The sequence below is a fragment of the Streptomyces sp. NPDC051452 genome (assembly GCF_044454765.1).
In the GTDB taxonomy this organism is placed as follows: Bacteria; Actinomycetota; Actinomycetes; order Streptomycetales; family Streptomycetaceae; genus Streptomyces.
In genome coordinates this window covers 1-56,365 of sequence record NZ_JBITEB010000017.1, presented here as the reverse complement: position 1 = coordinate 56,365, position 56,365 = coordinate 1, and the positions used below count along the sequence as shown (strand labels likewise).

Genomic DNA, 56,365 nt, shown 5'->3' with positions numbered 1-56,365 from the left:
AGGGCACGGTGATCGGCGCGTCCGGCTTGTGGACGCAAACCTCGATCTCCTGGACGCCCTCGTGCTTCAGGCAGGTCTGGGCGATCCGCTCGGCGAGCGTCTCGATGAGGTTCACCGGCTCGCCCTCGACCACGGCCACGACCTCCTCGGCCACGATGCCGTAGTGCACGGTCTTCGTCAGGTCGTCGTCGGCCGCGGCCGGCCGCGTGTCCAGGCCGAGGACGAGGTCGACGATGAAGGTCTGGCCCTCCTCGCGCTCCCTGGGGAACACGCCGTGGTGCCCGCGGGCCTTGAGGCCGCGCAGCGCGACACGATCCACGCGAATCACTCCTGCAATCGTCGGGAACGACCGGTCGGTACCGCGTGCGGGCGATACGCCGGCCTCAGACGAATCTACCCGCGGCCACCGACACGGCCGGGCCGCGGGGGCCCGGGCCCGGGCCGGGACCTGGAGGGTTCACCCCGTGTTCCCCCGGGGGACCCGGCGGCTTCATGGGGTGGTAGCCGCTCATACCCGGGGGTAGGTGATTCCAACCACTTCTTGGTCCCCCTGGGGGCGTGCGCGGTGTCCGCCGGGTGTCCAACCGCTCAGGCGAGGGGATCGTCGTCCGGATTCACGCCGTTCACGCCGTTCACCCCGCTGTCGCCGTCCTCCTCGTCGGTGTCGTCGCCGTCGGCCAGGACCGGGGAGGCGTGGTGCGACCAGAGCTTCCAGCCGGTGGCGGTGCGCCGGAACACGTTGGTGGCCACGACGAGCTGGCCGACCAGCGGCCCGAGTTCCCCACCGTCCTGCGGGGCGGGGCCGCCGCTGAGGATGTTCTCGGTGCACGTCACGAGCGCGGTGTCGCCGGTGACCGAGACATGCACGTCGGTGAGGAAGAACTGGATGTAGTCGGTGTTGGCCATGATCAGGGCGTACGACCTGAGAACCTCCCCGCGGCCGGTGAGGACCGGCCAGCCGGGGTGCACACAGGAGACGACGCCGGCGTCGGCCGGGTCGTGGTACTCCTCGTCGACGCCCAGCTCGGCAGGGGCGAGCCAGGCCGTGGAGACCTCTTCGAAGTCGCCGCGCTCCAGTGCCTCGTAGAAGGCGGTGTTGGCGGCCTCGACCTGCTCCACGTCGGTATGGGCGGCGCTCACCGGTCTCCTTCCGCCCCACGCTCGCCATGGGTGCCGGGCGCGGAACCCGCCGCGCGCGCCCCCTCTATGGCGCGGGCGACTCGCACCGCGTCCGCGGTGGCACGCACCTCGTGCACGCGCACCGCCCACGCGCCGGCGTGCGCTGCCAGCGCGGAGACGGCGGCCGTGGCCGCGTCGCGCTCCCGGGCGGGCGGGGGCGAGCCCTCCGCGCCGGCCAGGACCCGGCCGAGGAACCGTTTGCGGGAGGCCGCGACCAGCAGCGGGTGGCCCAGGGCGCCCAGTCGGTCCAGGTGGGCGAGGAGGACGAGGTCGTGCTCGGCCTCCTTGGAGAAGCCGAGGCCGGGGTCGAGGATGATCCGGTCGGCGGCGATACCGCCGGCCAGCACGGCCTCCACGCGCGCGTGCAGTTCGTCCACGACTTCGCCGACGACGTCCTCGTAGGTCCCCTTGACGTTGTCGCCGCGCAGGAAGCCGCGCCAGTGCATGACGACGAACGGGGCGCCGGCGTCGGCGACCACCGGGATCATCGCGGGGTCGGCGAGACCGCCGCTGACGTCGTTGACGAGGGCGGCGCCGGCCGCCAGGGACCGCTCGGCGACACAAGCGCGCATGGTGTCCACGGAGACGACGACGCCCTCGGAGGCGAGGCCGCGCACCACGGGGATGACGCGCCGCAGCTCCTCGTCCTCGTCCACGCGGGCCGCGCCGGGCCTGGTGGACTCGCCGCCCACGTCGACGAGGTCCGCGCCCCGGGCGACCAGGTCGAGGCCGTGCTTGACGGCGGCGGTCGTGTCGAACCAGCGGCCGCCGTCGGAGAACGAGTCGGGAGTCACGTTGACCACACCCATGACCGCGCAGCGGTCCCACTGGGGTAGTCCGGTGACCTGGCCCCGCCCGTACAAGCTAGTCATGCCTCCAGCGTAGGCGCCGTGGGGTGGCGGCCGACGCGCGCGCTGCCCCAGTGCGCCGTGCGACCCGGGCGCGGGGGCCGTGCGACCGTACGGGCGGCCCGGGCGAAAGCCCCGTGCTGGAGGGGGCCGAGCTTTCCGTCCGGGCCCGGTCCGGGGTGGTGGGCGTGGGCTCAGGCCGCTCGGACGTCGTGCTCGGCCATGGCGTGCGCGCACGGGCGGCGGGCCGCGGAACGGCGCCGGCGCAGGAAGCGCGGCAGCGGCAGCGCCAGAGTGACGAAGCCTTCCGCCTGCATGGCGGCGAAGCCGATGCGGGGCAGGTCGGCGGAGGCCCGGTAGACCACGAAGCGGGGCTCCCAGCGCGGCTGGAACTTGGCGTTGAACTTGTACAGCGACTCGATCTGGAACCAGCGCGAGAGGAACACCAGCAGTCCGCGCCAGGCGCGCAGCACCGGACCGGCGCCGATCTTCTCCCCGCGCGCGAGGGCGGAGCGGAACATCGCGAAGTTCAGCGAGACCCGGGCGATGCCCAACCGGGGGGCGGCCTGGAGGGCGGCGACGATCAGCAGCTCGTTCATGCCCGGGTCGGCGGCGCGGTCGCGGCGCATGAGGTCCAGCGAGACGCCGTCCTCGCCCCAGGGCACGAAGTGCAGGATCGCCTTCAGGTCGCCGAACTCGCCGGGCTCGTCGTCCTGCTTGTGCGCGGTCGCTATGAGGCAGTCGCCGTCGGTGGGGTCGCCGATCCGGCCGAGCGCCATGGAGAAGCCGCGCTCGGTGTCGGTGCCGCGCCAGTCCTCCGCCGCGAGGCGGATGCGCTCCAGTTCCGCCTCGCCGAGGTCACGGACGCGCCGCACCCGCGTTTCGTAGCCGGCCCGCTCGATGCGCTTGACCATTTGGCGCACATTGCGCATCGCGCGTCCGGCGAGCGAGAAATCCGCCACGTCGACCACCGCCTCGTCGCCCAGTTCCAGGGCGTCCAGGCCGGTCTCACGGGTCCACACCTCGCCGCCCGTCTCCGAGCAGCCCATGACGGCGGGCGTCCAGGAGTGGGCCTTGGCCTCGTCCATGAAGCGTTCGATGGCACCGGGCCAGGCCTCGACGTCGCCGATGGGGTCGCCACTAGCGAGCATCACACCGGAGACGACGCGGTAGGTGACCGCCGCCTTGCCGCTGGGCGAGAAGACGACCGCCTTGTCGCGGCGCAGCGCGAAGTGGCCGAGGGAGTCGCGGCGGCCGTGCCTGGCCAGCAGGGCGCGCAGCTGCTCCTCGTCCTGCTCGGTGAGCCGGGCGGCCGGGTGCTCGGGGCGGAAGGCCAGATAGGCCGTGGTGGCCGCGGTGATCCAGCCGAGGGCGCCGAGGGAGAAGGCGACGGTCCAGGAGGTGCTGCCCTGGTAGTCCACCGGACCCTCGAAACCGAACAGGCCGTAGAGTACGTGGGTCAACCGGTCGGCCAGGCTCGGGTCACCGATCGTACGGTCCGGGTGGACGTTGACGATGACGAGCCCGAGAGCAAGGGAACCGGCACTCATGAGGACGAAGTTGGCGAGCGCGCGCCAGCGGCTGCGGGGGTCGGGCAGCGCGGCGAACTGGCCCCGGTGGCGCAGCAGCGGTACGAGCAGCGCCACCGCGATGAGCACGCCGATGAGCGAGTGCCGGTAGGCGAACTGCGCCGCCGCGCCCGCCGGCAGCAGCGCGACCGCGGCGCGCCAGGCCCGGCGCTTGCGCCGCCTGAGGCCGTGGGCGAGCAGCAGCAACAGCACACCGGCGCTGAGCGAGAGTGCCGCCGCGAAGGGCCCGAAGGAGCCCGGCAGCACCTCGGCGAGGGCGTGCATACGGCTGTGACGGAAGCGCGGGAACACGCCCGCGGCGATGTCCAGGACGCCCACGAGCGCGGCCGCCCGGCCGACCAGAGACGGGACCGCCTCGGGACGCGGGCCGCGCAGTAGGCGCCGCGCCCGGCTTGATCGGCTCGGAACCCGGCCCGACATTTCCCCATCTATCCTGACAGACATCGCATCCCGTAGTTCTGCGAGAGACCTTGGACCCGGGCCCGTTCGGGCATCCGGCGACATTGCGCCCTCTAGGACGGTGTCTCGGGGAGAGAGGTTCACTCCTCACCGGAAAGTCGGGTCAAAGGCCAAGGAAAGCCTCGGGCAAGTCCTCGCTAAGAAGCGGGGGCCGGCACGGGCGAGAAAGCGCAGGAAACAGCCCATGGGTCTCACGAGCAACAAAGTGCTGGTGCTGGCGGCGATGTTCGCCGCCGTGCTGTTCGTCGGCACGGTGTGGCTGTGGCCGCGCCTGGCCAGGCAGAACTGGCGGACCGTCAGCGGGCGCGTCGCCCTGATGCTGGCCACCCAGCTGGCGATCTTCGCGTCCGTCGGGCTCGCCGCCAACCAGGCCTTCGGGTTCTACAGCAGCTGGGCGGACCTCTTCGGCAAGGAGACGGACCAGGGGATCGTCGTCGACCACTCGGCCCACGGCAGCAGCGGCGGCCCGCTCCAGGTGGTCTCCTCCTCCGAGGTGAAGGGCGTGAGCGGGAAGCGGCCGGAGACCGGCGGACAGATTCAGAAGGTCGACATAGTCGGCCGTACGAGTCATATCGCCACTCCGGCGTACGTGTACCTGCCGCCGGAGTACTTCCAGCCGCAGTACCGCACGCGTACGTTCCCGGTGGCCGTCGTGCTGACCGGTTACCCGGGCACGGCCGAGGCGCTGGTGAAGAAGCTCAACTACCCGAACACGGCGCAGCAGCTGGCCAAGGACGGGCGGATGCAGCCGATGATCATGGTGATGATGCGGCCGACCGTGGCGCCGCCGCGCGACACGGAGTGCGTGGACATCCCGGGCGGGCCGCAGACGGAGTCGTTCTTCGCCAAGGACCTCCCCGAGGCCGTGGGCGGGCACTACCGCGTCGGCAGGCGGCCGGGCAGCTGGGGCATCGTCGGCGACTCCACGGGCGGCTACTGCGCGCTGAAGCTCGCCATGCACCACCCCCGCGTGTACGCCGCCGCGGCGGGCCTCTCGCCGTACTACAAGGCGCCGATCGACCCCACGACCGGTGACCTCTTCCGCGGCGACCGGAACCTGCGCAATCGTGCCGACCTGCGGTGGATGCTCACGCACCTGCCGGCGCCCGACACCTCGCTGCTCGTGACCAGCAGCAAGGTCGGCGAGCACAACTACAAGGACACGCTGAAGTTCATAGAGCAGGTGCAGGCCACGAACGTCACCCGGATCTCGTCGATCATCCTCGACAGTGGCGGCCACAACTTCAACACCTGGCGGCGTGAGATCCCCGCGACGCTGCAGTGGATGAGCGGGCGGCTCACCGACCACTGAGCCGCCGGGGCGCCTGACGCCCCGTGAGCCGCGCGAAGTGGCCGTGTTTTTCCGGGGCGGGGGCCCATGGTCCGCCTACGCGCGGTAAGTTTCTGGCCATGCCACGTGGACGCCACCGCCATTCCCCGCCTCTGCACCGGCTGTTGCCTCCCTCGGCGATCGCCGGTGTCTCCGTCGTCTGCGCACTGGGCCCCTGGGCGTTCTCCGAGGCCGTGGTCGTGCGGGCGCTGGCCGCCGCCGCCGCGGCCACGGCCGTCGCCGGTGCCTTCGTGATGCGCCGCTGGGACACCCACGCGGGCAAGCAGGTCGCCGACCTCACACGCGCGCGTGCCAGCGACGAGTGGCGGTTCGAGGAGCGGGTCGCCGAACTCGAGGCCGATCTGGAGGAGTCCCGCGAGCTGCGGACCAAACTGGAGCAGCGGCTGCGCGCCAAGCGGGCGGAACTCGCGGGCCTGCGCAACGAGCACGCGGCCCTGCTGCGCCGGTACGCCACCGCGGAGACCGAGCGCGCGACCGCCCTGGAGGGGCGCAGGCTGCTGGAGATCGAGGCGGCGGTGCCGTCGTCCTCGCCCGAGCTGCCGCCCGCGCGCGGAGCCGAGCGCGAGCCGCTCGACGCGGTTTCCGGGGGCACCGGGGACACCGGGGATTCCCAGAACCCCGACGCGCCCGAGGGGGAGGCTACGGCGTACGCGGTGTTCTCCGCCGAGGGTGCGCGACTGTACCGGCGGGCGCTGACGGCCCTGGCCCGGTTCGACGCGGACGCCCCCGGGCGGGAGGCGCCGACGGCCGAGGCGGCCGGGGTGGCCGATGCGGCCGAGGTCGAGCGGGCCGCGGTCGGCGAGGAGGCCGAGGGAGCGGAGGAGGCCGAGGGGGGCGAAGCGGCACCCGTCGCCAAAGGAGAACCCACCGCGGACGGCGTGACGGACACCGCTGGTGAGTCCGCCGTGGCGGATGCCAAGGATGCCGAGGACGCCCAGGCCGCCCAGGCAGTCCAGGCCCCCCAGGCCGCCCGGGGCGGTGAGCGGAGTGCGGAGCGGGAGCACGCGCGCGTGGGCGCCCCCGGGACCGCCCACGCCGAGCCCGCCGGGCACTTCACGGTGCCGACCGCGGTGGCCGTGGTGCCGGCCGCGCCCGCGCGACGGCCGATGGTCGAGGGCGGTTTCGACTTCTTCGGCACCCAGAAGGGCGAGTCGAAGGCCGCGCTGGACGCCGTGCAGAACGAGGACCTCGCCGATGTCGTCGGCCAGGAGGCCCTCGCCGTGCACAAGGCCGAGGCGGAGAGCGAGTTCAAGCCCGCCGACGCCCGCTCGCGCGGGGTCGGTCAGGTCATCGACCTGACCGCGCACGACGAGACCGAGCAGATCGACATCCAGGGGCTGCGCACCGCGGCCTCCTGAGCCGTCTCAGCCGGTCATCCAGCGGTCCGGCCGGGCGTCCCGGCGGCCGGTGCGGGACCGCTCCGCCTGTTCGCGCAGCAGCCGCCCGGCCTCCTGCGCGTCCCGCAGGCGGGCCGTCACGGTCTTGTCGGCCCCTGTGTCCACATGGACGTCGGCGAGCCGCCACAGGCGCGCCCAGGGTCCCTGAGTCAGCCGCACACTCTGCACCTTGGCGTGCGGGACCAGCGAGAGCCTGCGGCGCAGCAGACCGGCGCGGGTGACGAGCACCGTGTCGGTCACGGCGGTTCGGTGGCCGCGCCACCACACCGGCACGCACCACCGGGCCCGGCGCGGCGGCCGCGACAGCTCCCCGGGCACCTCCACCCCGGGCAGCACGCGCGCGACGACCGACTCGGCCAGCGCGCGCGGGGCCACCGGCACCAGCACCGCGTTCGCGGAGCCGGCCACGTCGAGTTCCACCCGGACCCAGCCGAGCCGCCGCCACAGCAACGGCTCGACGATCCGCAGGGTCTGCACCCGGCCGGGCGGCACCGTCTCGTGGGCGCGGTCGAGCAGTCCGCGGTCGATGCGCAGTCCGTCCGGGGACTCGCTCACCGTCCAGTCGAACTCGGCGACGAACCGCCCCACGCTGCTCGTCCCGGCCGCGCCGAGCAGCGGCAGGGCGCTGGCGAGGACCGTCCACGGGTTGTGCGTGGTCAGCCACAACACGGTCGGTACGACGAGCGCGGCGCACAGCGAGCCCCAGGTGGCGCCCGTCAGCAGCAGCGAGCGCACCAGTTCGCGCGGGGGCACGCGCAGCAGCTCCTGCGCCGGTGCCTCGCCGACCTCCCGCGCCGTCTCGGGCGCGAAACCGGCGGCCCGCGCGAGCAGTTCGGCGCGCAGGGCGCGGGCCTCCTGCTCGCCGAGGTAGGCCAGTTCGTCCTTGTCGTCGGCGCCGACGACGTCTATCCGCAGCTTCGCGACGCCCGCCACGCGCGCGAGGAGGGGCCGGGAGACGTCCACGGCCTGGATGCGCTCCAGCCGGATGTGCGCGGTGCGCCGGAAGAGCAGCCCGGTACGGATGCGCAGTTCGGTGTCGGTGACCGCGAAGTGCGTGAACCACCAGGACAGGAAGCCGTACAGGCCGGCCACCGGCAGCAGCACGGCGAGGCCCAGCACGAGCACCGTGGTGGTCAGCCGCGCCAGCTGCTCCTGGGTCCCGTTCGGGTCGTGCACGGCCCAGCCGGCCAGGACGGCGACCGGCGCCCACGCCCGGCGGAAGGGCGTGACCGGGTGCAACCGGCGTTCGGCGACGGGCCGGTGCTCCGTCACGCCGCCGGGGTCCGGGGAGGTCACAGGCCCGCCGATCGGGCCTCGCCCAGCTCGGTGAGCCGGTCGCGCAGCCGTTCCGCCTCGGCCGGAGCCAGACCGGGGATGGTCGCGTCGGTCGCGGCGGCCGCCGTGTGCAGCTGCACGGTGGCCAGCCCGAAGCGCCGTTCCACGGGCCCGGAGGTCACCTCCACCAGCTGCATCCGCCCGTAGGGCACCACCGTCTCCTCGCGCCACAGCACACCGCGGCTGATCAGCAGGTCGTCGGCGCGCTCGGTGTACCGCCACGACCGCCAGTTGCGCTCCAGCAGGCGCCGGCACCACAGCGCGAGGGCCGGCGGCAGCAGCGCGAGGGCCGCCCAGCCCGGCCCCGCCAGCAGGCCCAGCGGCAGCCCCGTGGCCAGCGTGAGCGACGCCGCCCAGACCAGCAGCAGCAGCCGTCGCAGACGCAGCAGACCGGGTTCCAGCCCGCGCCAGCGCGGCTCGTCCCCCGGTATCGCGGTCTCGTCCCCGCTCCCCGTTTCCATGGGCCCACCCTACGTAGGGGAAACTGGGCCCATGACTCCTACGACGGAGACCACGGTCGGTATCGGCGGTGCCGCGGACAGCACCGACATGGTGCTCAACATCGGGCCCCAACACCCGTCCACGCACGGCGTGCTGCGCCTCAGGCTGGTGCTGGACGGGGAACGCATCGTGCGCGCGGAGCCGGTGATCGGCTATATGCACCGCGGTGCCGAGAAGCTCTTCGAGGCGCGCGACTACCGGCAGATCATCATGCTGGCCAACCGCCACGACTGGCTGTCGGCCTTCTCGAACGAGCTGGGCGTGGTCCTCGCCGTGGAGCGGATGCTCGGCATGGAGGTCCCCGAGCGGGCGGTGTGGACGCGCACGCTGCTCGCCGAGCTGAACCGGGTGCTGAACCACCTGATGTTCCTCGGCTCCTACCCGCTGGAGCTGGGCGGGATCACGCCGGTGTTCTACGCGTTCCGTGAGCGCGAGGTCCTCCAGAACGTCATGGAGGAGGTCTCCGGCGGACGCATGCACTACATGTTCAACCGGGTCGGCGGCCTCAAGGAGGATCTCCCGGCCGGTTGGACCGCACGCGCGCGTGCCGCCGTCGCCGCCGTGCGCTCGCGCATGGACGTCTTCGACGACCTGGTGCTGGGCAACGAGATCTTCCGGGGGCGCACCCGCGCGGTGGGCGTGCTCACGCCGGAGGCCGTGCACGCCTACGGCGTCAGCGGCCCCGTCGCGCGCGGCTCGGGCGTCGACTTCGACCTGCGCCGCGACGAGCCGTACCTGGCCTACGGCGAGCTCCAGGAGACCCTGAGGGTCGTCACCCGGAGCGAGGGCGACTGCCTCGCCCGCTTCGAGGTCCTGCTGGCGCAGACGCACAACGCCCTGGACCTCGCCGACGCCTGCCTCGACCGGCTCGCGGAGCTGGCGCCGGGGCCGATCAACCAGCGTCTGCCGAAGGTGCTGAAGGCGCCCGAGGGCCACACGTACGCGTGGACCGAGAACCCGCTCGGCATCAACGGCTACTACCTGGTCAGCAAGGGCGAGAAGACCCCGTACCGGCTGAAGCTGCGCTCGGCGTCGTACAACAACATCCAGGTCCTGACCGAGCTGCTGCCCGGGACGCTGGTGGCCGACATGGTGGCGATCCTGGGGTCGATGTTCTTCGTGGTCGGTGACATCGACAAGTAGCGGCGTCGGAGGCGAGGGGGTCCGGGCCGGCCGGTGAGCGGGGCCGGTGTCAGCCGGGCCGGCCGGCCCGGCCGGGGGGTTCCGCCGGGTCGAACGGGTCGGGGATCCCCACCGGCTGGATCAGCCAGCCGAAGTCGCCGAGGCCGCCCGGGGCGGTGAGTTCGGCCGCCTCGCCCGCGCTCGCGAGGGCGCGCACATAGCCTGCGGGGTCGGTGGAGGCGAGCGCGAGCGGGGGGCGTGCGCCGGTCAGATCAAGGGCGCGCAGAGCCGCGCGTTGCGTGAGCAGGCGTGCGGCGGGCAGCGTACGCGCCGCTCCGGCGGCCCACCGCGCCGTGTCCGCAGGGGCGTACGACGAAGCGCGCGCCGGTTCGGAGGGTGTGCGCCGTTCGCTGGTCGTCACGGGTGCGGGCGCCGTGCACGCCGCCGCGCACGCGTCCAGCGCCACATGCGCCGTGATGTCGCACGAGCCGTCCGGCACCGGGGCCGTCTCACGCCCTTCCCGGAAGCCGGTGAGCGTCCCGAACGGGGGGCGTGAGGCCACGGTGTGCGCGTAGTCCACGGCCACCGCGAGCCCGCGTTCCACCCGGCCCACGGCGGCCGCCCAGGCCCGGTCCCGGGGCAGGCCGATCTCCGCCCGCGCCCCCTCCTCGGCCGGCAGCGGCCACCAGCGCGCCAGCCAGTGCGCGTCCGCGCCGGTCACCCGCTCCCCGAGCCGCTCGGAGCCGTCGCGCGCCACGAGCACCAGCCGGGGCACTCCGGCGCGGTCCACCTCGGCGACGTCCACGGGCACGTTGTCCAGCCATTCGTTGGCGAACAGCAGCCCGGTGACCGCCTCGGGGGGCTCGCTCAGCCAGCCGATCCGGGCGTCCAGACCCGCCGGGCGGTCGGCGATCTCGACGGCGTACGCCCGCGCGCGGGCGGCCACGTCGGCGGGCAGGGCCGCGAGCACCCCCGTGACCAGCTCGCCCCGCCCGGCGCCCAGGTCGACGAAGTCCAGTGCCGCGGGCCGCTCCAGGGCCTCGTCGACCCGGCACAGCAGCCGGGCCACGGCCCGCGCGAACAGCGCGGAGGCGTGCACGGACGTACGGAAGTGACCGGCCGGCCCCTCCGGCCGGCGGTAGAACCCTCCGGGCCCGTACAGCGCCGCCGCAGTCGCCGCGCGCCAGCCGTGCGGCCCGGGCTCCCCGAGGGTGCCGTCCTGCGTCGTCCCATCCGTCACCGGACCAGACTAGGCGTACAGATGATCACCGCCTCCACCTTGCGGAGTACGCGCGCCGGGCGCGGATCGGCCCTCCGGTTGACCCCTGCACGCATCCGGTTTCCCTACGCTGGGTTACGTGCAGCGCCTCTATGACTTCATCCACCGCCACCCGACCTGGGTCGACACCTTCTGGGCCGTCGTCCTGTTCGGGCTGTCCGGTCTGGGCGTGGTCAATCTCGACGGGGTGGCCGGTCACCACGGGAGCCTTATCGGGGGCCTGGCCGTGTCCGGCGTCCTGAGCGTCGTCGTGGCGCTGCGCCGCCGGCTGCCCGAACCGATGCTGCTGCTGGCCCTGGCGACCGGGCTGGTCCAGCTGGTGCTGGACATCGAGACGAACGTCGCCGACTTCGCGATGCTGGTGATCACCTATACGGTCGCGACGGTCGGCGCGCTCTGGGCCTCCCGGCTCGCTCTCGCCGTCAGCCTCTGCGCGGCGACGCTCGCGCAGATCCGCTGGCCCGCCGAGCACAGCAGCTTCGCCGGGCAGCTCGCGATAGCGGTCTTCCAGACGGTGCCCTTCGCCCTCGCCTGGGTGCTCGGCGACTCCATGCGCACCCGCCGCGCCTACTTCGCCCAGCTGGAGGAGCGCGCGGCCCGGCTGGAGAAGGAGCGCGAGGCGCAGTCGAAGGTCGCGGTCGCCGCCGAGCGCGCCCGCATCGCGCGCGAGCTGCACGACGTCGTCGCGCACAACGTGTCCGTGATGGTCGTCCAGGCCGACGGCGCCGCCTACGTCCTGGACGCGGCGCCCGACCAGGCGAAGAAGGCGCTGGAGACGATCTCCTCCACCGGCCGTCAGGCCCTCGCCGAGATGCGCCGCCTGCTGGGCGTGCTGCGCACCGGCGAGCACCAGGAGGGCGGGGAGTACGTCCCGCAGCCCGATGTCGAGCAGATCGACGACCTCGTCGAACAGTGCCGCACCTCCGGCCTTCCCGTCGACTTCAAGGTCGAGGGCACCCGGCGCCCACTGCCCAGCGGCGTGGAGCTGACCGCGTACCGGATCGTGCAGGAGGCGCTCACCAACACCCGCAAGCACGGTGGGCCCAAGGCGGGGGCGAGCGTACGGCTGGTCTACTTCGACGACGGTCTCGGCCTGCTCGTCGAGGACGACGGCAAGGGCGCCCCGCACGAGCTGTACGAGGAGGGCGGCGCCGACGGCCGAGGGCACGGCCTGATCGGTATGCGCGAGCGGGTCGGCATGGTCGGCGGCACCCTGGACGCGGGGCCGCGCCCGGGCGGAGGATTCCGCATCAGCGCGCTGCTGCCGCTCAAGCCGGCGCATTGACGACGCCCCCGCCGCCCCTCCCTCCCGCTCCGTCCGCCCGCCCGCCCCGAACGAACCCCGACGAAAGAGACCCGATGACGATCCGCGTGATGCTCGTCGACGACCAGATGCTGCTGCGCACCGGGTTCCGGATGGTGCTCGCCGCCCAGCCGGACATGGAGGTCGTCGCGGAGGCGGGTGACGGGGTCGAGGCCCTCCAGGTGCTGCGGTCCACCGCCGTCGACGTCATCCTGATGGACGTCCGCATGCCGAAGCTGGACGGCGTGGAGACCACCCGGCGTATCTGCTCCGAGCCCGAACCGCCGAAGGTGCTGATCCTGACCACGTTCGACCTGGACGAGTACGCCTTCTCCGGGCTCAAGGCGGGTGCCTCCGGCTTCATGCTCAAGGACGTGCCGCCCGGGGAGCTGCTGACCGCCATTCGCGCCGTGCACAGCGGTGACGCGGTGGTGGCGCCGTCCACCACCCGGCGCCTGCTGGACCGGTTCGCGCCGATGCTGCCCTCCGCCGGGAAGGAACCGCAGCTCAAGGAGTTGCAGCGGCTGACCGAGCGGGAGCGTGAGGTGATGGTGCTGGTCGCGCAGGGGCTGTCCAACGGCGAGATCGCGGCCCGGCTGGTGCTGAGCGAGGCGACGGTGAAGACGCATGTGGGCCGCATCCTGACCAAGCTCTCGCTGCGCGACCGGGTGCAGGTGGTGGTGCTGGCGTACGAGACCGGCCTGGTCCGCGCGGGCGGCCACGGCTGAGGAGGGGCCGCGCGCGGGAGATGCTCTCCCGCGCGCGGCCGCGGCCCTCGCGCGGTCCCCGCGACCCCCGGGGGGGAGGGGGGAGGCAGGCCTAGGGCCGGGGTAGCAGGTCGGTGAAGGCCTGTACGGCCGCGCGGACGTCTTCGGGGGTCCATTCCAGGCCCGCCGCCCCGACCGTGACCTCGGTGCACGCGATGCCGGGGCCCGCGCTGCCCCAGGGGCCGGCGAAGAGCAGCACCGAGGTCTCCTCGGCCTGGCGTACGGCGGCCTCGGCGACCACCTCCGGCTCGTACGGCAGCCAGACCTGGAACTCGTGGGTGTGCGGCCGCTCCGGGTTGACGCGGGCCCAGGGCACCCCGGCCGCGGCGAAGCCCTCGCGCAGCGCGGTGGCCACCACGCGCGCGTGCCGCACGTACTCGGGCAGTCGCGGCAGCTCGCGGTCCAGGCCGACGAGCGCGGACAGCGCGGTCGGGAACTGCTGGAAGACCATGCCGCCGTACCGGTGCCGCCAGATCCTGGCCTCCTCCACCAGGGTCCTCGGGCCGGCGAGCGCGGCGCCGCCGAAGCCGCCGAGCGACTTGTAGAACGACACGTAGACGCTGTCGGCCAGCCCCGCGATCTCCTGGAGCGGGCGCCGGAAGTGTTCCGTGCACTCCCACAGGCGCGCGCCGTCGAAGTGCACCACCGCGTCGCGTTCCCGTGCCGCCTCCACGACCTCGGTCAGCTCCTCCCAGGTGGGCAGCACGAAACCGGCGTCCCTGAGCGGCAGCTCCAGCATCAGCGCGCCGAAGGGCTCGCCGAGGTCGCGTATCTCGGCCGCCGTGGGCAGCCGGGGCCCGCTGCCCACCCGGACCGGGCGCAGACCGCCGACCCGGCTGAGCGCGTGCCGCTCGTGCACCTCCGGGTGGGACAGGGCGTGCAGGGCCACCCTCGGGTCGCCGGTGCGGGCCGCCCAGCAACGCAGGGCCACCTGCTGGGCCATCGTGCCCGTGGGGAAGAACGCGGCGGCCTCCGTGCCGAGCAGCGCGGCGACCCGCTCCTCCAGGGCGGCCACGATCCGGTTGCCGTAGAAGTCGGCCGGCTCGTCCAGGTCGTGGACCTCGGCCCCCGCCTCCGTCAGCCACGCGAGACGTTCGCGGATCGTGTCGCCCCAGGCCGAGCGGGACAGCGTGTGCCGTGCCTGCCGCCCGACGGCCGCGCGGCGCTTTTGGAGCGGTTCGGGCGCCGATTCCGGCGTACCGTCCGCGGCGTCCTGCCCGGCGTCCTGCCCGGCGTCTCGCGCGGTGTCCTGCCCAGTGCCCTGTCCGGCCGAGTCGTCCATGCCGTGGATGATGCCCTGCCGCACGGTCGAGAGCACCGGGATTTCCGTGGCCGGGCCCGGTCCGGCGGGCGTGGGGAAACCCACAGCCTGTGGACGAACGGCCGCCGCCCGACCGGATAGCGTTAACATGACGAGAAATCGTTCGGTACATCGTCCGGTACCCGGAGCGGACTGGAACGGAAGGCCGCCGTCGCGTGAGTACAGTCCACCAGCCAGACCTCAAGGACCGCCCCGCGCGGCTCAGCGTCGGCGTCGTCGGCGCCGGGCGCGTGGGCCCAGCCCTGGCCGCGTCCCTCCAGCTCGCCGGGCACCGTCCGGTGGCCGTCTCCGGAGTCTCCGACGCCTCCCGCAGGCGTGCCGAGGCGATGCTCCCGGACGTGCCCCTGGTGCCGCCCGCCGAGGTCCTCCAGCGCGCCGACCTGGTGCTGCTCACCGTCCCCGACGACGCCCTGCCGGGCCTGGTCGCCGGGCTCGCCGAGACCGGTGCCGTGCGCCCGGGGCAGCTGCTGGTGCACACCTCCGGCCGGTACGGCACGAGGGTCCTCGACCCCGCCCTGCGCGCGGGAGCGCTGCCGCTGGCCCTGCACCCGGCGATGACCTTCACCGGCACCCCCGTGGACGTGCAGCGACTGGCCGGCTGCTCCTTCGGCGTCACCGCGCCCGAGGAACTGCGCCTGGCCGCCGAGGCCCTCGTGATCGAGATGGGCGGCGAGCCGGAGTGGATCAGCGAGGAGAACCGCCCGCTGTACCACGCGGCCCTCGCGCTCGGCGCAAACCACCTGGTCACCCTGGTGGCGCAGGCGATGGAGCTGTTGCGCACGGCCGGCGTGGAGGCGCCCGACCGGATGCTCGGCCCGCTGCTCGGCGCCGCCCTGGACAACGCCCTGCGCTCCGGTGACGCGGCGCTCACCGGCCCCGTCGCGCGCGGGGACGCCGGGACGGTCGCCGCGCACGTCGCCGAGTTGCGCGCGCACGCCCCGCAGACCGTGGCGGGCTATCTGGCCATGGCCCGCGCCACCGCCGACCGGGCGCTCGCGCACGGGCTGCTGAAGCCGGAACTCGCCGAGGACCTGCTCGGGGTACTCGCCGACGCAGGCGCCGGAACGGCCGCGACCGCCCACCGCGACAGGACGGCCGATCGCGACGGAGCCGAGGGACCCGCCGACCGCGACGACCGTGACGACCACGACGACCGCGACCGGACCGACGGCCCGGACGGAACCGAGGGGAACGACCGATGAGCACCGCCCTGCTGAGCACCGCCGACGAACTGCACGCGCGCGTGCGCCGCGGTCGTCGGGCCGTCGTGATGACCATGGGAGCGCTGCACGAGGGCCACGCGACCCTGATCCGCACCGCGCGCGAGATCGCCGGCCCGGACGGCGAGGTCGTCGTCACGGTCTTCGTCAACCCGCTGCAGTTCGGCGCGGGCGAGGACCTCGACCGCTACCCGCGCACCCTGGACGCGGACCTCAAGCTGGCCGAACAGGCGGGCGCCGACGCCGTGTTCGCCCCGTCCGTGGACGAGGTGTACCCCGGCGGCGAACCCCAGGTGCGGATCACCGCGGGCCCCATGGGCGAGCGGCTGGAGGGCGCCTCGCGGCCCGGCCACTTCGACGGCGTGCTCACCGTCGTGGCCAAGCTGCTGCACCTCAGCCGCCCCGACGTGGCCCTGTTCGGGCAGAAGGACGCCCAGCAGCTGGCCCTGATCCGGCGCATGGTGCGCGACCTGAACTTCGGCGTGGAGATCGTCGGTGTGCCCACCGTGCGCGAGGAGGACGGGCTCGCCCTGTCCAGCCGTAACCGCTATCTCTCGCCCGACGAGCGCCGCACCGCGCTCACCCTGTCCCGGGCGCTGTTCGCGGGCCGTGACCGGCACGCCGCGCAGGAGGCGCTGCGCGCGCGGGCCCGCGAAGTGCCCACCACGCGCGCGCGTGCCGAGGCGCTGAGCGCCCTGGGGGAGTCGCGCGCGGCGGCCGACGCCCACGCGGTGGCCACGGCCGTCCCCGGCGGCCCGGCCGCCGTCCTCGCGGCCGTCCGCCAGACCCTGGACGAGGCGCTCCGCTTCGACCCGCCGCTGCGGCTGGACTACCTCGCCCTGGTCGACCCGCGCGACTTCACCGAGATCGGCGCCGACTTCACCGGTGAGGCCGTGCTCGCCGTGGCCGCCCGGGTCGGCGCGACCCGGCTGATCGACAACCTCCCCCTCACCTTCGGATCCCTCGGAGCCGCCTCGTGACCAGCACAGGCATACGACTGCACGCACCCGCCCCCGGGTGGTCCATCTCCGCGGACGTGGTCGTCGTCGGCTCCGGGGTGGCGGGTCTGACCGCGGCCCTGCGCTGCGAGGCCGCGGGACTGAACACGGTCGTGGTCACCAAGGCCCGGCTGGACGACGGTTCCACGCGCTGGGCGCAGGGCGGCATCGCCGCCGCCCTCGGCGACGGCGACACCCCCGAACAGCACCTGGACGACACCCTGGTGGCGGGCGCCGGCCTGTGCGACGAGGAGGCCGTGCGCATCCTCGTCACCGAGGGCCCCGACGCCGTACGGCGGCTGATCGACACCGGCGCCCACTTCGACGAGTCCGCCGAGGGACGACTGGAACTCACCCGCGAGGGCGGCCACCACCGGCGCCGCATCGCGCACGCGGGAGGCGACGCGACCGGCGCGGAGATCTCCCGCGCGCTGGTGGAGGCCGTCAACGACGGCATCTCGGCGGGTACGCGCGCGCGGGGGCTGCGCACCATCGAGAACGCGCTGGTGCTCGACCTGCTCACCGACGCCGAGGGCCGCACCGCCGGGGTCACCCTGCACGTGATGGGCGAGGGCCAGCACGACGGCGTCGGCGCCGTGCACGCCCCCGCGGTCGTCCTCGCGACCGGCGGCATGGGCCAGGTGTTCTCCGCGACCACCAACCCCTCCGTGTCGACCGGCGACGGCGTGGCGCTGGCGCTGCGCGCGGGCGCCGAGGTCAGCGACCTGGAGTTCGTGCAGTTCCACCCGACCGTGCTGTTCCTCGGCACGGACGCCGAGGGGCAGCAGCCGCTCGTCTCCGAGGCCGTGCGCGGCGAGGGCGCCCACCTGGTCGACGGCGACGGCGTGCGCTTCATGGTGGGCCAGCACGAACTGGCCGAACTGGCGCCCCGGGACATCGTCGCCAAGGGCATCATGCGGCGGATGCAGGACCAGGACGCCGAGCACATGTTCCTCGACGCCCGGCACTTCGGCGCCTCGATGTGGGAGCACCGCTTCCCGACGATCCTGGCCGCCTGCCGCGCCCACGGCATCGACCCGGTCACCGAGCCCATCCCGATCGCCCCGGCCGCCCACTACGCCTCCGGCGGCGTGCGCACCGACGCGCGGGGACGGACCACCGTCCCCGGGCTGTACGCGTGCGGCGAGGTCGCCTGCACCGGCGTGCACGGCGCCAACCGGCTCGCCTCCAACTCCCTCCTCGAAGGCCTCGTCTACGCCGAGCGCATCGCCGCCGACATCGCCGCCGCCCGCGCGCAGGACGCTCTCCACGCGCGCGTGCCCGCACCGGTGCCCGTGCCCGAGAGCCCCGCGCACCCGCTGCTCGCCCCCGAGTCGCGCTTCGCCATCCAGCGGATCATGACCGAGGGCGCCGGCGTGCTGCGCTCGGAGAATTCCCTCGCCAGGGCCGCGGACCAGCTCCAGCGACTGCACGGCGAGGCCCGCGACGCGCTCGACGAGAACGGCAAGACCGCCGAGCCCGGCGTCGACACCTGGGAGGCCACCAACCTCCTGTGCGTGGCACGCGTCCTGGTCGCCGCGGCCCGGCTGCGCGAGGAGACCCGCGGCTGCCACTGGCGCGAGGACCGCGGCGAGCGCGACGACGCCAACTGGCGGCGCCACATCGTCGTACGGCTCAATCCGGACCGGTCGCTGGCCGTACGCACCACGGACACCGCAGACTTCCCCCCGACCCGGCACCACCAGCGTCCCCAGGAGCAGTGACAGACGTGAGCACCGACGACCTTCCCCTCGCCCCGACCGGTGGCTGCGGCGACGGCTGCGCCTGTGGCGCCGAGGGCGACGAGGAGACCATGGACTACGCGGAGTGCGGGCTCGACCCCGCGCTCGCCGAGCTGCTGACCGCCGCCGGACTCGACCCGATCGAGGTCGAGGACATCGCCAACGTGGCCATCCAGGAGGACCTGGACGGCGGCGTGGACGTGACGACCGTCGCGACCATCCCCGAGGACGCGGTGGCCACCGCGGACTTCACCGCGCGCGAGGCGGGCGTCGTGGCCGGCCTCCGGGTCGCCGAGGCCGTGCTCTCGGTGGTCTGCACGGACGAGTTCGAGGTCGAACGGCACGTCGAGGACGGCGACCGGGTCGAGGCCGGACAGCCGCTGCTGTCGGTCACCACGCGCACGCGTGACCTGCTCACCGCCGAGCGCAGCGCCCTGAACCTCCTGTGCCGGCTGTCCGGCATCGCGACCGCCACGCGCGCCTGGGCGGACGCGCTGGAGGGCACCGGGACGCGCGTGCGGGACACCCGCAAGACGACCCCGGGCCTGCGCTCGCTGGAGAAGTTCGCGGTGCGGGCCGGCGGTGGCGTCAACCACCGCATGTCGCTGTCCGACGCGGCCCTGGTGAAGGACAACCACGTGGTCGCCGCCGGGGGCGTCGCACCGGCCTTCAAGGCGGTGCGCGAGGCGTTCCCTGAGGTGCCGATCGAGGTCGAGGTCGACACCCTGCACCAGCTCCGCGAGGTCGTGGAAGCGGGCGCCGACCTGATCCTGCTGGACAACTTCACGCCCGGCGAGTGCGCGGAGGCCGTCGGTATCGTCGACGGGCGCGCCCTGCTGGAGGCGTCCGGCCGGCTGACGCTCGACAACGCGCGCGCGTACGCCGACAGCGGCGTGGACTTCCTGGCCGTCGGCGCGCTCACCCACTCCTCGCCGATCCTGGACATCGGCCTGGACCTGCGCGAGGCGGAGTAACGGCCATGCTGCTCACCATCGACGTCGGCAACACGCACACCGTCCTCGGCCTGTTCGACGGCGAGGACATCGTCGAGCACTGGCGCATCTCCACGGACGCGCGCCGCACGGCGGACGAACTCGCGGTCCTGCTCCAGGGCCTGATGGGCATGCACCCGCTGCTCGGCGAGGAACTGGGCGACGGCATCGACGGGATCGCCATCTGCGCGACCGTTCCCTCGGTCCTGCACGAGCTGCGCGAGGTCACCCGGCGCTACTACGGCGACGTGCCCGCCGTGCTGGTCGAGCCGGGGGTGAAGACGGGCGTGCCGATCCAGTTCGACAACCCCAAGGAGGTCGGTGCCGACCGCATCATCAACGCGGTCGCGGCGAACGAGCTGTACGGCGGCCCGGCGATCGTCGTGGACTTCGGCACGGCGACCACCTTCGACGCGGTCTCCGCGCGCGGGGAGTACGTCGGCGGGGTCATCGCCCCCGGGATCGAGATCTCGGTGGAGGCCCTCGGGATCAGGGCCGCGCAGCTGCGGAAGATCGAGGTGGCCCGGCCCAGGAACGTGATCGGCAAGAACACGGTCGAGGCCATGCAGTCGGGCGTCGTGTACGGCTTCGCCGGGCAGGTCGACGGAGTGGTGGGCCGGATGGCCCGGGAGCTCGCCGACGACCCGGACGACGTGACCGTGATCGCCACGGGCGGCCTCGCGCCGGTGGTGCTGGGCGAGTCCGCGGTGATCGACGAGCACCAGCCCTGGCTGACGCTGATCGGGCTGCGCCTGGTGTACGAGCGGAACGTCTCGCGCCCCTGAGCGGCCGGCGGCCGGCTCGCGGTGCCCGGCCGGGGCCACGGGGAGGGACGTCCCCTGGGCCCCGGCCGGTGGGGGGAAACCCGGAGCGACACGCGGGGGCAGGACTGTCCGATCCATCACTTTTGTCCGATTAGCGGTACCGTCGCTGCATGCCCACGCCATACGGATCCCGCGGCGGCATGGCGTTCGGGGCGGAGGAGCTGCGTGTGCTCCGCCGTGCCCTCGCCCTCGCCCTCCAGCCCGGTCGAGCGTCCGCCGAGGACGCCCAGGACTGCCTCCGGCTCGCCGAGTCGCTCGACGAGGCGATGTGCGAGAGCGCCAGACTGCGCGCCTTCCTGGTGGCCGACCTCGGGCGGTATCGCGCCGCCCTCCCGGGCACCGCGGCCGGCTATCTCACCCTTCTGGAGGAGGCGCTGGGCGCGGGCCACCGGCCGACGGCGGACGATCTCGCGGCGCTCCGGGCACTGCGCGGCGCCCCCGGGGCGGCCGCCCTGCTGGACCGCTGCCAGGCCCTCGCCGAACAGGACGTGCGAGCCCGGTTCGCCCAGGGCGCCCGCAAGGTCCCGGCTCCCGCCGTACCGCCCTCGCGCACCCGGCTGACGGCCCTGTCCGGCGGCGCCACCGGTCTCCTGGCGCGGCAGTCCGGCCAGTCGCCGGAACCCGGGCCCAAGCCGGCCCCCAAACCCGCGCCGGCGCCCACGCCGAACCCCCCGGCCCGGCCCGCGTCCGACCCTGACACCCCCAAGCGGCCCATCCCCACGCCGGGAGAGGTGTTCCCGCGCCGCAAACCGGCGCCCCCGACGGACGCGGCCGCGAGCCGCCCCCTGGCGGCCGGCTGAGCGCCCCGCCACCGCCCTGCCCCCGTCCCGCCCGGCCACCCCCGCCACCCGCACCGCCCGCACGGCCCACCAGGCTTTCGCGGCCGGTCGCGGGTGGTTCCGTGCCCCCCGCCCCTTTCGCCCGCCGTGCGCCGCTACTCTGAGGGCATGGACTACGTCTCCGCGCTCGTGCCCCCGATCGTCATGGCCGCGTTCTTCATCGGTTTGGTCCGGGTGATCGTGAAGACCCAGGGCGGTGCCGCCAAGGCCAAGGAGGACGCGGCCGTCGACGCCGCCCTCGCGCGCGCGGAGGGTGCGGCCCAGGTGCCCGCCGGCGGCGGCCAGGCCTGACCAGGACGCTCACCAGCGTCACCGGCACTCGGCGGTCGCACCGTGCCGTCCGAGCGCGCCGTGACGAGGTCGTGCGCCCTTTTTGCTCGCATTCGTGTGCTTAGCGCACGTCCGGCGGGTCATTGTCGGGATCTCCCACTATTGTTCTGAGCTGTGCCTCGCCCATTGGGAGAACTCGAAGACGCGGTCATGACGCGGGTGTGGAAGTGGAACCGCCCGGTGACCGTTCGAGAAGTCCTGGAAGACCTGCAGCAGGAACGCTCCATCGCGTACACCACCGTGATGACCGTTTTGGACAATCTCCATCAGAAGGGCTGGGTGCGCCGCGAGGCCGAAGGGCGGGCCTATCGATATGAGGCCGTCTCCACGCGCGCCGCGTACGCAGCCGCCCTCATGAACGACGCCTGGTCGCAGAGCGACAACCCGGCCGCCGCTCTCGTCGCCTTCTTCGGGATGATGAGCGAGGAACAGCGCCAGGCGCTCAGGGACGCCGTACGCATCGTCCAGGGCCCGGAAGAAACCCGGGAAGCGCCCGAAGGCCGGCCGCAACCCCCGCAACGACAAGACCGGCAAGAGGCGAACCCCGGCTCGGCCGAGGACGACGACGGGCGATAGCGTCCGCTCATGTCAGCAGAGCGTCCCGAAGTCCCCGCAAAAGCCATCACCGTCCGGCGGGCCCGGACCAGCGATGTCCCTGCCGTACGCGACCTCCTCGACGCCTACGTGCGCGGCCGCATCCTGCTCGACAAAGCCACGGTCACGCTTTACGAGGACATCCAGGAGTTCTGGGTCGCGGAACGCGACGACAACGCCGAGGTGGTCGGCTGCGGTGCGCTGCACGTCATGTGGGAAGACCTGGCGGAAGTCCGCACTCTGGCGGTCAAGCCCGGTCTGCGGGGCGCCGGTGTCGGCCATCAGTTGCTGGGTAAGTTGCTTCAGACAGCGCGCTGGCTCGGCGTTCGCCGGGTTTTCTGCCTGACCTTCGAAGTCGACTTCTTCGGCAAGCACGGCTTCGTGGAGATCGGTGAGACACCGGTCGACACCGATGTGTACGCGGAGCTGTTGCGTTCCTATGACGAGGGCGTCGCGGAGTTCCTCGGTCTCGAACGAGTGAAACCGAACACCTTGGGCAACAGTCGGATGCTTCTGCATCTGTGATCGTCATTGCCCCGGTGCCCTATGTCCGAAACGCGCATGTTTCCGGGCGGAGTCGGTCCACTGGGTCTCTCCCAGGGGTTTGTGTTTTTCCGGCAAAAGCGGTTTGCTTTCCGACGTAACGCAGTACTGCATATAACAGGGACGGCGAAACGGCGGACGCCGCACACCCCCTGGTCCTCACGTTATCGATGAAAGGAAATCCGGTGGCACAGAAGGTTCAGGTCCTTCTTGTCGACGACCTCGACGGCGGCGAGGCGGACGAGACCGTGACGTTCGCGCTGGACGGCAAGACGTACGAGATCGATCTCACGACGGCCAATGCGGACAAGCTGCGCGGGCTTCTCGACCCCTATGTGAAGGGTGGTCGTCGTACCGGGGGTCGTGCCTCGGGCGGGCGCGGAAAGGCGCGTGCCGCTTCCGGCGGCAACCAGGACACCGCGGCGATCCGCGCCTGGGCGAAGGAGAACGGTTACGAGGTCAACGACCGCGGCCGTGTTCCCGCGCAGATCCGCGAGGACTACGAGAAGGCCAACGGCTGATCCCGCGTCGTCCGGGAGAGCGCCGACGGCCGACCCCGTCGGCAGGCGGGCGGCCCGGCGCAGACGCGCCGCAGCCGGACCCGGTGGCACTGCGCTGCCACCGTGGCCACCAGTCGTACGAGATCGGGGGCGCTCCTCTCGCGCCCCATGGCCGGCAGCGCCGGCAGCGAGGCCTCGACCTCGCATCCCCGGCCGGGGGGCCGCAGCCATACGGCGCCCCCCGGTACGGAGCCGTCCGGCACCGGACCGGGGGCGCCGTCGTAGCGGGCGCCGTCGTACCGCGCCGGGGGCACCGCCGACGCGATGGGCGCCATGGGCTCCAGCGGCGCGGCCAGCGTGTCGCCCGCCCCCAGGACCCGCAGGTCAAGGCCGACGGCGCTCCACTCCAGCCAGTCCAGCAGCCCCGGTAGCTCCTCCGCGCTGCCCGCGGCCACCAGCAGTCCCATCCGGTCGCCCCACAGGGACACCGGGGAACCCGGCGCGAGATGCCGGAGCGCGTCGGCGCCCGCCTCGGCCGGCACGTCCAGGACGTCGAACCGCACCCCGGTGCGCAGCCGCAGCGGCCCTCCGGGCACGGTCGCCCAGCCCAGATCGTTCTCGTACCAGTGCCGGGCCCGGGCTTCCGGGTCCGCCGGGACGCGACAGGGCGAGGCCGGCTCCGGGCGGGGGGAGCGGCGGGGAAGGGGAACCGTATGGGTCGTGGATTCCGAGGGCGTCACAGGGGCCGAGCGAGCCATGCCAAGAGCAACCGCCGAAACGGGCTCCGGGTTACGCTGGGTGCTCCGTCGAATGCACACGGTTCGGCAAAACGGGGCGCGCGGGGCGCGGGGGAGGCGCAAGGTTGTTCGCCCATAGCGGAGTGAACCGGTCTGCGCGGCATGGAGTGTCAGTCCCCGCGGGTAAGACATGCCTAGTGGGAGGGGGCGACACGCAGATTGGGGCGTCTCACGTTCGCCATCGGCGTACTGGCGACTGGGGTAACTGCCTGGCCTGCGGGAACATCGTCTCGCACCATCGGGTTGGGACAGATGTCGGCGTTCGGGGTCAGGAGGCCATCGACGGTGTCGGCAGTTGGAATGAGCGGTCCCCGCTTGCGGGACTAAGCTGCGGAAGGACAGGGAGGGGAAGTTCCCCCCACTGCCTGACCGCTCTGAGGAGCGATTAACGATGTTCGAGAGGTTCACCGACCGCGCGCGGCGGGTTGTCGTCCTGGCTCAGGAAGAAGCCCGGATGCTCAACCACAACTACATCGGCACCGAGCACATCCTCCTGGGTCTCATCCACGAGGGCGAAGGTGTCGCCGCTAAGGCCCTGGAGAGCCTCGGCATTTCGCTTGAGGCGGTCCGCCAGCAGGTGGAGGAGATCATCGGCCAGGGTCAGCAGGCCCCGTCCGGGCACATCCCCTTCACTCCCCGTGCCAAGAAGGTCCTGGAGCTCTCGCTCCGCGAGGCCCTTCAGCTGGGCCACAACTACATCGGCACGGAGCACATCCTGCTCGGCCTGATCCGTGAGGGCGAGGGCGTCGCCGCCCAGGTCCTGGTCAAGCTGGGCGCAGATCTCAACCGGGTGCGGCAGCAGGTCATCCAGCTGCTCTCCGGTTACCAGGGCAAGGAGACCGCCACCGCGGGCGGCCCCGCCGAGGGCACGCCCTCGACCTCCCTCGTCCTGGACCAGTTCGGCCGGAACCTCACCCAGGCCGCTCGTGAGTCCAAGCTCGACCCGGTCATCGGGCGCGAGAAGGAGATCGAGCGGGTCATGCAGGTGCTGTCCCGCCGTACCAAGAACAACCCGGTGCTGATCGGTGAGCCCGGCGTCGGCAAGACCGCCGTCGTCGAGGGCCTCGCCCAGGCCATCGTCAAGGGCGAGGTGCCCGAGACCCTCAAGGACAAGCACCTCTACACCCTCGACCTCGGTGCCCTGGTCGCCGGCTCCCGCTACCGGGGTGACTTCGAGGAGCGCCTGAAGAAGGTGCTCAAGGAGATCCGCACCCGCGGGGACATCATCCTGTTCATCGACGAGCTGCACACGCTGGTCGGCGCGGGTGCCGCCGAGGGCGCCATCGACGCGGCCTCCATCCTGAAGCCGATGCTGGCCCGCGGTGAGCTGCAGACCATCGGTGCCACCACCCTGGACGAGTACCGCAAGCACCTGGAGAAGGACGCGGCCCTGGAGCGCCGCTTCCAGCCCATCCAGGTCGCCGAGCCGTCCCTGCCGCACACGATCGAGATCCTCAAGGGTCTGCGTGACCGGTACGAGGCCCACCACCGCGTCTCCATCACGGACGAGGCGCTGGTCCAGGCGGCCACGCTGGCCGACCGGTACATCTCGGACCGCTTCCTGCCGGACAAGGCGATCGACCTGATCGACGAGGCCGGGTCCCGGATGCGCATCCGCCGGATGACCGCGCCGCCGGACCTGCGCGAGTTCGACGAGAAGATCGCCGGTGTCCGCCGGGACAAGGAGTCCGCGATCGACTCGCAGGACTTCGAGAAGGCCGCCTCCCTGCGCGACAAGGAGAAGCAGCTCCTGGCCGCCAAGGCCAAGCGGGAGAAGGAGTGGAAGGCCGGCGACATGGACGTCGTCGCCGAGGTCGACGGCGAGCTGATCGCCGAGGTCCTCGCCACGGCCACGGGCATCCCGGTCTTCAAGCTGACCGAGGAGGAGTCCAGCCGCCTGCTCCGCATGGAGGACGAGCTGCACAAGCGGGTCATCGGCCAGGTCGACGCCGTCAAGGCGCTGTCCAAGGCGATCCGCCGTACGCGCGCCGGTCTGAAGGACCCCAAGCGCCCCGGTGGCTCGTTCATCTTCGCCGGCCCGTCCGGTGTGGGTAAGACCGAGCTGTCCAAGGCCCTCGCCGAGTTCCTCTTCGGTGACGAGGACGCGCTGATCTCCCTCGACATGTCGGAGTTCAGCGAGAAGCACACGGTGTCGCGTCTCTTCGGTTCGCCCCCCGGTTACGTGGGCTACGAGGAGGGCGGCCAGCTGACCGAGAAGGTCCGCCGCAAGCCGTTCTCCGTCGTCCTCTTCGACGAGGTCGAGAAGGCCCACCCGGACATCTTCAACTCGCTGCTGCAGATCCTGGAGGACGGTCGGCTGACCGACTCCCAGGGCCGGGTCGTGGACTTCAAGAACACGGTCATCATCATGACGACCAACCTCGGCACCCGGGACATCTCCAAGGGCTTCAACCTGGGCTTCGCGGCCTCGGGTGACACGAAGACCAACTACGAGCGCATGAAGAACAAGGTCCAGGACGAGCTGAAGCAGCACTTCCGGCCCGAGTTCCTCAACCGCGTCGACGACGTGGTCGTCTTCCCGCAGCTGACGCAGGCGGACATCCTGCGGATCGTCGACCTGATGATCGGCAAGGTGGACGAGCGCCTCAAGGACCGGGACATGGGCATCGAGCTGTCCCAGTCCGCCAAGGAGCTGCTGTCCAAGAAGGGCTACGACCCGGTGCTGGGCGCGCGTCCGCTGCGCCGCACGATCCAGCGCGAGGTCGAGGACACGCTCTCGGAGAAGATCCTCTTCGGCGAGCTGCGCCCCGGTCACATCGTGGTCGTGGACACCGAGGGCGAGGGCGACGCCCAGACCTTCACCTTCCGGGGTGAGGAGAAGTCGGCGCTGCCGGACGTCCCGCCGATCGAGCAGGCGGCCGGCGGTGCCGGACCGAACCTGAGCAAGGACGCGTAGCCGTCACGGTCGAACGAAAGGGGCCGGTGCCTTCGGGCACCGGCCCCTTTCGCATGCCCGGAGACCGGCGCCTACGACAGCTGCCCGTCGTAGTCCGGCAGCTTGAACGTCCGCTCGGCGTGACCACCCGAGAGGTCGGTGGCGCTGTTGCCGATGTTCGCGATGATCGTGTAGCCCTGGTTCTCGATGTCGACGCGCTGGGCGGTCTTGTAGGCGGCGACATCCTTGAAGAGGTCGAACAGGCCGCGTACGTAGAGCCCGGAGACGTCGTAGCCGTCGTGCTCGAGGTTGTACTCGGTGGGCCAGTAGAGGATGCCCGGGCGGGCGGTGACGAAGAAGAGCTTGACGCCGTGGTCCTGGGCGTACCGGGCGACGTCCAGCACAGGCCTGTTGGCCGGCTGCGGGTAGCTGAAGCCGAAGTCGGTCTCCAGCGTGGTGTTGTCGATGTCGAAGACGACGGCCTGCCTCTCACCGGTCCCGGCGGCGGCGATACGCGCCTTCAGATACGGCAGGGCCTGATCCATCGTCGTCTGGCAGTCCTTCTGCCAGGTGGCGTAGTCGACCTTCGCTGAGGAGCCGCGCGCGGTCGCCGCCTCGGCCGGGGCGGCGGGGGCGGCCGTCGCCGCCGGGGCGGCCATCGCGGCCAGGGCGGCCACGGAGACGGCGGTCAGGGATACGCGGTGCGCCCAGGGGCGTCTGGTCATCGGTGGGGGTCCTCTCGCGTCCTGCACGTGCCTGGATGTCAGGGGCATGATCTGCGGTGCGGATGGCGCGAGGGGAACCGTAGGGTTACCGGACGGTAGGTGGCTAGAGGTCTGCGTCACAAAATCGTGGTCGCCGAAGGAGTGCCACGGTGACAAGCCGCACAGGCGAAATGTCCGGTACTAGCCGGGATAGTGGCATCCTTCCCCCCGACAAAACGGACATTCAGTGTCAGGTCATCTGATCGTCGCACGGAGAAATACGACGTCGTCGGGGGCGGTGCCGACGGTCGGGCGGGACGTCAAGAAGGCGGATGATTCGACGGTCACCTACTACAGAACGCCGTAGATAGGGCGTTTTGGGGTGAATGGGATGTTCGGTTACCAAGGATGAGCCGCTGCGGCGAACGTCTATGCGCCGGGTGGTCTCTCTGTCTCCGAGTACACGAGGTTCAGATGTTCCAGCGCGTTACGTCCCGTTCTTCCCGTACGTCTTCGCTCCGCAACCGCGTGGCCGTCCTGGCTGCCGGTGTCGGCGCCACGGCCGTCCTGGGAGCCGGGGTCGCGAGCGCCGCCGCGCCGTCCGCCACCTCCTGGATCGACCCGGTGAAGAAGTACACGCTCTCCGCAGGCTTCGCGCAGTCCGGCAGCCACTGGGTCGCCAAGCATAGCGGTCAGGACTTCGCCGTGCCGTCCGGTACCGAGGTCCTCGCCGCCCACAGCGGCACCGTGGTCAAGGCCGGCCCGAACGGCGCCGGTGACGGCCCCGCGTACGGCAACGCCATCGTGATCAAGCACGAGAACGGCACCTACTCGCAGTACGCCCACCTGTCCCGGATCGACGTCAAGATCGGTCAGGACGTCAAGACCGGCCAGCACATCGCCCTGTCCGGCTCCACCGGCAACTCCACCGGTCCCCACCTGCACTTCGAGATCCGCACGACCCCGAACTACGGCTCGGCCGTCAACCCGGTCGCCTTCCTGACCTCCAAGGGCGTGAAGGTCTGACCCGGAGGTCTGGCCCAAGGTCTGACCCGAAGGTCTGGCCCGAGAGCCCGGGCTAGGGCTTTCCGTGGGTGTGCTGATGCGCCTGCGTGACCAGATCCATGGCGACCTCGAGCACGGCCCCGCGCCGCTTCTCGAGGTCGTCCTCCAGGTCCACCATCACGAACATCCCGGCGTGCAGCGTGAACAGCGCGCTGACGCAGCGCACCTGCTCCACCAGCGGTGCCTGCGGGTCGATGAGGATGTCCCGGAAGCCGCGCAGCCGGTCCTTGAACGTGTCGCCGATGCGCAGTTCCCGCACCGTCGCCTGGTTCTCCTGCATGAAGCGGAAGAGCGGTTCGGCGCCGGCCAGCGCGTCGCTGTAGCGGCGGATGATCTCCTGCTTGTTCTCCAGGGTGTGCGGCAGCTCCCGGCCCCACTCGTAGAGTTCCTCCAGCGGCCTCGTCAGATCCTCGAAGAGGCTGACGATGATCTCTTCCTTCGTCTTGAAGTGGTAGTAGAGAGCCGCTTTGGTGACGTCGAGACGCTCGGCGATCTCGCGCAGAGAGGTCTTCTCGTACCCCTGCTCCGCGAACAGTTCGAGGGCCACGTCCTGGATGCGCTGGCGGGTGTTGCCGCGGCGCTGCTGCTTGGTGCCGTCCATGGTGCCGCCCATCCTCGTACTCCTCGCGCTCCCGCGGAAACTTACTTGACGCCCGGCTAGTGGCAAGGCTACCTTCCCAGTGTAACGAACTAGCCGGGCGGCAAGTAAGTATGTGCCGCAGGGGGAGTGTGGGTAAAGATGGCGGACACGGTAGAGAGTGTCGGCGAGGGCAAACAGCCCAGGAGCGTGCGGGTGGTCCTGCTCGCGCTGATGATCGCGATGATGCTCGCGATGCTGGACAACATGATCGTCGGTACGGCGATGCCGACGATCGTCGGTGAGCTGGGCGGCCTGGAGCACCTGTCGTGGGTGGTCACCGGTTACACCCTGGCCACCGCGGCCTCGACCCCGGTCTGGGGCAAGATCGGTGACATGTTCGGGCGCAAGGGGGCCTTCCTCAGCTCGATCGTGATCTTCCTGGTCGGTTCGGCGCTGAGCGGCATGGCCCAGGACATGGGACAGCTGATCGGCTTCCGTGCCGTGCAGGGTCTGGGCGCCGGCGGTCTGATGGTCGGTGTCATGGCGATCATCGGCGACCTCATCCCGCCGCGGGAGCGCGGCAAGTACCAGGGCCTGATGGCCGGTGTCATGGCGCTCGCGATGATCGGCGGTCCGCTGGTCGGCGGCACCATCACCGACAACTGGGGCTGGCGCTGGGCCTTCTACATCAACCTGCCGCTCGGCGCGGTCGCGCTGGCGCTGGTCACGGCGGTGCTGCACCTGCCAAAGAAGCGGGCCAAGGCGGGCATCGACTACCTCGGTGTGCTGCTGCTGACCGTCGGCATCACCTCCACCGTCCTGGTCACCACCTGGGGCGGTACCGAGTACGCCTGGTCGTCCGCGCGGATCATGGAGCTGATCGGCATCGGCGTCGCCACGCTGGTCGGGTTCGTGTTCTGGCAGACCAGGGCCGCCGAGCCGGTTCTGCCGCTGCACATCTTCAAGAGCCGCAACTTCACGCTGATGTCGCTCATCGGCTTCATCACCGGCTTCGTGATGTTCGGTGCCACGCTCTTCCTGCCGCTGTACCAGCAGGCCGTGCAGGGTGCCTCGGCGACCAACTCCGGGCTGCTGCTCCTGCCGATGCTCGGCGCGATGCTGGTGACCTCGATGATCGCGGGCCGGGTCACCACCAGCAGCGGCCGTTACAAGCTGTTCCCGATCGTCGGCGGCGTCCTGATGGTCATCGGTCTGTATCTGCTGTCGCTGATGGACACGGACACCTCCCGGCTGACCTCCGGCATCTACATGGCCGTGGTCGGCGCGGGCATGGGCTGCCTGATGCAGATCACCATGCTGGTGGCGCAGAACAGCGTGGAGATGAAGGACATGGGCGTCGCGTCCTCCTCCACCACCCTGTTCCGTACGCTCGGCTCCTCCTTCGGTGTCGCCATCATGGGCGCGCTGTTCAACCACCGGGTGCAGGACGTCATGGCCGAGAAGGCCGGCTCGCTGGGCGCGACCATCACCCAGAAGTCGGCGCAGCTCGACGCGAAGAGCCTGGACAAGCTGCCGGCGGTGGCGCGGGAGGCGTACCAGCACGCCGTCTCCTCGGGCACGCACGCGGCGTTCCTGCTCGGCGCGGCGGTCGCGGTGCCGGTGCTGATCATGGCGCTGTTCGTGAAGGAGGTCCCGCTGCGCAGCGGCCCCCAGAAGCCGGCTCCCGCGGAGGGCGGCGAGGTGGCTCCGCCCGCCCTGATCGACGCGATCTGAACCATCTGGACCGAAGGCCCCCGGCAGGTGTCCGCCCCGGGGGCCTTCGCCCTTTTCCCGCACACCGCCGAAGCGCCCTCGCGGGCCTGAACCCCGGTCGACCAGCCGCGGTGCTCTCGCCCCGGAGGCGTCAGCTCGTGGTGCCGGAGGTGGGCATCAGCGGGTAGCTGCCGGTGTTCGTCGGGGCGTGTTCCGGGAGCCAGAGGACGGCCACCGCGCCCTCCGCGGGCAGGCCGGCGGGGGCTCCGGCCGGGCGTACGTTGCGGAACGTCAGGCGGGCGCCCAGCACCCTGGCCTGGCCGGCCGCGATGGTCAGGCCGAGCCCGTGGCCCTGCCCGGCGCGGTCCATGCTGCCGGTGCGGAACCGGCTGGGACCGTCGGCGAGCAACGCCTCGGGGAAACCGGGACCGTGGTCGCGCACCCGGATGACCCGGCCCTCGACGGTCACCTCGACCGGTGGACGGCCGTGCCGGGCCGCGTTGGCGAGCAGGTTGAACAGCACCCGCTCCAGCCGCCGTGGGTCGGTGGTGACCGCGGACTCGTGCACCACCCGTACGACGATGCCCGGATCCTTCACGGCGACGCGGCGGGAGACGAACTCGCCGAGCATGATGTCCTGCAGCTCGGCGCGCTCCGAGGCCCCGTCGAGCCGGGCCACCTCCAGCACGTCCTCCACCAGGGTGCGCATCGCTTTCGCCCGGTCCAGCACCAGTTCCGTGGGCCGGCCGGGCGGCAGCAGTTCCGCGGCCGTCAGCAGACCCGTCACCGGGGTGCGCAGCTCGTGCGCGATGTCGGCGGTGACCCGCCGTTCGGCCTCCAGCCGCTGCCGCAGCGCGTCCGCCATCGCGTCCACCGCGCGCGCGAGATCGTCGGTCTCGTCCCGTACGACCCCGCCGATCGCGTCCCTGACCCGGACCTCGGTCTCGCCCTTGGCGACCTGGTTGGCGGCGGCCGCCGCCTTGCGCAGCCGCCCGGACAGCTGCCCGCCGATCAGCACGCCGAGCGCGCTGCCACCGAGCACGACCGCGACGGAACCGATGACCAGGGCCTGGTCCAGGTCGTTCATCACATCCGTGGAGCGGTCGGGAAGGTGGCTGTGCAGGGACAGTACGTGCCCGTCCTTGACCGGCACGGCCGCCCAGATGTCCGGCACTCCGCCGTGGTCGGTGACATCGCTGGCCCGGCGCCCCTGTTCGACCTTCTCCCGCAGCGCGGTGGGCAGCCCGGGGTCGTCCACCTTGATGCTCGGGAAGTTCGGGCCGCGCTTCTGCTCGTAGTTGCGCTGGGCGATCTGCACCCGCTGGTTGGCCAGGTCGCGCGCGTTGTCCAGCATCGAGACCCGGGCCGCGTTGTGCACGACGAGGCTCAGCGCGATCGCCACCAGCCCGGCCACCAGGGCGATCGCCGCGCTGAGCTTCCATCTGAGTCCGGTCTTGAGGCCGGCGCGCTCCACACGCCGTACCGGTCGCCGAAGGATCCCCCGCATGTCCGCCCCGCTCAGGCCTTCAACTTGTAGCCGAAGCCGCGGACCGTCTCGATCCGGTCCTGGCCGATCTTCTGCCGCAGCCGCTGTACGTGCACGTCGACGACCCGGGTGTCCCCGCCCCAGCCGTAGTCCCACACGCGCTCCAGCAGCTTGTCGCGCGAGAGCACGGTGCCCGGCGCGGAGGAGAACTCCAGCAGCAGCCGCATCTCGGTCGGGGTGAGCGCCACCGGCTGCCCCTCCCGGCGCACCTCCATGCCCTCGGTGTCGATCTCCAGGTCGCCGAAGGTCAGCGTGCCGCCGTTCATCGTGGACGCGGAGTCCTCCGGGTGCGCGGCCCCGCCGGCGTGTCCGAAGCGGCGCAGCACGGCGCGGATGCGCGCGACCAGTACGGCCCCGTCGAACGGCTTGGTGACGTAGTCGTCGGCGCCCGCCTCCAGGCCGAGGACGACGTCGATGGAGTCGGCGCGCGCCGACAGCATGATCACCGGCACGGTCGACTCGTCCCGGATGCGCCGGCACAGGCTGACGCCGTCCAGGCCGGGGACCATGACGTCCAGGAGCGCGATGTCGGGGCGGTTCGCCCGGAACGCCTCCAGGCCGGAGAGCCCGTCGGGCATGGCCGTGACCGCGAAGCCGTCCCGCTCCAGAGCGAGCTGGGTGGCCTCGCGGATGACGTCGTCGTCCTCGACGAACAGGACATGGGTCTGGTCTGCCATCCCGCCGCTCTCTGCCTTGTGTGTGTGGGGGGTCAGTTGTCCGGCGTGGGCATCGCGTCGCTGCCGGCCTTGCTGTAGTCGGTCTCGTGGCCGCTGATCCGGGCGAACCGGCCTGCCTTCCACCGGTACGTGATCACGGTCTCCTTGGACGGGTTCGACACCGGATCGTCCGTGTCGTAGACCTGTTTGGTCACCGTCAGGTCGGTGCCGTCGATCTCCGAGTAGACCGGCGACTCCTCCGCCTTGAACACATTCTTGTACGTGTCCCCGACGCGCCGGTACACATAGGTGCCGATGCCCACCAGGTCGCCGCAGGTCACGACGTTGACGAGGACGTCGTTGTCGGATCCGCCGGTCAGGTCGCCGTAGGAGACGTCGATCGGGTAGTCGTCGCCGGTGCACGGCTTCAGCTCCCGTTTCACCGTCGTGGAGACCGCGGGGTCCTTCTTGACCAGTGTGACCGCGTCCACCGGTCGATGGCCGCCGGAGGGGCTGGGGGCGGGGGAGGCGACGGCTCCCGCCACCGCCGAGGCGTGGGCCGGTCCCTCGTCCCGGGCCCCGGTGCCCCCCGCGCCGCACGCGGCGACGAACAGGGCGAGGGCGGCGAGCGCGGCCCCCACCGCGATCACCGCCTGTGAACTCCTGCGGATCCTCTCGGACCCGGCCCCGGTCAGGCCGCGCAACGCTCCCGCTCCTCACGCTCCAGCGCGCGTGCGTCCAGATCGCGGGCCTCCAGCTCCTCGCGGAGCCGGGCGAGCGCCCGGTGCAGCGTGCTCTTGACCGTACCGGCCGACATGCCGAGGGCGGCGGCCGTCTCCTCCGTGGACATCTGCTCCCAGTGTCGCAGCACCACGACACTGCGCTGCTTCGGTGCCAGGACCTTCATGATGTCCATCAGCAGGGCCCGGTCGGCATGCTGCTCGGTGGAGTCCTCCACGGAGGCGTCCGGCAGCTGCTCGGTCGGGACCTCCTCCAGCTTGCGCGCCCGCCACCACTCGGTACGGGTGTTGATCATGACGCGGCGCAGATAGGCGTCCGCGAGGCGCTTGTCGGCGATGCCGTCCCAGCGGCCGTACGTCCGCACGAGCGCCGTCTGCAGCAGGTCCTGGGCGTCGACCGGGTCCGGCACCAGGCGGCGGGCACTGCGCAGCAACGCGTCCTGCCGGGTGCGGACGTACTCCTCGAATTCGAGCACCTCGCCCTGCGCCATGATCAACCGCCTCCATTCCCCGTTCTCCGGCTCTCGCCCGAGTCCTGCTGTCCCCGTGTCCCGTGGTCTGCCGGGCACGGAAATGAAGCTACGGAGTGGTTGTCACGGGGCTGTGCGGACCAGCCTGCGGCCAGCAATCGGCTGTCCGTCGGTTGTGTAACGGAGTAAGGGGCGGGGGAGAGAGGGCGGCTCAAATGTCCGGTTACGAGGCTTTTGTGGGTGTCGAGGCTTCGTAACGGGACCGCGAGGGTGGTGACTTGGCGCGTGGTCAGGTGAGCGGAAGCCGGTAGAGGCCGCCCGGCAGCGGCTCCACCAGACCGTCCGTCACCAGTCCGTCCAGCGCCCGGCCTCGCTGCACCGGCTCGTGCCACACGCGGTCCAGCATCGCCTGCGGCACCGGCGTGTGCGCCTCCCGCAGCACGGCCAGCAGTTTGCCGCGCACCTGCCGGTCGGTACCGGCGTACGTCTGTCCGCGCCGCGGCGGTCCGGCGTGCTCGGGCTTGCCCGCGAGCCGCCAGGCGCACTGCGCGGCGATCGGGCACCGGTGGCAGTCCTCGTTCTTCGCCGTGCACACCAGCGCGCCCAGTTCCATGGAGGCGGCGGCCCACCGGGCGGCGGTCCCCTCCTCCTGGGGTAGCAACTCCCGGGCCAGGCGCCGCTCGGCTGCCGTGGTCGCGTTCGGCGGGTACTGCACCCCGCTCACCGCCCGCGCGAGGACCCGGCGGACGTTGGTGTCCAGCACCGGGTGGCGCTGGCCGTACGCGAAGGAGGCGACGGCCGCGGCCGTGTACTCACCGATCCCGGGCAGCGCCAGCAGCTGTGCGTGCTGCGTCGGCACGTCCCCGCCGTGCCGTTCCGTTATGGCGACCGCGGCGCCGTGCAGCCGCAGGGCCCGGCGCGGGTAGCCGAGCCGGCCCCAGGCGCGCACCGCCTCGCCCGGAGCCTCCTTCGCGAGGTCGGCGGGGCGCGGCCAGCGGGCCAGCCACTGCTCGTAGACGGGCAGCACCCGGTTGACCGGGGTCTGCTGGAGCATGAACTCGCTGACCATCACCCCCCACGGGCCCGCCTCCGGGCGGCGCCAGGGGAGGTCGCGGGCATGGGCGTCGAACCAGGCGATCACGGGGGTGTGGAGCTTCTCAGTCATGGCCTACCGATCCTGCCACGGGTTGGCGGTCCTGGTGGGTGACGGCGCGGTCACCGGGCGTCGCGATCGGTGAAGAAGGGCGTCGCCCGGGCGAGTTACCGAAATGATGATCCGGAAAAGTTGGCCGCGGCGCGGCGGGTGGCGCGAGCGCGCGTCACGATCTCTCGTAGAGTTTGCGGCGTGGGATCTCTGCGCAATCCGGTCGGGCCGCTTCCCTCCTCCATCTACTGGCGACGGAGGGCCGTAATGCTGTCCGTGCTCGCCCTGTTGGCGCTGGTGATCGCCTGGATCTTCGTCGCCGGCGGCGGGGGAGGCAAGAAGGACGACCGCGGGTCCGACGGCAAGAATCCCGCGCACACGATCACGCCCGGACCGTCCCAGTCGGGCCCCGCCTACAGCCAACACCCGGGCGGGCGCGACGAGTCGGGCGGCGGCGACTCCGGGGGAAGCGGCTCCGGCACCGCCGGCGCCGGCTCCGGCGACGACTCCGCCGGGTCCTCGGGGTCCTCGGGGTCCGCCGGTTCCGCCGGGTCGGGCGGTGGCTCGGGCCCGGGCTCCGGGAGCGGCCGTGTCGGTACGGGTGACACGGTGCCGGCGTCCTCCACCCTGCCCAACTGTGCCTCGGGCGCGGTGGAGTTGAGTCTGCGCAGCGTGCACAACTCCTACTCGCCCGACCAGACGCCGACCTTCGAACTCACCGCCAAGAACACGTCGTCCGGCGACTGCGCGGTCGATCTCGGGCCGAGGAAAGCGGTGTTGACGATCACGCCGGCGGCCGGGAACGACGCCTACTGGTCGTCGGCCGACTGTCCCGACGGCGCGGGGAGCCTGGTGTTCCGGGTGGCCGCGGGCCAGAGCATCACGTACACCGTGAAGTGGGACCGCAAGCCGAGCGCTCCGCAGTGCGCGACGCCCGCCGCCGGTTCGGCGAAAGCGGGCACGTACCTGCTGGAGGCCAAGGCCCCGGGCCTCGGCAAGGCGCAGGCGTCGTTCGTGCTGTCGGCGGACTAGGCCCTGTCTGACGATTCGCGTCGTCGCCCGAAGCGCGGCAGACGCGAATTGTCAGACTGGGCCTAGGGCCCGTCGTCGAATTCCCCTAGTCGCCCGAAGGGCCGGGCAGCCGGGAATGTGACGACAGACCCGGGGGGCCGCGGAGGACGGCCTCGGGCGCCGGTTCCGGCCTCAGACGTAGCGTTCGAGGATCGAGGACTCGGCCAGGCGGGACAGGCCCTCCCGGACACTCCTCGCCCGGGCCTCGCCGACGCCGTCGACCGTCTGCAGGTCGTCCACGCTCGCGGCCAGCAGCTTCTGCAGACCGCCGAAGTGCTCCACCAGGCGGTCGATGATCGCCCCCGGAAGGCGGGGGACCTTCGCCAGGAGCCGGAAGCCCCGCGGGGACACGGCCGAGTCGAGGGTCTCGGGCGAGCCCGTGTAACCGAGCGCACGCGCCACGGTGCCCAGTTCCAGCAGCTCCGCGTGGGACAGGGCGTCCAGCTCGGACAGGGCCTCGTCGACCGTGCGGGAGCGCTTGGCCGTCGGCTCGGGGACGTAGTCCCGCACGACCAGCTCGCGGTCGGGCTCGACCCCGGCGATCAACTCCTCCAGCTGGAGGGTGAGCAGACGGCCGTCCGTGCCCAGTTCGACCACGTATTCGGCGATTTCGGTGGCGATGCGCCGGACCATCTCCAGTCGCTGGGCGACCGCCGACACGTCCCGGACCGTGACCAGGTCCTCGATCTCCAGCGCGGACAACGTGCCCGCGACCTCGTCCAGGCGGAGCTTGTACCGCTCCAGGGTGGCCAGCGCCTGGTTCGCGCGGGAGAGGATCGCCGCGGAGTCCTCCAGGACCCGGCGCTGACCGTCCACGTACAGGGCGATCAGGCGCATCGACTGCGAGACGGAGACCACCGGGAAGCCGACCTGCTTGCTCACCCGGTCCGCCGTGCGGTGCCGGGTGCCCGTCTCCTCCGTGGGGATCGTCGGGTCCGGGACCAGCTGGACCCCCGCACGCAGGATCTTCGACAGGTCCGAGGACAGCACGATGCCGCCGTCCAGCTTGCACAGTTCCCGCAGCCGGGTGGCGGTGAACTCGACGCCCAGGACGAAACCGCCCGTGCACATCGCCTCCACCGTCTTGTCGGAGCCGAGGACGATGAGACCACCGGTGTTGCCGCGGAGGACCCGCTCCAGGCCGTCGCGCAGGGCGGTGCCCGGTGCCACGGCACTCAGCGAGGCGCGCATCAGGCCCTCGGTACCGGCACTCCCACCGGACTTTCCGGGAGCTGCTGCCCGGTCGTTGGCTGCCACTGCACTCCTCCGGTCGCAGGTTCTGAGGCGCTCCCATGCCCGCACTCGGTTCGTACGGACGGGCGAGACCTGCGCAAAGTCTACCGGCGCTCCTCCGCCTCCCGTGGGGCCTCTCGGCGAGGGGAGCGCGGCAGCACCCGGAGCGCGGCCCCCATGTCGGCGACTTCCAGGACCTTCATACCGGCCGGCACCTTGCCCGGATCGGCCGGCACGAGCGCGTGCGTGAAGCCCAGCCGGTGCGCCTCGCTCAGCCTGCGCTGGACGCCCGTGACCCGTCTGACCTCGCCCGCGAGACCCACCTCGCCGATGGCGACGAGGTTCTTCGGCAGCGGGGTGTCGCTGGCGGCGGAGGCCAGGGCGAGGGCGATCGCGAGGTCGGCTGCCGGTTCGGACAGCTTCACCCCGCCCACCGTCGCGGAGTAGATGTCCCGCTTGCCGAGCGCGCTGATCCGGCCGCGCTGCTCCAGCACGGCGAGCATCATCGACACCCGGGAGGTCTCCAGCCCCGAGGTGGTGCGGCGGGGGGAGGGGATCTGCGAGTCCACGGTGAGCGCCTGCACCTCCGCCACCAGCGGGCGCCGGCCCTCCAACGTCACCGTCAGACAGGTCCCGGGGACCGGTTCGTCACGACGGGTCAGGAAAAGTCCGCTCGGATCCGCGAGGCCCGTGATGCCCTCGTCGTGCAGCTCGAAGCAGCCGACCTCGTCGGTGGCGCCGTAGCGGTTCTTCACGCCCCGCACCAGCCGCAGGCGCGCGTGCCGGTCGCCCTCGAAGTGCAGGACGACGTCCACCAGGTGCTCCAGCAGACGGGGGCCTGCGATCGCGCCGTCCTTGGTGACATGGCCCACCAGCAGGGTGGACATGCCGCGCTCCTTGGAGGCGCGGATGAGGGCGCCCGCCACCTCCCGGACCTGGGCCATGCCGCCGGGGGCGCCCTCGATCTCCGGCGAGGCGACCGTCTGCACCGAGTCGAGGATCAGCAGGGACGGCTTGACCTCGTCCAGATGACCGAGGACGGCGGACAGATCGGTCTCCGCCGTCAGATAGAGATGGTCGGCGAGGGCGCCGATGCGGTCCGCGCGCAGCCGCACCTGGCTCGCCGACTCCTCACCGGTGACATAGAGGGTGGGGTGCTCGGCGCTCGCGGACTTGGCGGCCACGTCCAGCAGCAGGGTGGACTTGCCGACGCCGGGCTCGCCCGCGAGGAGCGCCACCGCGCCGGGCACCAGACCGCCGCCGAGCACCCGGTCCAGCTCGGGCACGCCGGTCGTGCGCGCGACGGCCTGGCGGCCGTCGACCTGGCCGATGGGCAGCGCGGAACTGGTGACCCGGCCCGGCGCCGTCGTACGCACCGCAGGCGCGCCGTACTCCTCGACCGTGCCCCAGGCCTGGCACTCGGGGCAGCGGCCGAGCCACTTGGCCGTCTGCCAGCCGCACTCGGTGCAGCGATAGGACGGGCGGTCCTTGGTGGTCTTGGTACGGGCAGCCATGCGGAAACCGTAGCCCGCCCCACTGACACCCGGGCCGGAAGCCGTCGGCGAACGGGCCGGAGGCGGGTCGGCGGCCGGGCAACGAAACGTTCCTGTCCCCTTATGAGGGATCGTTTCACCCGTACGGATTAAAAGTGCTCAAGGTTCCGGAACCGGCACTCCGCCGCCGCCTACGGTCGCACGGGTGATGAGCAGTCCGCAGACCACGACCCGCACCACCGGAGCGCACCGGGCGCACCGGGAGGCCAGTGACCGCGCCGCCGCGCGCACCGTCGCCCAGCGGCTGCCGGCGCGCTACGAACCGTACCTGGACGGCCTGTTCACCTACTGCCTGTCGGCGCTGTGCGACCACGAAGCGGCCACCGCGGCCCTCGGCGACGTCGTCGCCCTGGCCGAGCGGCGCGGGCACCGCGTCCCGGAGTCCGCCGCCGACCGCAGGGCGTGGCTGTACGCGCTGGCCCGCTGGGCGTGTCTGCGCAAGCTGGCCGAGACCAAGCAGAAACGTCAGGCCACCCACGCGGCGGGCCGCACCGCCCCCGGCAAGGCGGTGCCCGGTCCGTCCGCCGCCGCCGAGACCGAGGAGCGGCGGAGCCGCGAACTGGCCCTGCTGGCCTGGCCGGAGGCGGCCGGTACCACCCCCGAGCAGCGTGAGGCGCTGGAACTGGCCGTCCGCCACCACCTCGCCGCCCACGAGGTCGCCGCGGTCCTCGGCATGGAACCCGCCGCCGCGCGCGAGCTGCTCGCCACCGCCGCCTGCGAGGTCGAGCGCACCCGCGCGGCCCTCGCCGTCGTCGAGACCGGCGGCTGCCCGAGCGTGGCCCATCTCACCGGGGACAGCGGGCTGGTGCTGAGCGCCGCGCTGCGCCGCGAGCTGGTCCGGCACGTCGACGACTGCCCGCGCTGCCGCCGCATCGCCGAGCGCGCCGTCTCCGGCCGCTGGCCCGGCGATACGGTGACCCCGGCCGAGCTGCCGGTACTGGAGGCCCCGCGCGCGGCCCTCCACACGGCTCTCGCCCGCCACGCGCGCGTACGTGGCGCCGCCGTGCCCCGCTTCGACCGGCGGGGGTTCCCGATGGACCCCAAGGACCGCGCGGCCCGCCGCGACCGGCTGCGCGCGCGGGCCGTCACCACGACGGTCGTCGCCACCGTCGTCGCCGCGCCCGTGCTCGCGCTGTGGGCCGCCTACCGGGGGACGCCGACGGGCGACGAGGACGGCCACCGCGGCACCGCGAGCGAGGCACAGGGCCCCGACGCGCTCGGCGACGGCGCGGCCGGCGGTTACGAGAACGCGGGGAACGCCAGTCTGAAGCCCGGGGCGCGCGGCGGGAAGCACGGCAGGCCGGATGTCTCCGTGGAGGTGGTCAGCGTCTCCGGATCCGGCACGAAGGGCTCCGGTCGGCTGGAGGTCGGCGCGGCCAACGACGGCGACACCACGTTGATCACGCTCACCGCCGTCGGTTCCTCCCCGGTCCGCTGGTCGGCCTCCACCCAGGCGCGCTGGCTCTACCTCAGCAGGTCCTCGGGCACGCTGGAGCCCGGGGCGACAGTGACGATCAAGGTGTACGTCGACCATCTGCGCGAGCCGTCGGGCCACTGGCAGGCGAAGGTGGCGATCTCCCCGGCCGGAGCGGTGGTCTCCATCGACGGCTACGGCACCGCGCCCCCCGGCCGCCCGACGCCGCCCACGTCCACGGCCCCCGACCCGGCACCGTCCACCACACCCCCCACCGAGCCCCCCTCCACCGACCCCACCACCCCCACGAACCCGCCTTCGCAAGACCCCACGACCACACCGCCCACCACCCCCTCCCCTCCCCCCTCCACACCCCCACCCTCGGAAACCACCCCAGCCCCTTCGGGCAGCTGAGGGAGAGGGAACACCGCGGCAGGGGGCCGGGGACCCGACTCCGACGCGATGCCGCGCCCCAAGACCCGACCACGGTGCCGCCTCGGCCGGGCGGCAGGGCTCAGGGTCCGGCGCAGTCAGACCGGGGCATCCCGGTCGGCGATGACCCCGGGGGTCGGGGCAGGACAGGGCGCCGGAGGCCGGGGTATCCGCCGGTGTCGGGGGCATCCGGCCGGACAAAGGGCGCCGTACGCCGGGGCGATCGGTGCCGCACCGGGCATGTCCGCGCCTGCCCGGGACAAGCCCGACGGCCGGCCAACTGGGCCCCGGTCACCGGGGCCGACCGAGCCGAGCTCGGCGAACTCCGCCCACAGATGCCGGCGGCGGACCGTGCCGGACAGGGCCGAAGCCGGAGGCCAGGGCGGCCCCCCGGGGACGGCAGCCATGGCCCCCCTGGGGACGGAGGCCATGGCAGCCCCACCACAACGGCGGCCACGAGCCCCTCAGGCCGGGATCCACGCCGGTCCCCGGAATGGACGCCAGGGCAGTCCCCATCCGGGACGCAGGCGACGGCGATCCGCGCAGGCCGCGATCCACGGCGCCCCCCCGGGGCGGAGGCCAGGCCAGTCCCCACCCGGGATGCAGGCGCGCCTATCCGGGACGCAGGCGGCGGCGGTCCGCCCGCGACGGAACCCACGGCCGTCGGCCCGCGACGGAACCGACGGCCGTCGGCCCGCGACGGAACCCACGGCCGTCGGCCCCGAGGAACCCGCCGCGGGTCCGCCCACGACGGACCCGCGGCGGCCCCCCAGGGCAGGAGCCATCGGGGCCGTCCGGGTGGAGACCGCGGCGGCCCCCGGGCCGGGAGTCATGGCGGGCCGCCCCGAGGCGGAAGGCCGGCGCACCGTCTCGGATGGCGGGAGTCCGGCCGCCGCCTTCCTCAGGGAGTCGGGTCGGCCGGGTGGGGGGCTACCAGGGGGAGCTGGGATGCCAGGCGCTGTTCGCACAGCTCGACCAGGCGGTCGTAGCCGGCCTTGCCCATCAGTTCGATCAGCTCGGGCCGGTAGGAGACGTACACCGGGTCGCCCGCGCCGTGCGCCGAGGTCGCCGACGTGCACCACCAGTGCAGGTCGTGACCGCCCGGACCCCAGCCCCGGCGGTCGTACTCACCGATGGACACCTGCAGTACGCGCGTGTCGTCCGGCCGGTCGATCCATTCGTACGTCCGCCGCACCGGCAGCTGCCAGCACACGTCCGGCTTGGTCTCCAGCGGCTCCCGGCCCTCCTTCAGGGCGAGGATGTGCAACGAGCAGCCCGCGCCGCCCGCGAACCCGGGCCGGTTCTGGAAGATGCAGGAACCCTCGAAGGGCCGCGTCTGCCGGGAACCGTCCTCGTCCTCGGAGACCCAGCCGCCGCGCGTGCCCTCGTCGAGGTGCTGCCAGATGTCCGGCGTGAGGCGCGCCACGTGCTCGGCGACCCGCTTCTCGTCGTCCTCGTCGGAGAAGTGCGCGCCCAGCGTGCAGCACCCGTCGGCCGCGCGGCCCGCCTGGATGCCCTGGCAGCCACTGCCGAAGATGCAGTTCCAGCGAGAGGTCAGCCAGGTGAGATCGCAGCGGAAGACCTGCTCGTCGTCCGCCGGATCGGGAAACTCCACCCAGGCGCGCGCGAAGTCGAGCCCCTTTTCGTCGCTCACCTTCGACCCCTTGGATGATGTGGCGGTCTTGCGCACCTTGTCCGCCTTGTCTGCTTTCTTGGGGTTCGCCTTTTTCGTCTTTGGCACCCGTCCAGGGTAAGTGGCCCGGGCCCGCACCGCGGACCGAGCACCGCGGACCGAGGACGGACCTTCTGGCAGTAGCGTTCCGTATATGAGACTCGGTGTCCTGGACGTGGGTTCGAACACGGTGCATCTGCTGGTGGTGGACGCCCACCCCGGCGCGCGCCCGCTGCCCGCGCACTCCCACAAGGCCGACCTTCGGCTCGCCCAACTCCTCGACGCCGACGGCGCCATCGACGACGGGGGCATCGACAAGCTGATCGCCGTCGTACGGGACGCCCTCCAGGCCGCCGAGGACAAGGGCGTGCAGGACCTGCTGCCGTTCGCCACCTCCGCCGTCCGCGAGGCCCGCAACGCCGACGAGGTCCTCGCGCGCGTCGAGGCCGAGACGGGCGTACGGCTCCAGGTGCTCACCGGCGAGGAGGAGGCCCGGCTCACCTTCCTCGCGGTCCGCCGCTGGTTCGGCTGGTCCGCCGGAAACCTGCTGGTTCTGGACATCGGCGGCGGCTCGCTCGAGATCGCCTACGGCATGGACGAGGAGCCGGACACCGCCGTCTCCCTGCCCCTCGGCGCCGGCCGGCTCACCGCCGGCTGGCTGCCCGGTGACCCGCCCGACGCCGACGCCGTACGCGCCCTGCGCCGCCACGTCCGCGCCGAGATCGCCCGCACCGTCGGCGAGTTCAGCCGCTCGGGCGCCCCCGACCACGTGGTCGCCACGTCCAAGACCTTCAAGCAGCTGGCCCGCATCGCCGGCGCCGCCCGCAGCGCCGAGGGCCTCTACGTCCAGCGCGAGCTCAAGCGCGAGTCGCTGGAGGCCTGGGTGCCGCGGCTGGCCGGCATGACCACACAGCAGCGCTGCGAACTCCCGGGCGTCTCGGAAGGCAGGGCGAGCCAGCTCCTGGCCGGCGCCCTGGTGGCCGAGGGCGCGATGGACCTGTTCGGCGTGGAGAAGCTGGAGATCTGCCCCTGGGCGCTGCGCGAGGGCGTGATCCTGCGCAGGCTCGACCACATGGGAAACGGCTAGGTGTGCCGTCCGGACAGCACACCTGGCGGCTGCCGCGAGAGGCACCGGGCGGGTGCCGGCGGCGGGCCCGCGCCCGCCCATGGCGAACGTCACAACGGTGCCCGGGGACCCGCCACCCACACCACCCGACCCCGTAAGGTGTCGGACGTGGCTGAACCAAGGGACGTCTCCGTCGCCCTGTCGACAGCCTCCGTATACCCGGAGTCGACCGCGACGGCCTTCGAGATCGCCGCGCGCCTCGGTTACGACGGCGTCGAGGTCATGGTGTGGACCGACCCGGTCAGCCAGGACATCGAGGCGCTGCGCCGCCTGTCCGACTACCACGGCGTTCCGATCCTGGCCGTCCACGCCCCCTGTCTGCTGATCACCCAGCGCGTCTGGTCCACCGACCCCTGGGTCAAGCTCCAGCGGGCCCGCGCGGCCGCCGAGAAGCTGGGCGCCTCCACCGTCGTCGTCCACCCGCCCTTCCGCTGGCAGCGGCAGTACGCCCGGGACTTCGTCGACGGGATCTGGCGGATGGCGGACGAGACGGACGTACGGTTCGCCGTCGAGAACATGTACCCCTGGCGCTACCGCGACCGCGAGATGCTCGCCTACGCCCCCGACTGGGACGTCACCCGGCACGACTACCGGCACTTCACGATCGACCTCAGCCACACGGCCACGGCCCGGACCGACGCCCTGGACATGATCGGGCGCATGGGCGACCGCCTGGGCCACGTCCACCTCGCCGACGGCCGGGGCTCGGGCAAGGACGAGCACCTCGTGCCCGGTCGCGGCAACCAGCCCTGCGCCGAGCTGCTGGAGGGCCTCGTGGGCAGCGGCTTCGACGGTCATGTCGTCATCGAGGTCAACACCCGGCGGGCGATGTCCAGCGCCGAACGCGAGGCCGACCTCGCCGAGGCTCTGGAGTTCACGCGCAAGCACCTCGCCTCGGCGGTACGGGTGCCCCGGCGATGAGCGGGGCGACCGCACGCCGCAGGGGGCGGCCACCGCGCGCCGAATCCGCCGACACCCGCGACCGGATCCTCACCGCCGCCCGCGAGGAGTTCTCCGAACGCGGCTACGACAAGGCCTCCGTACGCGGCATCGCCAAGGCCGCCGGCGTCGACTCCGCCCTCGTCCACCACTACTTCGGCACCAAGGAACAGGTCTTCGCGGCGGCCCTCGAGGTCGCCTTCGCGCCCGCGCTGGACGCGCCGAACGCCCTGGCCGACGGCCCCCTGGACGGCGTCGGGGAGCGGCTGACCCGCTTCATCCTCGGCGTCTGGGAGAACCCCACGACGCGCACACCGCTCCTCGCGATCCTCCGCTCCGCCGTGCACAACGAGACGGCCGCCGCCGTCTTCCGCCGGCTCGTCGCCGACCAGCTGCTACGCCGGGTCGCCGCCCAGGTGGACCTGCCCGACGCGGAACTGCGGGCCGAGCTGGCCGCCGCGCAGCTCGTGGGTACGGCGATGCTGCGGTACGTGATCAGGCTGGAGCCGCTGGCCTCGGCCGACCTGGAGCGGATCATCGCGCGCCTCGCCCCCGTCGTACACCACCACCTGACGGCCGACCCCCTCTGACGGCCGACCACGCCTGACCGATGCGTGCATCCCGCACGCCGCCGGTTCCTGGAACGGTCGTCCCGCATTCCGGACAACCGTGTCCAGCCCTTGGAGCGGCGGCGTACGCTCGTAGAAGTCAGAACTCTCTGGCAGAAGGTCTTCGAAGGAGCGATCGACGATGCCCGAGCTGAGGTCCCGCACAGTCACCCACGGCCGCAACATGGCGGGCGCCCGCGCCCTTATGCGCGCCTCCGGTGTACCCGGTGCGGACATCGGCCGGAAGCCGGTCATCGCCGTCGCGAACTCCTTCACCGAGTTCGTGCCGGGCCACACCCATCTGCAGCCCGTCGGCCGGATCGTCAGCGAGGCGATCAAGGAGGCCGGCGGCATCCCGCGCGAGTTCAACACGATCGCCGTCGACGACGGCATCGCCATGGGCCACGGCGGCATGCTGTACTCCCTGCCCTCCCGCGACCTGATCGCGGACTCGGTGGAGTACATGGTCGAGGCGCACTGCGCCGACGCCCTGGTCTGCATCTCCAACTGCGACAAGATCACGCCGGGCATGCTGATGGCCGCGCTGCGCCTGAACATCCCGACGGTCTTCGTCTCCGGCGGCCCCATGGAGTCCGGCCGGGCCACGCTGGTCGACGGCACGGTGCGCACGCTCGACCTGGTCGACGCGATCTCCGACGCGGTGAACGACAAGATCAGCGACGAGGACATCCTGCGCATCGAGGAGAACGCCTGCCCGACCTGCGGCAGCTGTTCCGGCATGTTCACCGCCAACTCGATGAACTGCCTCACCGAGGCGATCGGCCTGTCCCTGCCCGGCAACGGCTCGGTCCTCGCCACCCACACCGCGCGCAAGCGGCTGTACGTCGACGCGGCCCGCACGGTCATGGACATCACCCGCCGCTACTACGAGCAGGACGACGCCACCGTCCTGCCGCGCAACGTCGCCACCTTCCAGGCCTTCGAGAACGCCATGGCCCTGGACATCGCGATGGGCGGCTCCACCAACACGATCCTGCACCTGCTGGCCGCCGCCCAGGAGGCGGGCGTCACCTTCGGCCTGGAGGAGATCGACGCCGTCTCGCGCCGGGTGCCCTGCCTGGCCAAGGTCGCGCCCAACGTCGCGAAGGACCGCACGTACTACATGGAGGACGTGCACCGCGCCGGCGGCATCCCGGCCCTGCTCGGCGAGCTGCACCGCGCCGGCCTGCTCAACGAGGACGTGCACGCCGTGCACAGCCCGTCGCTGGCGGACTGGCTGAAGACCTGGGACGTCCGCGGCGGCTCCCCGTCCGCCGAGGCCGTCGAGCTGTGGCACGCGGCCCCCGGCTGCGTCCGCTCCGCCGAGGCCTTCTCCCAGTCCGAGCGCTGGGAGGCCCTGGACGACGACGCCGAGGGCGGCTGCATCCGCTCCGCCGAGCACGCCTACTCCAAGGACGGCGGCCTCGCGGTCCTCCGCGGCAACCTCGCCGTCGACGGCTGCGTGGTGAAGACGGCCGGCGTCGACGAGTCGATCTGGACCTTCGAGGGCCCGGCGATCGTCTGCGAGTCCCAGGAGGAGGCCGTCCAGCGGATCCTCACCCAGGAGGTCAAGGACGGCGACGTCGTCGTCATCCGCTACGAGGGCCCCAAGGGCGGCCCCGGTATGCAGGAGATGCTGTACCCGACCTCGTACCTGAAGGGCCGCGGCCTCGGCAAGACCTGCGCGCTGATCACCGACGGCCGCTTCTCCGGCGGCACCTCCGGCCTCTCCATCGGCCACGCCTCCCCGGAGGCGGCCTCCGGCGGCACGATCGCCCTGGTCCAGGACGGCGACCGCATCCGCATCGACATCCCGGGCCGCGCCATCGAGCTGCTCGTCGACGAGGCGGAGCTCGCCCGGCGCGAGCAGGCCCTGGGCGGCGTCTACGCCCCGCGCGCCCGCGACCGCAAGGTCTCCGCCGCCCTGCGGGCCTACGCGGCGATGGCGACCAGCGCGGACAAGGGCGCGGTGCGCGACGTGAGCAAGCTGGGCTGATCCGGACGGTACGGCGGGCCGCTCCTCACGGGGCGGCCCTTCGTCGTCTCACCAGGCGGAGGGGTCCCGGCCGTCCACCGCGAAGACGGAACCGTCGGGCGCCGTACCGTAGACGTGGCCGTCGACGACCAGAGGAGCCGGCAGCGTGCCGGCGACCGTTCCCCAGTCGGCGCCGAGCCGTGGCCGGGTCTGCCCGAGCAGCCGTCCGTCGCGGGCGTCCACGGCGAGCAGCCGCCCGTCGGGCGCGCTGAAGTACACGCGCTCGGCGGTGGCGACCGGGGACGAGCCGCGGCTCACGGCCGTCTCCAGATGCCAGAGCCGCTTTCCCGTGCGCAGGTCGATCGCGTCCAGGGAGCCGCCGGCGGCCAGCAGGTACAGCACGTCCCCGCGTACGGCGGCCTGCGGCGTCGTCAGGGGAACGGGCAGCGCCGTCCGCCGTGCCGTCTTCGTGGCGGGGGAGTAGCGGACCACCGCGTCGGTCGCGGCGGCGGTGATGTCGTCGGACAACAGGACCAGCGATCCGTCCTGGCCGCCGACCGGGCGCAGCGCACCCCGCAGCCGGGCCTGCCAGCGTTCGGCACCGGTACGCGTCTCCACCGTGGTGACCAGCGTGTACGCCCCGTCCGTCGAGGTGGTGGCCGCATGGACCAGCGAGCCGTCGGTGGTGGGGGTCAGCGTCGCCGTACCGTGCGCGGGCAGCCGCCGGTGCCAGGCCTCGTGCCCGGTCCTCGCGTCCACTCCCGTCAGCGTGCCGTCGGCGTCGGTGATCAGGAGCATGCCGCCGGCGATCCGCGTCCCGGTGTCGCCGGCGAGGGCGCGCTGCCAGCGAGGCCGGCCGGACGCCGGATCGAGGGCCAGCACCCGCCGCCCCCCGTCCGCCGGCAGCAACAGGCTGCCGCCCGCCAGGACGGGCATGCCGTTCGCGTCCTTCCCGCCGATCGTGCGCCGCCACAGCCGCGAGCCGTCCGCGAGGCCGAGGGCGTAGGCCGACCCGGACCGCAGACACAGCAGCCGACCGGCGCCCTCCGCGCACTGGGGCATCCCCGATCCCGCCCCTTCGCCGGCCGGGCGTGCCCGCCAGGCGGTGAACGCGGGCGCGGCCGCACGGGCACCGGTGGCCTCCCGCACCGTCGGGCCGTCGTCCCCCCGCGGCCACAGCAGCGCCCCGCACACGCCTCCGGCGATCAGCGCGACGGCCACGGCGGACGCGACGACGACCCGGCCCCGGGAGATCCGACGGCCACGCGCCGAAAACGACCGCGCCGAGAACGACCTGGCCGAGAGCGACCGAGCCGAGAACGACGGCGACGGCATGGGGCCGTGGCCCGTATCCTCCGCCTCGCCGGCCGCCACGACAGCGCCCTCCCACGGCCCCGGCTCGTCCGCTCGCCGCTCCCCCCGCCGCTCCGGGAAGTCCCCCCGCCCCTGTCCCGGTTCCGGGGTGTCGAAGGGCCGTCCGGTCCCCGCGCCGCCCCGCTGCGCCGGTATGAAGGCCTGTGTGTCGTACGAAGCGGCGACCGAGCGCAGCTCCCGCATCAGCTCGTCGGACGTCGGCCGGTCGGCGGGCTCCTTGGCCAGACACCGCCGGACCAGCGGCGCGAGGCTCTCCGGCACGCCCGTCAGCTCGGGTTCGTCGTGCACCACCTGATACGCCACCACGTACGGGCTGTCGGAGTGGAACGGCCCCTGCCCGGTCGCCGCGTGCACCAGCACCGAGCCGAGGGCGAAGATGTCCGCCGCCGGGCCCACCTCCCGTGGCCGCCGGAACTGCTCGGGTGCCATGAACGGCGGCGTGCCGATCAACTTCCCGGTCTCCGTGCGCAGTTCGCTGTCCTTCGGCCGGGAGATCCCGAAGTCGATCACCTTCGGGCCGTCCTCCGCGAGCAGGACGTTGCTCGGCTTGAGGTCCCGGTGCACCACGCCGACCCGGTGGATGTCGCGCAGCGCCTCCGCGAGCCCGGCCATCAGCCGCCGCAACTGCTCGGCGGCCATGGGGCCGTTCCCCTTCACCTCCTCGGAGAGGGTCGGCCCGGGAATGAACAACGTGGCCATCCAGGGCCGTGCCGCCTCCGGATCGGCGTCCACGACCGGCGCGGTGAAGGCACCGCTCACCCGCCGGGCGGCCGCCACCTCCTGCCGGAAACGCCCCCTGAACTCGGGGTCCCTGGCGAACTCGGCGTGCACGACCTTCACCGCGAGCTTCATCCCCGAGGTGCTGCGGGCGAGGTGGACGACGCCCATGCCGCCCGACCCCAGGCGGGACTCCAGACGGTAGTGACCGGCGTATGCGGGGAGTTCCGCTTCCGCGCCCGCCCCGGTGCTGCGCTGTGGCGTCATGGACCGCCCCCCGTGCTCGTCGTCCGCCCGCGACGCACGGAGCCTAGTCGATGGTTCGTACGAGACAGAGGCGGCTTGCTAGCCTCCGCTGCGAGTCGCGCACACGTGTTCCGTGAGCCGCGGCGAGAAATTCGACGGCCCCGGGACAGCCGCGGGCCAAGGGGGGAGAGGTCTCATGTCTGTCGACCGTTCCGAAGCCGTCCTGGGCTTCGACGAGCAGGAGTCCCCGGCGGTGCGGGCCGCCGTGCGCACCTTCGCGGTGGCACCGGGTGTCCGTCTGAACGTCCGCAGCGGTCCCGGCACCCAGTTCGGCATCGTCCGCGTGCTCCCCGAGGGCGCCCGCGTCTCGATCTTCTGCCAGACGCCCGGTACGACCGTCACGGGCCCCTACGGCACTACGAACATCTGGGACAACATCGACAACGGCCAGTTCATCTCCGACTCCTACGTCCAGACCGGCACCGACGGCTACGTCGCCGCGCGCTGCGCCCTCTGAACGCCCCGCCGCCGACCCGGCCGGGGACTCTTCCGCGTCCGGCGCCATAATCGTCCCGTGAGCGACGAAACCGGCACCCCGGACACCCCGGCCGGCTCCACGGGCGGCCCCCGCCCAGAGCCCCTGCGCTTCTTCGGTACCTCCTGGGTCCACCACGACAACGGCTACGGGGCGCGCCGTGCCGGCGTCGCCCTCGGCTCGCTCGTCGCGGCGGCCGTCGCCTGCCTGGTGTTGCGCTTCGCCTACGAGGGCATTCGGATCGCCGGCTCAGGCGCTTTCGTGACCGTGCTGGTCATCGCGATGTTCGCGATCTGCAGCGCGCTCGCCTTCCGCAACACCTGGGAGGGGTTCGGCAAGCGCCACGACCCCCAGCGCCAGGCCTCCCTGCGCGGCCTGCTCGCCATCGGTTTCGTCGGCTCCCTGCTCGCCTACTTCTTCCGGGCCCTCTCCGAGGCCCCCGGCGAGGGGCTGCACCGCCAGGAGTACGAAAACGCCCGCGAGGCGTACGAGCGCCGCACCACCCGTCGCACCGGCGACCCCTCGAAAAAGAAACGCCCCCGCTGACCCACACCGGCGAACACACCCCCGCCCCCGGCCGGTCGCTCCGGCCGGCCCCGGTAACCGCCGGCCACCGGCACCGTCCCGCACCGGCGACCGGTCTCCCGGGTCGGCTTTCGCGATGGGGCATCCGCCGACTCGCCCCCGCCCCCGTTGACCGACACCGGCGAACGCACCCCCCGCACCCGGCCGGTCCCTGCGGCCGGCCTCGGTAACCGCCGGCCGCCGGCACCGTCCCGCACCGGCGACCGTTCACCGGGGTCGGTTCTCGCGATGGCGATGGGGCATCCGCCGCCCCGCCCCGCCCCGCTGACCGACACCGGCCCTCGGGGCACCCGGCGAACACACCCCCGCACCCAGCCGGTCGCTCCGGCCGACCCCGGTATCCGCCGGTCGCCGGCACCGTCCCGCACCGGCAACTGTTCACCCGGGTCGGCTTTCGGGATCGGACATCCGCCGCCCCACCCCCATCCCGCTCCGCCAGCATGGTCGTATGACGACCTCACCGCCGCCCTCGCGCGCCGCCCGCGCCCACTCCTTCAACTCGGCGGCCGCCCAGTACGCCGCCAACCGCCCCTCCTACCCGCCCGCCCTCCTCGACGCCGTCGAGGAAACGGCGGGCCGGTCCCTCGCGGGTGCCAAGGTCGTGGACGTCGGTGCCGGCACCGGTATCGCCACCGCCCTCCTGCACGGGCGCGGCGCGGACGTCCTCGCGGTCGAACCCGGCGCCGGTATGGCCGCCGAGTTCCGCCGCGGACTGCCGCACCTCCCGATCGTCCGGGGCAGCGGAGACGCCCTGCCCGTCGCCGACGCCCACGCCGACTTCGTCACCTACGCCCAGGCCTGGCACTGGACCGACCCCGCCCGCTCGGTCCCGGAGGCGCTGCGTGTGCTGCGGCCCGGCGGCGCGCTCGCGGTGTGGTGGAACACCCACGCCCTGGACGTCGACTGGATCGCCCGGTCCACCGAGCGCACCGCCCGTTTCGTCGGCGTGGACGTCGCCGCGGAACAGGGCAAGGCCGCCGAGCGCACGGACCGGGCCGACCCCACCGGCCGCCTGGACTTCACCCGCCGCACCGTCCGCTGGAGCCGCCGGGTGCCGATCGACACCCACCTGGCCAACCTCGGCAGCCATTCCGCCCTCATCGTGACGCCCGAGGAACGCAGGACGGCCTTCCTGGACGAGGAGCGCGGCCACCTGCTGAAGGTCTTCCCGGACGGCGTCGTCGAGGAGACCTACGACGTCCTCCTGCTGGTCGCCGTCAAGGACTGATCGCGGCCTTCCGCACCACCCCGAGGAGCGGGGAGGGGCATGCCCCTTGACGTGTCCCGCCCCTCCGCAGATTATTCATCACATGATGAATTACGATCCCCCGCCCCCGGCCGCCGCCCCCACGGACACCCCCGACACCGCCGGCGCCACCGCCCCCGCCCTCCCTGCCATCCACGCCGAAGACCTCACCGTCGCGCGCGGACCCCGCACGGTCCTGCGCCACCTCCGCTTCACCGTCCCGCGCGGCCGGATCACCGGTCTGCTCGGCCCCTCCGGGTGCGGCAAATCGACCCTCATGCGCTCCGTCGTCGGCACCCAGGCCAAGGTCACCGGCACCCTCAACGTGTTCGAGCACCCGGCCGGCCACCCCGCCCTGCGCAACCGCGTCGGCTACGTCACCCAGGCCCCCTCCGTCTACGGCGACCTGACCGTCCGCCAGAACCTCGACTACTTCGCCGCGATCCTCGACCCCGGCCGAGCCGCCGCCGAGCGCCGCCGGCACCACGTCACCCAGGCCATCGCCGACGTCGACCTCACCCGCCACACCGACGCCCTGGCCGGCAGGCTCTCCGGTGGTCAGCGCAGCCGCGTCTCCCTGGCCGTCGCCCTCCTCGGCACCCCCGAACTCCTCGTCCTGGACGAGCCGACCGTCGGCCTCGACCCCGTCCTGCGCCGCGACCTGTGGAACCTCTTCCACGACCTCGCCGCCACCCGCGGCACCACCCTCCTCGTCTCCTCCCACGTCATGGACGAGGCCGAGCGCTGCCACCGACTCCTCCTCATGCGCGAGGGCGAGATCCTCGCCGGGGGCACCAACCCGCCGGAGGCCGGGGGAGACACCCCGGACGCCCTGCGCGCCCGCACCGGCACCGACACCGTCGAGGCCGCCTTCCTGCACCTCGTCGACCAGGCCGAGGCGGCCGGCCGCACCAAGGAGAGCACCCGATGAGCACGACGAGCCCGACGCCCTCCGCGCACACCCCCGAGCACGCTCCCGCGCCGACCCCCGCGCCCAGCCGCGCCTTCAGCGCCGCCCGCACCAGCGCCACGGCCGCCCGGGTCCTGCGCCAGCTCCGCCACGACCCGCGCACCATCGCGCTGATGATCGTCGTGCCGTGTCTGATGCTGATCCTGCTGCGCTACGTCTTCGACGCCAGCCCCCGCACCTTCGACGACATCGGCGCCTCCCTGCTCGGGATCTTCCCGCTGATCACGATGTTCCTGGTCACCTCCATCGCCACCCTGCGCGAACGCACCTCCGGCACTCTGGAGCGCCTCCTCGCCCTGCCCCTCGGCAAGGCCGACGTCATCGCCGGCTACGCCCTCGCCTTCGGCGCCCTCGCCATGGTCCAGTCGGCCCTCGCCACCGGACTCTCGGTCTGGCTGCTCGGCCTCGACGTCACCGGCTCCCCCTGGCTGCTGCTCCTCGTCGCCCTCCTCGACGCACTGCTCGGCACCGCCCTCGGACTTTTCGTCTCGGCCTTCGCGGCCTCCGAGTTCCAGGCGGTCCAGTTCATGCCCGCGGTCCTCTTCCCCCAACTCCTCCTCTGCGGTCTGTTCACACCCCGCTCCGACATGCATCCCGTCCTCACGTCGATCTCCGACGTCCTGCCGATGTCGTACGCCGTGGACGGTATGAACGAGGTCCTGCACCACGCCGACATGACCACGGCCTTCGTCCGCGACGTCCTGATCGTGGCGGGCTGCGCGCTGCTGGTCCTGGGACTGGGCGCGGCCACCCTCAGGCGCCGCACCGCGTAGCCGCGCCCGGGTCGTTCCGCCTGCCGGACAACCGCCCCCACCCGCCAGAGCCGGTGCGAGGATGACCCCATGAGCCAGAAAGTCGCAGTCCTCGGCACCGGCAAGATCGGCGAAGCCCTGCTCAGCGGAATGATCCGGGCCGGCTGGGCCCCCGCCGACCTCCTGGTCACGGCCCGCCGCCCGGAACGCGCCGAAGAACTCCGCACCCGCCACGGAGTCACCCCGGTCACCAACACCGAGGCCGCCAAGACCGCCGACACCCTGATCCTCACGGTCAAGCCGCAGGACATGGGCACGCTGCTGGACGAACTCGCCCCGCACGTCCCCGCCGACCGCCTGGTCATCAGCGGCGCCGCCGGCATCCCCACCTCCTTCTTCGAGGAGCGCCTCGCCGCCGGCACCCCGGTCGTCCGCGTCATGACCAACACCCCCGCCCTCGTCGACGAGGCCATGTCGGTCATCTCCGCGGGCAGCCACGCCACCGCCGACCACCTGGCCACCGCCGAGGACATCTTCGGCGCCGTCGGCAAGACGCTGCGCGTGCCCGAGAGCCAGCAGGACGCCTGCACCGCCTTGTCCGGCTCCGGCCCGGCGTACTTCTTCTACCTGGTCGAAGCCATGACCGACGCCGGCATCCTGCTCGGCCTGCCCCGCGACAAGGCGCACGACCTCATCGTCCAGTCCGCCATCGGCGCCGCCGTGATGCTCCGCGACAGCGGCGAGCACCCCGTCAGGCTCCGGGAGAACGTCACCTCCCCGGCCGGTACGACGATCAACGCCATCCGCGAACTGGAGAACCACGGCGTACGGGCCGCCCTCATCGCCGCCCTGGAAGCCGCCCGCGACCGCAGCCGCGAGCTGGCCACCGGCAAGAAGGACTGAGAGCGCGCCCCCGCCCCGAACACTCCTACCGGTGACCTAACGGCCGCCCGCCGCGCCCGACGCCGTATCGAACACCGGCGGCAGCAACCCGATCGCCCGGAACGCGGTATCGACGGTCGGCCGAGCCATCGCCCGCGCCTTCTCCGCACCGTCCCGCAGCACCCCCTCCACATACGCGGGATCCGCGCACAGGTCACGATGCCGCTCCCGCACCGGCCGGAGCGCCTCCACCACGGCCTCCGCGGTGTCCTTCTTCAGGGCGCCGTACGAGTCGTAGTCACCGGCCAGCACCTCGGGGCTGCCATCCGTGCACGCCGCGAGGATCTCCAGCAGGTTCGCCACTCCCGGCCGCGCCTCCCGGTCGTACTCGACGTCCCGGCCGCTGTCGGTCACGGCACGCATGACCTTCCTGCGCACCACGTCCGGCTCGTCGAGCAGATAGACGATCCCCGGCCCGGAGTCCTCCGACTTCCCCATCTTCGACGTCGGGTCCTGCAGGTTCATCACCCGCGCCGCGACACCCGGACGGGTCGCCTTCGGCACCACGAACGTGTGTCCGTAGCGCTGGTTGAAGCGCACCGCCAGATCCCGGGCCAGCTCCACGTGCTGCACCTGGTCGTCCCCGACCGGCACCTCGTCGGTGCCGAAGGCCAGGATGTCCGCCGCCATCAGTACCGGATAGGTCAGCAGCGACAGCCGTACGCTCCCCCCGCGCTCCCGCTCCCGCGCGGACTTCTCCTTGTACTGGATCATCCGCCGCGTCTCGCCGTCGGTCGCCACGCATTCCAGCAGGTACGACAGCCTGGTGTGCTCGTCGACATGGCTCTGCAGGTACACGGTGCACACCTCTGGGTCCAGCCCCGCCGCCAGCAGCAGCGTCGCCGCCTGCCGACTGAGCCTGCGCACCCGCGCCGGATCGTGGTCCACGGTCAGCGCGTGCAGATCCACGATGCAGAACAGCGAGTCGGCCCGGTGCTGGTCCACCTCCGCCCAGCGCCGCATGGCACCCAGGTAGTTCCCGAGGGTCACGTGCCCGGTCGGCTTGATCCCGCTGAAGACCCGCGTCATCTCCACTCCACCTCCTGATCGGGACCGCCGCTCCTGCGGCCGGCCCCCGGAGTCCCGGAGGAGATACGAGAACGGCCGCCGAGGCGGCGGCCGTTGAGTACATACGTGTGTACGGCCGCCGTCAGGCGGCCCACCACAGCTGGGTGCACGTACGCGATGTCATGCCGGCCAGCGTACGCCTCCGGGACGGCCTCGGGGGGTGAGTTGACACGTCCAGTGCGGATCCGTAGTGTTCTCCGAGTTGTCCGACGTGAGCGCCGACTCCGGTCGGTCCCCGGACAGCCATTCCGCAGGTACCACTCAACTCTCGACACTCCGGTGGCGACAGTATTGACGTGCGTATTTGCGAAATGAGGAATCCGTGTTCGAAAGAACGCGGGCCCCGATTAGCTCGGGGGCCGGGAATCCGCTAAAGTCTCACTCGTCGGAACGGCCGAAGGGCCGGGAAGACAAACCCCGCTGACTGGGAGTCAGACGCCGAAAGGGTCTGATAGAGTCGGAACCGCAGGAAAGGGAAACGCGAAAGCGGGAACCTGGAAAGCACCGAGGAAATCGGATCGAGAAAAGATCTGATAGAGTCGGAAACACCGAAGGGAAGCCCG

At 72.4% G+C, this 56,365-nt stretch carries 51 protein-coding genes (1 of these 51 cut by a window edge); 30 read left to right on the top strand and 21 right to left on the bottom strand.

Annotation, left to right across the window (positions count from 1 at the left end):
- The 4 genes from folB to ACIBA9_RS30805 all read right to left on the bottom strand — a co-directional run.
- A protein-coding gene (gene folB, locus ACIBA9_RS30820) for a dihydroneopterin aldolase (RefSeq protein WP_399368148.1) crosses the window boundary here: on the bottom strand, positions 1-319 show its 5' portion. It extends 41 nt beyond the left edge of the window; only the first 319 of its 360 coding nucleotides appear in the window; its start codon is at positions 317-319; its stop codon lies beyond the left edge, outside the window.
- Between the two features lie 269 nt (positions 320-588).
- A complete protein-coding gene (locus tag ACIBA9_RS30815; protein ID WP_362150293.1) occupies positions 589-1,140 on the bottom strand; it encodes a nuclear transport factor 2 family protein in 552 nt (183 codons plus the stop codon).
- Entirely contained in the window at positions 1,137-2,051 is a 915-nt protein-coding gene (gene folP / locus ACIBA9_RS30810; RefSeq protein WP_399368146.1) for a dihydropteroate synthase, read from the bottom strand. Before folP ends, ACIBA9_RS30815 begins: the two co-directional genes overlap by 4 nt.
- Before the next feature lie 170 nt (positions 2,052-2,221).
- Entirely contained in the window at positions 2,222-4,036 is a 1,815-nt protein-coding gene (locus tag ACIBA9_RS30805) for a phosphatidylglycerol lysyltransferase domain-containing protein (protein ID WP_399368144.1), read from the bottom strand.
- Between the two features lie 223 nt (positions 4,037-4,259).
- Between ACIBA9_RS30805 and ACIBA9_RS30800 the strand changes: the two genes are divergently transcribed.
- Positions 4,260-5,387, top strand: a complete 1,128-nt coding sequence (locus ACIBA9_RS30800) for an alpha/beta hydrolase (protein ID WP_399368142.1) — start codon at positions 4,260-4,262, stop codon at positions 5,385-5,387.
- A 98-nt stretch (positions 5,388-5,485) separates the two neighbouring features.
- Positions 5,486-6,784 carry a hypothetical protein gene (locus ACIBA9_RS30795; protein ID WP_399368141.1) on the top strand — a complete coding sequence of 433 codons (1,299 nt, stop codon included), beginning with the start codon at positions 5,486-5,488 and terminating at the stop codon, positions 6,782-6,784.
- Positions 6,785-6,790: 6 nt separating this feature from the next.
- On the opposite strand, the gene ACIBA9_RS30790 is transcribed toward ACIBA9_RS30795, so the two are convergent.
- Positions 6,791-8,119 (bottom strand): PH domain-containing protein, encoded by a 1,329-nt coding sequence (locus tag ACIBA9_RS30790; RefSeq protein ID WP_399368139.1) that lies wholly within the window; start codon positions 8,117-8,119, stop codon positions 6,791-6,793.
- Positions 8,116-8,619, bottom strand: a complete 504-nt coding sequence (locus ACIBA9_RS30785; protein WP_393901869.1) for a PH domain-containing protein — start codon at positions 8,617-8,619, stop codon at positions 8,116-8,118. Before ACIBA9_RS30785 ends, ACIBA9_RS30790 begins: the two co-directional genes overlap by 4 nt.
- Before the next feature lie 31 nt (positions 8,620-8,650).
- Between ACIBA9_RS30785 and ACIBA9_RS30780 the strand changes: the two genes are divergently transcribed.
- A complete protein-coding gene (locus ACIBA9_RS30780; protein WP_393901868.1) occupies positions 8,651-9,802 on the top strand; it encodes an NADH-quinone oxidoreductase subunit D in 1,152 nt (383 codons plus the stop codon).
- 49 nt (positions 9,803-9,851) lie between these two features.
- On the opposite strand, the gene ACIBA9_RS30775 is transcribed toward ACIBA9_RS30780, so the two are convergent.
- Positions 9,852-11,021, bottom strand: coding sequence for an SAM-dependent methyltransferase (locus ACIBA9_RS30775; RefSeq protein ID WP_399368136.1), 1,170 nt, complete (start codon positions 11,019-11,021; stop codon positions 9,852-9,854).
- 118 nt (positions 11,022-11,139) lie between these two features.
- On the opposite strand from ACIBA9_RS30775, the gene ACIBA9_RS30770 reads away from it, so the two are divergent.
- Complete coding sequence (locus ACIBA9_RS30770; RefSeq protein WP_399368134.1) at positions 11,140-12,345, top strand: sensor histidine kinase; 1,206 nt, start codon at positions 11,140-11,142, stop codon at positions 12,343-12,345.
- Between the two features lie 74 nt (positions 12,346-12,419).
- Positions 12,420-13,091, top strand: coding sequence for a response regulator transcription factor (locus tag ACIBA9_RS30765; protein WP_362150318.1), 672 nt, complete (start codon positions 12,420-12,422; stop codon positions 13,089-13,091).
- A gap of 91 nt (positions 13,092-13,182) precedes the next feature.
- Here the strand turns inward: ACIBA9_RS30765 and ACIBA9_RS30760 are convergent, their stop codons facing one another.
- Positions 13,183-14,412, bottom strand: coding sequence for a threonine aldolase family protein (locus ACIBA9_RS30760; RefSeq protein ID WP_399368336.1), 1,230 nt, complete (start codon positions 14,410-14,412; stop codon positions 13,183-13,185).
- A 194-nt stretch (positions 14,413-14,606) separates the two neighbouring features.
- On the opposite strand from ACIBA9_RS30760, the gene ACIBA9_RS30755 reads away from it, so the two are divergent.
- The 10 genes from ACIBA9_RS30755 (at position 14,607) to ACIBA9_RS30710 (ending at position 23,054) form a co-directional block, all read left to right on the top strand.
- A complete protein-coding gene (locus ACIBA9_RS30755; RefSeq protein WP_399368132.1) occupies positions 14,607-15,653 on the top strand; it encodes a Rossmann-like and DUF2520 domain-containing protein in 1,047 nt (348 codons plus the stop codon).
- The gene (gene panC / locus ACIBA9_RS30750) at positions 15,650-16,651 is read left to right on the top strand and encodes a pantoate--beta-alanine ligase (protein ID WP_399368130.1); all 1,002 of its coding nucleotides are present in this window, start codon (positions 15,650-15,652) and stop codon (positions 16,649-16,651) included. The genes ACIBA9_RS30755 and panC overlap by 4 nt, the downstream gene beginning before the upstream one ends.
- On the top strand, positions 16,648-18,393 hold the full coding sequence (locus ACIBA9_RS30745) for an L-aspartate oxidase (protein ID WP_399368128.1): 1,746 nt from the start codon (positions 16,648-16,650) through the stop codon (positions 18,391-18,393). Before panC ends, ACIBA9_RS30745 begins: the two co-directional genes overlap by 4 nt.
- A gap of 5 nt (positions 18,394-18,398) precedes the next feature.
- Positions 18,399-19,385 (top strand): carboxylating nicotinate-nucleotide diphosphorylase, encoded by a 987-nt coding sequence (gene nadC, locus ACIBA9_RS30740; RefSeq protein ID WP_362150331.1) that lies wholly within the window; start codon positions 18,399-18,401, stop codon positions 19,383-19,385.
- Between the two features lie 5 nt (positions 19,386-19,390).
- Positions 19,391-20,188 (top strand): type III pantothenate kinase, encoded by a 798-nt coding sequence (locus ACIBA9_RS30735; protein ID WP_362150334.1) that lies wholly within the window; start codon positions 19,391-19,393, stop codon positions 20,186-20,188.
- Positions 20,189-20,367: 179 nt separating this feature from the next.
- Complete coding sequence (locus ACIBA9_RS30730; RefSeq protein WP_399368334.1) at positions 20,368-21,027, top strand: hypothetical protein; 660 nt, start codon at positions 20,368-20,370, stop codon at positions 21,025-21,027.
- Between the two features lie 147 nt (positions 21,028-21,174).
- Complete coding sequence (locus ACIBA9_RS30725) at positions 21,175-21,357, top strand: hypothetical protein (protein WP_393902062.1); 183 nt, start codon at positions 21,175-21,177, stop codon at positions 21,355-21,357.
- Positions 21,358-21,546: 189 nt separating this feature from the next.
- Positions 21,547-21,972 carry a BlaI/MecI/CopY family transcriptional regulator gene (locus ACIBA9_RS30720; protein ID WP_399368125.1) on the top strand — a complete coding sequence of 142 codons (426 nt, stop codon included), beginning with the start codon at positions 21,547-21,549 and terminating at the stop codon, positions 21,970-21,972.
- A gap of 9 nt (positions 21,973-21,981) precedes the next feature.
- Positions 21,982-22,515 (top strand): amino-acid N-acetyltransferase, encoded by a 534-nt coding sequence (locus ACIBA9_RS30715; RefSeq protein WP_362150343.1) that lies wholly within the window; start codon positions 21,982-21,984, stop codon positions 22,513-22,515.
- Positions 22,516-22,718: 203 nt separating this feature from the next.
- A complete protein-coding gene (locus ACIBA9_RS30710) occupies positions 22,719-23,054 on the top strand; it encodes an Lsr2 family protein (protein ID WP_362150345.1) in 336 nt (111 codons plus the stop codon).
- On the opposite strand, the gene ACIBA9_RS30705 is transcribed toward ACIBA9_RS30710, so the two are convergent.
- On the bottom strand, positions 23,033-23,791 hold the full coding sequence (locus ACIBA9_RS30705; protein ID WP_399368123.1) for an SCO3374 family protein: 759 nt from the start codon (positions 23,789-23,791) through the stop codon (positions 23,033-23,035). The genes ACIBA9_RS30710 and ACIBA9_RS30705 overlap by 22 nt on opposite strands.
- Positions 23,792-24,221: 430 nt before the next feature.
- Between ACIBA9_RS30705 and ACIBA9_RS30700 the strand changes: the two genes are divergently transcribed.
- Complete coding sequence (locus tag ACIBA9_RS30700) at positions 24,222-26,747, top strand: ATP-dependent Clp protease ATP-binding subunit (protein WP_399368121.1); 2,526 nt, start codon at positions 24,222-24,224, stop codon at positions 26,745-26,747.
- Positions 26,748-26,818: 71 nt separating this feature from the next.
- Here ACIBA9_RS30700 and ACIBA9_RS30695 read toward each other — a convergent pair whose 3' ends face one another.
- Positions 26,819-27,451, bottom strand: a complete 633-nt coding sequence (locus ACIBA9_RS30695; RefSeq protein WP_399368119.1) for an HAD family acid phosphatase — start codon at positions 27,449-27,451, stop codon at positions 26,819-26,821.
- 453 nt (positions 27,452-27,904) lie between these two features.
- On the opposite strand from ACIBA9_RS30695, the gene ACIBA9_RS30690 reads away from it, so the two are divergent.
- Positions 27,905-28,456, top strand: a complete 552-nt coding sequence (locus ACIBA9_RS30690) for a M23 family metallopeptidase (RefSeq protein ID WP_399368117.1) — start codon at positions 27,905-27,907, stop codon at positions 28,454-28,456.
- Positions 28,457-28,508: 52 nt separating this feature from the next.
- On the opposite strand, the gene ACIBA9_RS30685 is transcribed toward ACIBA9_RS30690, so the two are convergent.
- Positions 28,509-29,108 carry a TetR/AcrR family transcriptional regulator gene (locus tag ACIBA9_RS30685; RefSeq protein WP_399368115.1) on the bottom strand — a complete coding sequence of 200 codons (600 nt, stop codon included), beginning with the start codon at positions 29,106-29,108 and terminating at the stop codon, positions 28,509-28,511.
- A 126-nt stretch (positions 29,109-29,234) separates the two neighbouring features.
- On the opposite strand from ACIBA9_RS30685, the gene ACIBA9_RS30680 reads away from it, so the two are divergent.
- A complete protein-coding gene (locus tag ACIBA9_RS30680) occupies positions 29,235-30,809 on the top strand; it encodes an MDR family MFS transporter (protein WP_399368113.1) in 1,575 nt (524 codons plus the stop codon).
- Between the two features lie 130 nt (positions 30,810-30,939).
- Here ACIBA9_RS30680 and cseC read toward each other — a convergent pair whose 3' ends face one another.
- The 5 genes from cseC to ACIBA9_RS30655 all read right to left on the bottom strand — a co-directional run bounded on the left by cseC (position 30,940) and on the right by ACIBA9_RS30655 (position 35,365).
- Positions 30,940-32,295, bottom strand: a complete 1,356-nt coding sequence (cseC, locus tag ACIBA9_RS30675; RefSeq protein ID WP_362150362.1) for a two-component system sensor histidine kinase CseC — start codon at positions 32,293-32,295, stop codon at positions 30,940-30,942.
- Positions 32,296-32,306: 11 nt separating this feature from the next.
- Positions 32,307-33,011, bottom strand: coding sequence for a two-component system response regulator CseB (gene cseB, locus ACIBA9_RS30670; protein ID WP_399368111.1), 705 nt, complete (start codon positions 33,009-33,011; stop codon positions 32,307-32,309).
- Positions 33,012-33,043: 32 nt separating this feature from the next.
- Complete coding sequence (locus ACIBA9_RS30665) at positions 33,044-33,694, bottom strand: hypothetical protein (RefSeq protein WP_362150367.1); 651 nt, start codon at positions 33,692-33,694, stop codon at positions 33,044-33,046.
- A complete protein-coding gene (locus ACIBA9_RS30660; RefSeq protein ID WP_020941444.1) occupies positions 33,682-34,221 on the bottom strand; it encodes a SigE family RNA polymerase sigma factor in 540 nt (179 codons plus the stop codon). Before ACIBA9_RS30660 ends, ACIBA9_RS30665 begins: the two co-directional genes overlap by 13 nt.
- A 268-nt stretch (positions 34,222-34,489) precedes the next feature.
- Positions 34,490-35,365 carry an A/G-specific adenine glycosylase gene (locus tag ACIBA9_RS30655; RefSeq protein ID WP_393902055.1) on the bottom strand — a complete coding sequence of 292 codons (876 nt, stop codon included), beginning with the start codon at positions 35,363-35,365 and terminating at the stop codon, positions 34,490-34,492.
- 180 nt (positions 35,366-35,545) lie between these two features.
- Between ACIBA9_RS30655 and ACIBA9_RS30650 the strand changes: the two genes are divergently transcribed.
- The gene (locus tag ACIBA9_RS30650; RefSeq protein ID WP_399368108.1) at positions 35,546-36,376 is read left to right on the top strand and encodes a hypothetical protein; all 831 of its coding nucleotides are present in this window, start codon (positions 35,546-35,548) and stop codon (positions 36,374-36,376) included.
- Positions 36,377-36,547: 171 nt separating this feature from the next.
- Here ACIBA9_RS30650 and disA read toward each other — a convergent pair whose 3' ends face one another.
- Positions 36,548-37,672 (bottom strand): DNA integrity scanning diadenylate cyclase DisA, encoded by a 1,125-nt coding sequence (disA, locus tag ACIBA9_RS30645; RefSeq protein WP_362150375.1) that lies wholly within the window; start codon positions 37,670-37,672, stop codon positions 36,548-36,550.
- Positions 37,673-37,752: 80 nt separating this feature from the next.
- Positions 37,753-39,162 (bottom strand): DNA repair protein RadA, encoded by a 1,410-nt coding sequence (gene radA / locus ACIBA9_RS30640; protein ID WP_399368106.1) that lies wholly within the window; start codon positions 39,160-39,162, stop codon positions 37,753-37,755.
- A gap of 187 nt (positions 39,163-39,349) precedes the next feature.
- Here radA and ACIBA9_RS30635 point away from each other — a divergent pair, with 187 nt between their 5' ends.
- Positions 39,350-41,029: a hypothetical protein gene (locus tag ACIBA9_RS30635; RefSeq protein WP_399368104.1), complete on the top strand. Its 1,680-nt coding sequence runs from the start codon at positions 39,350-39,352 to the stop codon at positions 41,027-41,029.
- A gap of 919 nt (positions 41,030-41,948) precedes the next feature.
- Here the strand turns inward: ACIBA9_RS30635 and ACIBA9_RS30630 are convergent.
- Positions 41,949-42,788 carry a hypothetical protein gene (locus ACIBA9_RS30630; protein WP_362150383.1) on the bottom strand — a complete coding sequence of 280 codons (840 nt, stop codon included), beginning with the start codon at positions 42,786-42,788 and terminating at the stop codon, positions 41,949-41,951.
- Positions 42,789-42,873: 85 nt separating this feature from the next.
- Here ACIBA9_RS30630 and ACIBA9_RS30625 point away from each other — a divergent pair, with 85 nt between their 5' ends.
- From ACIBA9_RS30625 to ilvD, 4 genes are all read left to right on the top strand, one after another.
- Positions 42,874-43,806 (top strand): Ppx/GppA phosphatase family protein, encoded by a 933-nt coding sequence (locus ACIBA9_RS30625; protein ID WP_362150385.1) that lies wholly within the window; start codon positions 42,874-42,876, stop codon positions 43,804-43,806.
- Positions 43,807-43,953: 147 nt separating this feature from the next.
- Positions 43,954-44,766, top strand: a complete 813-nt coding sequence (locus tag ACIBA9_RS30620; RefSeq protein WP_399368101.1) for a sugar phosphate isomerase/epimerase family protein — start codon at positions 43,954-43,956, stop codon at positions 44,764-44,766.
- A complete protein-coding gene (locus ACIBA9_RS30615; protein ID WP_399368099.1) occupies positions 44,763-45,374 on the top strand; it encodes a TetR family transcriptional regulator in 612 nt (203 codons plus the stop codon). Before ACIBA9_RS30620 ends, ACIBA9_RS30615 begins: the two co-directional genes overlap by 4 nt.
- Before the next feature lie 160 nt (positions 45,375-45,534).
- Complete coding sequence (gene ilvD, locus ACIBA9_RS30610) at positions 45,535-47,388, top strand: dihydroxy-acid dehydratase (RefSeq protein ID WP_399368097.1); 1,854 nt, start codon at positions 45,535-45,537, stop codon at positions 47,386-47,388.
- 48 nt (positions 47,389-47,436) lie between these two features.
- Here the strand turns inward: ilvD and ACIBA9_RS30605 are convergent, their stop codons facing one another.
- The gene (locus tag ACIBA9_RS30605; protein WP_399368095.1) at positions 47,437-49,725 is read right to left on the bottom strand and encodes a serine/threonine-protein kinase; all 2,289 of its coding nucleotides are present in this window, start codon (positions 49,723-49,725) and stop codon (positions 47,437-47,439) included.
- A 175-nt stretch (positions 49,726-49,900) separates the two neighbouring features.
- On the opposite strand from ACIBA9_RS30605, the gene ACIBA9_RS30600 reads away from it, so the two are divergent.
- The 6 genes from ACIBA9_RS30600 (at position 49,901) to proC (ending at position 54,695) form a co-directional block, all read left to right on the top strand.
- Entirely contained in the window at positions 49,901-50,221 is a 321-nt protein-coding gene (locus ACIBA9_RS30600; protein ID WP_399368093.1) for an SH3 domain-containing protein, read from the top strand.
- Between the two features lie 57 nt (positions 50,222-50,278).
- Positions 50,279-50,785 (top strand): EamA/RhaT family transporter, encoded by a 507-nt coding sequence (locus ACIBA9_RS30595; protein ID WP_399368091.1) that lies wholly within the window; start codon positions 50,279-50,281, stop codon positions 50,783-50,785.
- Between the two features lie 487 nt (positions 50,786-51,272).
- Positions 51,273-52,052: a class I SAM-dependent methyltransferase gene (locus ACIBA9_RS30590; RefSeq protein ID WP_399368089.1), complete on the top strand. Its 780-nt coding sequence runs from the start codon at positions 51,273-51,275 to the stop codon at positions 52,050-52,052.
- 82 nt (positions 52,053-52,134) lie between these two features.
- Positions 52,135-53,001: an ABC transporter ATP-binding protein gene (locus ACIBA9_RS30585; RefSeq protein WP_399368087.1), complete on the top strand. Its 867-nt coding sequence runs from the start codon at positions 52,135-52,137 to the stop codon at positions 52,999-53,001.
- On the top strand, positions 52,998-53,813 hold the full coding sequence (locus ACIBA9_RS30580) for an ABC transporter permease (RefSeq protein WP_399368085.1): 816 nt from the start codon (positions 52,998-53,000) through the stop codon (positions 53,811-53,813). The genes ACIBA9_RS30585 and ACIBA9_RS30580 overlap by 4 nt, the downstream gene beginning before the upstream one ends.
- 69 nt (positions 53,814-53,882) lie before the next feature.
- Positions 53,883-54,695: a pyrroline-5-carboxylate reductase gene (gene proC / locus ACIBA9_RS30575; protein WP_362150410.1), complete on the top strand. Its 813-nt coding sequence runs from the start codon at positions 53,883-53,885 to the stop codon at positions 54,693-54,695.
- A 36-nt stretch (positions 54,696-54,731) separates the two neighbouring features.
- On the opposite strand, the gene trpS is transcribed toward proC, so the two are convergent.
- Positions 54,732-55,763, bottom strand: coding sequence for a tryptophan--tRNA ligase (trpS, locus tag ACIBA9_RS30570; protein WP_399368082.1), 1,032 nt, complete (start codon positions 55,761-55,763; stop codon positions 54,732-54,734).
- Positions 55,764-56,365: the final 602 nt, after the last annotated feature.

Excerpts from the sequence above, each read along its gene's own strand:
- cseC (WP_362150362.1), bottom strand. The coding sequence starts at position 32,295 with ATGCGGGGGATCCTTCGGCGACCGGTACGGCGTGTGGAGCGCGCCGGC.
- cseB (WP_399368111.1), bottom strand. The coding sequence starts at position 33,011 with ATGGCAGACCAGACCCATGTCCTGTTCGTCGAGGACGACGACGTCATC.
- proC (WP_362150410.1), top strand. The coding sequence starts at position 53,883 with ATGAGCCAGAAAGTCGCAGTCCTCGGCACCGGCAAGATCGGCGAAGCC.
- ACIBA9_RS30680 (WP_399368113.1), top strand. The coding sequence starts at position 29,235 with ATGGCGGACACGGTAGAGAGTGTCGGCGAGGGCAAACAGCCCAGGAGC.
- ACIBA9_RS30805 (WP_399368144.1), bottom strand. The coding sequence starts at position 4,036 with ATGTCGGGCCGGGTTCCGAGCCGATCAAGCCGGGCGCGGCGCCTACTG.
- ACIBA9_RS30780 (WP_393901868.1), top strand. The coding sequence starts at position 8,651 with ATGACTCCTACGACGGAGACCACGGTCGGTATCGGCGGTGCCGCGGAC.
- radA (WP_399368106.1), bottom strand. The coding sequence starts at position 39,162 with ATGGCTGCCCGTACCAAGACCACCAAGGACCGCCCGTCCTATCGCTGC.
- ACIBA9_RS30715 (WP_362150343.1), top strand. The coding sequence starts at position 21,982 with ATGTCAGCAGAGCGTCCCGAAGTCCCCGCAAAAGCCATCACCGTCCGG.
- panC (WP_399368130.1), top strand. The coding sequence starts at position 15,650 with ATGAGCACCGCCCTGCTGAGCACCGCCGACGAACTGCACGCGCGCGTG.
- folP (WP_399368146.1), bottom strand. The coding sequence starts at position 2,051 with ATGACTAGCTTGTACGGGCGGGGCCAGGTCACCGGACTACCCCAGTGG.
- ACIBA9_RS30625 (WP_362150385.1), top strand. The coding sequence starts at position 42,874 with ATGAGACTCGGTGTCCTGGACGTGGGTTCGAACACGGTGCATCTGCTG.
- ACIBA9_RS30590 (WP_399368089.1), top strand. The coding sequence starts at position 51,273 with ATGACGACCTCACCGCCGCCCTCGCGCGCCGCCCGCGCCCACTCCTTC.
- ACIBA9_RS30735 (WP_362150334.1), top strand. The coding sequence starts at position 19,391 with ATGCTGCTCACCATCGACGTCGGCAACACGCACACCGTCCTCGGCCTG.
- ACIBA9_RS30760 (WP_399368336.1), bottom strand. The coding sequence starts at position 14,412 with ATGGACGACTCGGCCGGACAGGGCACTGGGCAGGACACCGCGCGAGAC.
- ACIBA9_RS30585 (WP_399368087.1), top strand. The coding sequence starts at position 52,135 with ATGATGAATTACGATCCCCCGCCCCCGGCCGCCGCCCCCACGGACACC.
- ACIBA9_RS30730 (WP_399368334.1), top strand. The coding sequence starts at position 20,368 with ATGGCGTTCGGGGCGGAGGAGCTGCGTGTGCTCCGCCGTGCCCTCGCC.
- ACIBA9_RS30720 (WP_399368125.1), top strand. The coding sequence starts at position 21,547 with ATGACGCGGGTGTGGAAGTGGAACCGCCCGGTGACCGTTCGAGAAGTC.
- ACIBA9_RS30705 (WP_399368123.1), bottom strand. The coding sequence starts at position 23,791 with ATGGCTCGCTCGGCCCCTGTGACGCCCTCGGAATCCACGACCCATACG.
- ACIBA9_RS30660 (WP_020941444.1), bottom strand. The coding sequence starts at position 34,221 with ATGGCGCAGGGCGAGGTGCTCGAATTCGAGGAGTACGTCCGCACCCGG.
- ACIBA9_RS30690 (WP_399368117.1), top strand. The coding sequence starts at position 27,905 with ATGTTCCAGCGCGTTACGTCCCGTTCTTCCCGTACGTCTTCGCTCCGC.
- ACIBA9_RS30635 (WP_399368104.1), top strand. The coding sequence starts at position 39,350 with ATGAGCAGTCCGCAGACCACGACCCGCACCACCGGAGCGCACCGGGCG.
- ACIBA9_RS30615 (WP_399368099.1), top strand. The coding sequence starts at position 44,763 with ATGAGCGGGGCGACCGCACGCCGCAGGGGGCGGCCACCGCGCGCCGAA.
- ACIBA9_RS30685 (WP_399368115.1), bottom strand. The coding sequence starts at position 29,108 with ATGGGCGGCACCATGGACGGCACCAAGCAGCAGCGCCGCGGCAACACC.
- ACIBA9_RS30655 (WP_393902055.1), bottom strand. The coding sequence starts at position 35,365 with ATGACTGAGAAGCTCCACACCCCCGTGATCGCCTGGTTCGACGCCCAT.
- ACIBA9_RS30580 (WP_399368085.1), top strand. The coding sequence starts at position 52,998 with ATGAGCACGACGAGCCCGACGCCCTCCGCGCACACCCCCGAGCACGCT.
- ACIBA9_RS30605 (WP_399368095.1), bottom strand. The coding sequence starts at position 49,725 with ATGACGCCACAGCGCAGCACCGGGGCGGGCGCGGAAGCGGAACTCCCC.
- ACIBA9_RS30725 (WP_393902062.1), top strand. The coding sequence starts at position 21,175 with ATGGACTACGTCTCCGCGCTCGTGCCCCCGATCGTCATGGCCGCGTTC.
- ACIBA9_RS30795 (WP_399368141.1), top strand. The coding sequence starts at position 5,486 with ATGCCACGTGGACGCCACCGCCATTCCCCGCCTCTGCACCGGCTGTTG.
- ACIBA9_RS30765 (WP_362150318.1), top strand. The coding sequence starts at position 12,420 with ATGACGATCCGCGTGATGCTCGTCGACGACCAGATGCTGCTGCGCACC.
- trpS (WP_399368082.1), bottom strand. The coding sequence starts at position 55,763 with ATGACGCGGGTCTTCAGCGGGATCAAGCCGACCGGGCACGTGACCCTC.
- ACIBA9_RS30700 (WP_399368121.1), top strand. The coding sequence starts at position 24,222 with ATGTTCGAGAGGTTCACCGACCGCGCGCGGCGGGTTGTCGTCCTGGCT.
- ACIBA9_RS30785 (WP_393901869.1), bottom strand. The coding sequence starts at position 8,619 with ATGGAAACGGGGAGCGGGGACGAGACCGCGATACCGGGGGACGAGCCG.
- ACIBA9_RS30800 (WP_399368142.1), top strand. The coding sequence starts at position 4,260 with ATGGGTCTCACGAGCAACAAAGTGCTGGTGCTGGCGGCGATGTTCGCC.
- ACIBA9_RS30600 (WP_399368093.1), top strand. The coding sequence starts at position 49,901 with ATGTCTGTCGACCGTTCCGAAGCCGTCCTGGGCTTCGACGAGCAGGAG.
- ilvD (WP_399368097.1), top strand. The coding sequence starts at position 45,535 with ATGCCCGAGCTGAGGTCCCGCACAGTCACCCACGGCCGCAACATGGCG.
- ACIBA9_RS30695 (WP_399368119.1), bottom strand. The coding sequence starts at position 27,451 with ATGACCAGACGCCCCTGGGCGCACCGCGTATCCCTGACCGCCGTCTCC.